The 56,749-nt window shown below is 74.4% G+C and carries 52 protein-coding genes and 3 pseudogenes (2 of these 55 only partly in view); 29 read left to right on the top strand and 26 right to left on the bottom strand.

The features are described 5' to 3' along the window. The 3 genes from IE219_RS17310 to IE219_RS17300 all read left to right on the top strand — a co-directional run. Positions 1-852, top strand: partial view of a ricin-type beta-trefoil lectin domain protein gene (locus tag IE219_RS17310; protein ID WP_189978280.1) — the 3' end only. 6,525 nt of this gene lie to the left of the window's left edge; 852 of the gene's 7,377 nt are visible here — the last part of the coding sequence; its start codon lies off the left edge, out of view; it ends in the stop codon at positions 850-852. A 16-nt stretch (positions 853-868) separates the two neighbouring features. Beyond that, positions 869-1,522, top strand: coding sequence for a hypothetical protein (locus tag IE219_RS17305; RefSeq protein ID WP_189978278.1), 654 nt, complete (start codon positions 869-871; stop codon positions 1,520-1,522). 383 nt (positions 1,523-1,905) lie between these two features. Beyond that, entirely contained in the window at positions 1,906-2,655 is a 750-nt protein-coding gene (locus tag IE219_RS17300; RefSeq protein WP_189978276.1) for a transposase family protein, read from the top strand. 20 nt (positions 2,656-2,675) lie between these two features. On the opposite strand, the gene IE219_RS17295 is transcribed toward IE219_RS17300, so the two are convergent. From IE219_RS17295 to IE219_RS17270, 6 genes and pseudogenes are all read right to left on the bottom strand, one after another. Continuing rightward, positions 2,676-3,482 (bottom strand): transposase family protein, encoded by an 807-nt coding sequence (locus tag IE219_RS17295; protein ID WP_189978274.1) that lies wholly within the window; start codon positions 3,480-3,482, stop codon positions 2,676-2,678. An 82-nt stretch (positions 3,483-3,564) separates the two neighbouring features. Further along, a pseudogene (locus IE219_RS17290) lies at positions 3,565-3,717 on the bottom strand (site-specific integrase); the annotation flags it as partial. Between the two features lie 266 nt (positions 3,718-3,983). Continuing rightward, positions 3,984-5,204, bottom strand: coding sequence for an MFS transporter (locus IE219_RS17285; RefSeq protein ID WP_189978272.1), 1,221 nt, complete (start codon positions 5,202-5,204; stop codon positions 3,984-3,986). A 120-nt stretch (positions 5,205-5,324) separates the two neighbouring features. Continuing rightward, positions 5,325-5,798 carry a tetratricopeptide repeat protein gene (locus IE219_RS17280; RefSeq protein WP_229849819.1) on the bottom strand — a complete coding sequence of 158 codons (474 nt, stop codon included), beginning with the start codon at positions 5,796-5,798 and terminating at the stop codon, positions 5,325-5,327. 217 nt (positions 5,799-6,015) lie between these two features. Next, positions 6,016-7,374 (bottom strand): carbohydrate-binding protein, encoded by a 1,359-nt coding sequence (locus IE219_RS17275; RefSeq protein ID WP_189978270.1) that lies wholly within the window; start codon positions 7,372-7,374, stop codon positions 6,016-6,018. Positions 7,375-7,715: 341 nt separating this feature from the next. Further along, positions 7,716-8,642: a LysR family transcriptional regulator gene (locus IE219_RS17270; protein WP_189978268.1), complete on the bottom strand. Its 927-nt coding sequence runs from the start codon at positions 8,640-8,642 to the stop codon at positions 7,716-7,718. A gap of 375 nt (positions 8,643-9,017) precedes the next feature. On the opposite strand from IE219_RS17270, the gene IE219_RS17265 reads away from it, so the two are divergent. The 6 genes from IE219_RS17265 to IE219_RS17240 all read left to right on the top strand — a co-directional run bounded on the left by IE219_RS17265 (position 9,018) and on the right by IE219_RS17240 (position 17,673). Next, entirely contained in the window at positions 9,018-10,541 is a 1,524-nt protein-coding gene (locus IE219_RS17265) for a Re/Si-specific NAD(P)(+) transhydrogenase subunit alpha (RefSeq protein ID WP_189978267.1), read from the top strand. Position 10,542: 1 nt separating this feature from the next. Next, positions 10,543-11,961: a Re/Si-specific NAD(P)(+) transhydrogenase subunit beta gene (gene pntB / locus IE219_RS17260; protein ID WP_189978266.1), complete on the top strand. Its 1,419-nt coding sequence runs from the start codon at positions 10,543-10,545 to the stop codon at positions 11,959-11,961. A gap of 80 nt (positions 11,962-12,041) precedes the next feature. Further along, a complete protein-coding gene (locus IE219_RS17255; protein WP_189978265.1) occupies positions 12,042-12,593 on the top strand; it encodes an AAA family ATPase in 552 nt (183 codons plus the stop codon). 121 nt (positions 12,594-12,714) lie between these two features. Then, a complete protein-coding gene (locus IE219_RS17250) occupies positions 12,715-14,985 on the top strand; it encodes an ATP-binding protein (RefSeq protein ID WP_189978264.1) in 2,271 nt (756 codons plus the stop codon). A 238-nt stretch (positions 14,986-15,223) separates the two neighbouring features. Beyond that, the gene (locus tag IE219_RS17245) at positions 15,224-17,122 is read left to right on the top strand and encodes an AfsR/SARP family transcriptional regulator (RefSeq protein ID WP_189978262.1); all 1,899 of its coding nucleotides are present in this window, start codon (positions 15,224-15,226) and stop codon (positions 17,120-17,122) included. 23 nt (positions 17,123-17,145) lie between these two features. Further along, complete coding sequence (locus tag IE219_RS17240) at positions 17,146-17,673, top strand: hypothetical protein (protein WP_229849818.1); 528 nt, start codon at positions 17,146-17,148, stop codon at positions 17,671-17,673. A gap of 141 nt (positions 17,674-17,814) precedes the next feature. On the opposite strand, the gene IE219_RS17235 is transcribed toward IE219_RS17240, so the two are convergent. From IE219_RS17235 to IE219_RS17220, 4 genes are read right to left on the bottom strand one after another with little or no spacing between them, the layout of a single operon-like run. After that, positions 17,815-18,309: a hypothetical protein gene (locus IE219_RS17235; RefSeq protein ID WP_189978261.1), complete on the bottom strand. Its 495-nt coding sequence runs from the start codon at positions 18,307-18,309 to the stop codon at positions 17,815-17,817. Positions 18,310-18,357: 48 nt separating this feature from the next. Continuing rightward, positions 18,358-18,939, bottom strand: coding sequence for a hypothetical protein (locus tag IE219_RS17230; RefSeq protein WP_189978259.1), 582 nt, complete (start codon positions 18,937-18,939; stop codon positions 18,358-18,360). A gap of 3 nt (positions 18,940-18,942) precedes the next feature. Continuing rightward, complete coding sequence (locus IE219_RS17225; protein WP_189978257.1) at positions 18,943-21,189, bottom strand: DUF6571 family protein; 2,247 nt, start codon at positions 21,187-21,189, stop codon at positions 18,943-18,945. Positions 21,190-21,200: 11 nt separating this feature from the next. Next, positions 21,201-21,653 (bottom strand): hypothetical protein, encoded by a 453-nt coding sequence (locus IE219_RS17220; protein WP_189978255.1) that lies wholly within the window; start codon positions 21,651-21,653, stop codon positions 21,201-21,203. Between the two features lie 533 nt (positions 21,654-22,186). Between IE219_RS17220 and panD the strand changes: the two genes are divergently transcribed. The 4 genes from panD (at position 22,187) to IE219_RS17200 (ending at position 24,827) form a co-directional block, all read left to right on the top strand. Further along, on the top strand, positions 22,187-22,612 hold the full coding sequence (panD, locus tag IE219_RS17215) for an aspartate 1-decarboxylase (RefSeq protein WP_189978253.1): 426 nt from the start codon (positions 22,187-22,189) through the stop codon (positions 22,610-22,612). 21 nt (positions 22,613-22,633) lie between these two features. Continuing rightward, positions 22,634-22,999, top strand: coding sequence for a GNAT family N-acetyltransferase (locus tag IE219_RS17210; RefSeq protein WP_189978251.1), 366 nt, complete (start codon positions 22,634-22,636; stop codon positions 22,997-22,999). Positions 23,000-23,138: 139 nt separating this feature from the next. Beyond that, positions 23,139-23,339 carry a hypothetical protein gene (locus IE219_RS17205; RefSeq protein ID WP_189978249.1) on the top strand — a complete coding sequence of 67 codons (201 nt, stop codon included), beginning with the start codon at positions 23,139-23,141 and terminating at the stop codon, positions 23,337-23,339. A 117-nt stretch (positions 23,340-23,456) separates the two neighbouring features. Next, the gene (locus tag IE219_RS17200) at positions 23,457-24,827 is read left to right on the top strand and encodes a transglycosylase family protein (RefSeq protein WP_189978247.1); all 1,371 of its coding nucleotides are present in this window, start codon (positions 23,457-23,459) and stop codon (positions 24,825-24,827) included. On the opposite strand, the gene IE219_RS17195 is transcribed toward IE219_RS17200, so the two are convergent. After that, positions 24,708-25,712, bottom strand: a complete 1,005-nt coding sequence (locus IE219_RS17195; RefSeq protein ID WP_189978245.1) for a DMT family transporter — start codon at positions 25,710-25,712, stop codon at positions 24,708-24,710. The genes IE219_RS17200 and IE219_RS17195 overlap by 120 nt on opposite strands. A gap of 470 nt (positions 25,713-26,182) precedes the next feature. On the opposite strand from IE219_RS17195, the gene IE219_RS17190 reads away from it, so the two are divergent. The 3 genes from IE219_RS17190 (at position 26,183) to IE219_RS17180 (ending at position 28,927) form a co-directional block, all read left to right on the top strand. Next, the gene (locus IE219_RS17190; RefSeq protein ID WP_189978243.1) at positions 26,183-26,914 is read left to right on the top strand and encodes an IucA/IucC family C-terminal-domain containing protein; all 732 of its coding nucleotides are present in this window, start codon (positions 26,183-26,185) and stop codon (positions 26,912-26,914) included. 63 nt (positions 26,915-26,977) lie between these two features. Next, a complete protein-coding gene (locus IE219_RS17185; protein WP_189978241.1) occupies positions 26,978-28,453 on the top strand; it encodes an SDR family NAD(P)-dependent oxidoreductase in 1,476 nt (491 codons plus the stop codon). 303 nt (positions 28,454-28,756) lie between these two features. Then, positions 28,757-28,927 (top strand): hypothetical protein, encoded by a 171-nt coding sequence (locus IE219_RS17180; RefSeq protein ID WP_189978239.1) that lies wholly within the window; start codon positions 28,757-28,759, stop codon positions 28,925-28,927. Positions 28,928-28,997: 70 nt separating this feature from the next. Here IE219_RS17180 and IE219_RS17175 read toward each other — a convergent pair. From IE219_RS17175 to IE219_RS17165, 3 genes and pseudogenes are all read right to left on the bottom strand, one after another. Continuing rightward, a pseudogene (locus tag IE219_RS17175) lies at positions 28,998-30,426 on the bottom strand (lipase maturation factor family protein). A gap of 34 nt (positions 30,427-30,460) precedes the next feature. After that, the gene (locus IE219_RS17170) at positions 30,461-31,003 is read right to left on the bottom strand and encodes a DUF1990 domain-containing protein (RefSeq protein WP_189978237.1); all 543 of its coding nucleotides are present in this window, start codon (positions 31,001-31,003) and stop codon (positions 30,461-30,463) included. Further along, complete coding sequence (locus tag IE219_RS17165) at positions 31,000-31,896, bottom strand: YndJ family protein (protein WP_189978235.1); 897 nt, start codon at positions 31,894-31,896, stop codon at positions 31,000-31,002. The genes IE219_RS17170 and IE219_RS17165 overlap by 4 nt, the downstream gene beginning before the upstream one ends. A 178-nt stretch (positions 31,897-32,074) precedes the next feature. Here IE219_RS17165 and IE219_RS17160 point away from each other — a divergent pair, with 178 nt between their 5' ends. The 6 genes from IE219_RS17160 (at position 32,075) to IE219_RS17135 (ending at position 39,714) form a co-directional block, all read left to right on the top strand. After that, a complete protein-coding gene (locus tag IE219_RS17160; RefSeq protein WP_189978233.1) occupies positions 32,075-33,298 on the top strand; it encodes a DUF6777 domain-containing protein in 1,224 nt (407 codons plus the stop codon). Positions 33,299-33,352: 54 nt separating this feature from the next. Beyond that, positions 33,353-35,473, top strand: coding sequence for a SpoIIE family protein phosphatase (locus tag IE219_RS17155; RefSeq protein WP_189978231.1), 2,121 nt, complete (start codon positions 33,353-33,355; stop codon positions 35,471-35,473). A gap of 15 nt (positions 35,474-35,488) precedes the next feature. Further along, positions 35,489-36,244 (top strand): LytR/AlgR family response regulator transcription factor, encoded by a 756-nt coding sequence (locus IE219_RS17150; RefSeq protein WP_189978230.1) that lies wholly within the window; start codon positions 35,489-35,491, stop codon positions 36,242-36,244. 126 nt (positions 36,245-36,370) lie between these two features. Next, positions 36,371-36,754 (top strand): DUF485 domain-containing protein, encoded by a 384-nt coding sequence (locus tag IE219_RS17145; RefSeq protein WP_189978228.1) that lies wholly within the window; start codon positions 36,371-36,373, stop codon positions 36,752-36,754. 18 nt (positions 36,755-36,772) lie between these two features. Then, positions 36,773-38,509, top strand: a complete 1,737-nt coding sequence (locus tag IE219_RS17140) for a sodium/solute symporter (protein WP_189978226.1) — start codon at positions 36,773-36,775, stop codon at positions 38,507-38,509. Next, complete coding sequence (locus IE219_RS17135; RefSeq protein ID WP_189978224.1) at positions 38,506-39,714, top strand: histidine kinase; 1,209 nt, start codon at positions 38,506-38,508, stop codon at positions 39,712-39,714. The genes IE219_RS17140 and IE219_RS17135 overlap by 4 nt, the downstream gene beginning before the upstream one ends. 27 nt (positions 39,715-39,741) lie before the next feature. On the opposite strand, the gene IE219_RS17130 is transcribed toward IE219_RS17135, so the two are convergent. Further along, on the bottom strand, positions 39,742-40,221 hold the full coding sequence (locus IE219_RS17130) for a hypothetical protein (RefSeq protein WP_373298850.1): 480 nt from the start codon (positions 40,219-40,221) through the stop codon (positions 39,742-39,744). A gap of 85 nt (positions 40,222-40,306) precedes the next feature. Further along, the gene (locus tag IE219_RS17125) at positions 40,307-40,867 is read right to left on the bottom strand and encodes a hypothetical protein (protein WP_189978220.1); all 561 of its coding nucleotides are present in this window, start codon (positions 40,865-40,867) and stop codon (positions 40,307-40,309) included. 173 nt (positions 40,868-41,040) lie between these two features. Between IE219_RS17125 and IE219_RS17120 the strand changes: the two genes are divergently transcribed. Then, positions 41,041-41,622: a YdeI/OmpD-associated family protein gene (locus tag IE219_RS17120; RefSeq protein ID WP_189978218.1), complete on the top strand. Its 582-nt coding sequence runs from the start codon at positions 41,041-41,043 to the stop codon at positions 41,620-41,622. A gap of 20 nt (positions 41,623-41,642) precedes the next feature. Here the strand turns inward: IE219_RS17120 and IE219_RS17115 are convergent, their stop codons facing one another. Continuing rightward, a complete protein-coding gene (locus tag IE219_RS17115) occupies positions 41,643-42,176 on the bottom strand; it encodes a DUF7822 domain-containing protein (protein ID WP_189978216.1) in 534 nt (177 codons plus the stop codon). A gap of 368 nt (positions 42,177-42,544) precedes the next feature. Here IE219_RS17115 and IE219_RS17110 point away from each other — a divergent pair, with 368 nt between their 5' ends. Then, positions 42,545-43,099 carry a hypothetical protein gene (locus IE219_RS17110; RefSeq protein ID WP_229849816.1) on the top strand — a complete coding sequence of 185 codons (555 nt, stop codon included), beginning with the start codon at positions 42,545-42,547 and terminating at the stop codon, positions 43,097-43,099. Between the two features lie 91 nt (positions 43,100-43,190). Here IE219_RS17110 and IE219_RS17105 read toward each other — a convergent pair. Both IE219_RS17105 and IE219_RS17100 read right to left on the bottom strand, forming a co-directional pair. Beyond that, positions 43,191-43,364: pseudogene (locus IE219_RS17105) on the bottom strand (thioesterase); the annotation flags it as partial. Between the two features lie 4 nt (positions 43,365-43,368). Next, positions 43,369-43,974: a sigma-70 family RNA polymerase sigma factor gene (locus IE219_RS17100; RefSeq protein WP_229849815.1), complete on the bottom strand. Its 606-nt coding sequence runs from the start codon at positions 43,972-43,974 to the stop codon at positions 43,369-43,371. Between the two features lie 414 nt (positions 43,975-44,388). On the opposite strand from IE219_RS17100, the gene IE219_RS17095 reads away from it, so the two are divergent. Beyond that, the gene (locus IE219_RS17095) at positions 44,389-45,609 is read left to right on the top strand and encodes a CapA family protein (protein WP_189978555.1); all 1,221 of its coding nucleotides are present in this window, start codon (positions 44,389-44,391) and stop codon (positions 45,607-45,609) included. A gap of 54 nt (positions 45,610-45,663) precedes the next feature. On the opposite strand, the gene IE219_RS17090 is transcribed toward IE219_RS17095, so the two are convergent. Beyond that, positions 45,664-46,125 (bottom strand): universal stress protein, encoded by a 462-nt coding sequence (locus IE219_RS17090; protein ID WP_189978214.1) that lies wholly within the window; start codon positions 46,123-46,125, stop codon positions 45,664-45,666. Between the two features lie 90 nt (positions 46,126-46,215). Here IE219_RS17090 and IE219_RS17085 point away from each other — a divergent pair, with 90 nt between their 5' ends. Continuing rightward, entirely contained in the window at positions 46,216-47,070 is an 855-nt protein-coding gene (locus tag IE219_RS17085; protein ID WP_189978212.1) for a polysaccharide deacetylase family protein, read from the top strand. A gap of 64 nt (positions 47,071-47,134) precedes the next feature. Here the strand turns inward: IE219_RS17085 and IE219_RS17080 are convergent, their stop codons facing one another. After that, entirely contained in the window at positions 47,135-47,797 is a 663-nt protein-coding gene (locus tag IE219_RS17080) for a class F sortase (protein WP_189978210.1), read from the bottom strand. A 437-nt stretch (positions 47,798-48,234) separates the two neighbouring features. On the opposite strand from IE219_RS17080, the gene IE219_RS17075 reads away from it, so the two are divergent. Beyond that, entirely contained in the window at positions 48,235-48,720 is a 486-nt protein-coding gene (locus IE219_RS17075; RefSeq protein ID WP_189978208.1) for a hypothetical protein, read from the top strand. Between the two features lie 98 nt (positions 48,721-48,818). Here the strand turns inward: IE219_RS17075 and IE219_RS17070 are convergent, their stop codons facing one another. The 3 genes from IE219_RS17070 to IE219_RS17060 form a co-directional block, all read right to left on the bottom strand. Beyond that, positions 48,819-49,373: a hypothetical protein gene (locus IE219_RS17070; protein WP_189978206.1), complete on the bottom strand. Its 555-nt coding sequence runs from the start codon at positions 49,371-49,373 to the stop codon at positions 48,819-48,821. Between the two features lie 164 nt (positions 49,374-49,537). Next, the gene (locus IE219_RS17065) at positions 49,538-50,302 is read right to left on the bottom strand and encodes a bestrophin-like domain (protein WP_189978204.1); all 765 of its coding nucleotides are present in this window, start codon (positions 50,300-50,302) and stop codon (positions 49,538-49,540) included. A gap of 118 nt (positions 50,303-50,420) precedes the next feature. After that, on the bottom strand, positions 50,421-50,996 hold the full coding sequence (locus IE219_RS17060; protein ID WP_229849836.1) for a hypothetical protein: 576 nt from the start codon (positions 50,994-50,996) through the stop codon (positions 50,421-50,423). A gap of 555 nt (positions 50,997-51,551) precedes the next feature. Here IE219_RS17060 and IE219_RS17055 point away from each other — a divergent pair. Together IE219_RS17055 and IE219_RS17050 are read left to right on the top strand one after the other, a co-directional pair. Next, on the top strand, positions 51,552-52,364 hold the full coding sequence (locus tag IE219_RS17055) for an SAM-dependent methyltransferase (protein ID WP_189978202.1): 813 nt from the start codon (positions 51,552-51,554) through the stop codon (positions 52,362-52,364). Next, positions 52,361-54,544, top strand: a complete 2,184-nt coding sequence (locus IE219_RS17050; protein WP_189978200.1) for a putative bifunctional diguanylate cyclase/phosphodiesterase — start codon at positions 52,361-52,363, stop codon at positions 54,542-54,544. The genes IE219_RS17055 and IE219_RS17050 overlap by 4 nt, the downstream gene beginning before the upstream one ends. 61 nt (positions 54,545-54,605) lie before the next feature. Here the strand turns inward: IE219_RS17050 and IE219_RS17045 are convergent, their stop codons facing one another. Together IE219_RS17045 and IE219_RS17040 are read right to left on the bottom strand one after the other, a co-directional pair. Continuing rightward, a complete protein-coding gene (locus tag IE219_RS17045) occupies positions 54,606-56,498 on the bottom strand; it encodes an NAD-binding protein (protein ID WP_373298849.1) in 1,893 nt (630 codons plus the stop codon). 12 nt (positions 56,499-56,510) lie between these two features. Next, positions 56,511-56,749, bottom strand: the end of a protein-coding gene (locus IE219_RS17040; protein WP_229849813.1) for a cation:proton antiporter. The gene runs 1,021 nt beyond the window's last position; the window shows 239 of its 1,260 coding nt (coding positions 1,022-1,260); the start codon falls outside the window, past its right edge — the gene reads right to left on this strand; it ends in the stop codon at positions 56,511-56,513.

Genomic DNA, 56,749 nt, shown 5'->3' with positions numbered 1-56,749 from the left:
GCCAGTCGCTGCGCCGGAGGGAAGAATAGCTTTGTAACGGGAACGGATGTTCTTCTTTCTGGTGGAAAGAGGAAGAAAATTGAAGATGTTCAGGTGGGGGATGAGGTACTTGCGTCCGATCCTGAATCGGGGGAGATGGCCTCTCGCATAGTAACGTCCAAGATAGAGACCGAAAGTGACAAGGAATATGTAGACATTAGAATTTTGGGTGGCTCTGAGGGGGGTTCTCCCCTGCTTACTGCTACAGCGCATCACCCCTTCTGGTCTGAGAGCGAGCAGAGATGGGTTGATGCTGGTGATCTTCAGCCTGGAATGAATTTGCTTACGGCTTCCGGGGAGAGGGCTGAAGTCTCGGGGGTTAGGTCGTACCGAGCGAGTCGTGTCACGTATAATCTAACGGTATCTGGCCTGCACACGTACTATGTACTCGCTGGTGCGACGCCAATTCTCGTCCATAACAGCAGTTGCCCCGTCGATTTGGGGAATGGGACTTTCCTTCACTCGGATGGTTCGATTAGAAATGCGAAGGGTCATTTCGCGAGCTCGACCGGTGCCCGTGTTGGCGCTTCTGCTGAGGCGAATGTGTGGGATCACCTTGAGATGGAGGGGCACACGGTAGTCAGGCGCACGGTTGCTGTAACTGGCAATGGTGGCCAGACTAGGTACTACGATGGGGCTATCGACCTCGGAGGTGGTAACTACCTCGGGATTGAGGTAAAGTCGGGCGGCGCATCCCGCACCGCCGAGCAGCGCGACTTTGATGACTGGGTCGGTCAAGGCAATTTCCCAACCGGCATCGGGCAGTCAAAGGGATTCAATATAGTCGGCGTTTTCGACGCCATTACTCCATAGTCGAGGTGTAGCGAAAGTGAAGCCCCCGTCGAAGTCCGACTATTTGCGCCTTATTCGGCCTGTCATTCAGGGCAGCCCGGCTGTCATCTTGAAGGCTGAGGGCTTCGCCGGTGGCTCCCTGTCGTTCGTTCGCTCAATCGGCGACGTGTGCCAAGGGGTGGATTTTGGCCTGTTCGTTCGACCTAAGTATGCTAGGGATAGCGCCCAAATTGTTCTCAACACTCACATCTCGACGACGGGAGTGATCGAGATCTACAGGGAGATGCTTCCGAGTGATCCAGAGCCGCTGGAATCGTGTCGTATCTCCGCTCCTCTTGAGTCAATTGCGCGTGAGCGAGTGGGTATGTGGCTGTTCAAGGATGAGGCGTCAGCGGCGTCGCTGGAAGATAATGTGCTGCGAGCTGTCTCCAATTCTATCCTCCCGTATCTGGAGGGCGCCTCATCGGTGGACGGGCTATTTATGATGTGCCGGGATGGCGTCCAGAAGGCTGCCTCCGTTCTGGGCTACAGTGCGGGAAATCGTGCCGCGCTCGGAGCGGCGCTGGCTGTTTCGATTGGAAAAGTTTCGGAGGCTCTCGATCTCGTTCGTCTGGCATATTCAGGGAGCCCGAATCTGCGTGCGCAGTATGACTCTGTTTTCTCGTACCTGGAAGGCCTTCAAAAGACCTAACTAGGGCTGTCCCGTAATCCCCGGTGGGCGCACGACGACAGCTACGGCACCTCGCCGCATTGTCGGAACGTCCGAATACATCCAGTATGCGGACGCCCCTCCGCCTTGCGATGCACCGCATCTGACGCCGCGCGCTGCTCCACCGGGGATTACGGGACAGCCCTTAGGTCGAGGATGAGGTAAAGGCGGCCGCAAGCGGTGTAGCGCGTGTGGGTGTTCTCGCGGAGCCGGTGGACGGCGACGGTCTCCAGCCAGTGAGCTCTTTCAGAGTGGCCATTGATCGAGTGACCCAGACGGGGTCAGGGTGGGGACCGCAACGCACGGGGCTCCTGCGCCGTTGAGGGAGGTGTTCGAAGTCTCAACCCATCGGCACAGGAGCCCTGTTGGTTCCCCATCCTGCCGCACTCGACCTGCCGCATGCGCTGGTCGAGTGGGCATCCATGCTCATCGTCACCCGTGAGGGTGACCGCCGCTGCAAGCTGCCGCCCCATCAGCGTGCGCTCGTCGGCCTGGTCCACCTCCGCCGGCACGACACGCTCGCGCAGATCGCCGTCGGCTTCGGCATATCCGTCGGCACCGCCCACGCTTACATCCAGGCCGTTGTCCAGCACCTGTCCGGCCGGGCGCTGGGCCTCCTGCGGGTCCTGCGGGAGACCGGTCCGGACTACGTCCTGCTCGACGGGACGCTCACCGAGTGCGACCGCGTCGGCGACAGCCGGGCCGACTTCTCCCAGAAGCACCGTCGTCACAGCGTGAACGTGCAGGTCGTGGCCGATCCCACCGGCAAGCTGCTGTGGATCTCGCCCGCGCTGCCGGGCCGCCCCCACGACCTGACCGCGGCCCGCACCCACCGCATCATCCGGATCTGCGAACGCCAGGGTGTTCCCGTCCTCGCCGACCGTGCCTACATCGGCGCCGGGCCCTGGGTGACCACACCGATCAGACGGCTTCCCGGCCGGGACCTGACCACGACCCAGCAGACGATCAACCGGGCCCTGTCAGCGGCACGAGCACCGGTCGAACGAAGTATTGCGAGACTGAAGTCCTGGCGGATCTTCCGCCGGGCTCGGTGCAGCCCGAACCGCCTCACGTCAATCGCCGCCGCCATCCTCACCCTGGAGAGGCAACGCTGAAAACGCTCAGTGAGCCTCTTTCATCCTGAATAGCTGCAGGTCAACAGCGTGTGGACGGCCTGGACGATGGTGCCGATCCGGCGGGTGGAACATCTGGCTCGCCGGAGCAGCCGCCAGGACTTCAACTGCGCGAAGGCGCGTTCGCCCGGGGCTCTCAGCCGGGCGTGGGCCCGGTTGAACTGCTGGTAGTGCTCGGGCTGTTCGCGGTGGCGGTAGTACGGGGTGCGGAAGGTCGCGCCGGCGCCCTGGTAGGCGCGGTCCGCGAGGACGAGGACCTGCCGGGTCAGGCAGGCCTGGACGATGCCGTGAGCCCGCGCGGCGGTCAGGTCGTGAGTGCGTCCCGGTGTCGCCCGGGAGAACCACAGCGGTGTGCCGTCGAGGCGGGCGATGACCTGCACGTTCATGCCGTGCTTGCGGTGCTTCATCGAGTAGTACGGCTCGTCGGCGGCGATGCGGTCGGTGGGGATCAGGGTGCCGTCAACGATGACGTGGTCGCCCTCACCGAGGCCGGTGAGGGCTTCGTGGAGGCCGGGCGCCCAGCCAGCCAGGACGCCCAAGGCCTCGTCCACGTACCGCCAGGCGGTGGCCTGGGATATCCCGAAACCCGCTCCGAGCTGCGAGAATGCCTCGTTCTTCCGCAGGTGGACGAGGGTGAGCAGCGCCTGCTGGAAGCAGCCGAGCTTGCGCCAGCGGGTGTTGCGGGCCCGGCGATGCTCGTGCAGCAGCCAGGCAACATGCTCGACGAGCTCATGCGGGATGTCAAGCGTGGCAGGATACGGAACCAACAGGGCTCCTTCGGTCGCCGGTGTGCTGAGTGGAATCACCACGCCAACGACAAGGGGCCCTGCCTCGTCACCACCCCTGCTGACCAGCCCATTTCACCCTCCAGCACAGGATGAAAGAGGCTCAGTAGGTCAGGAATGCTGCGACGCTGCCTTGTGCGGAGAGGGCGGGGGCGCCGCGGTTGCTGGTTGCGATCTTCTCGGTGAGCTTGGCCAGGGCTTCTTTGCGGGTGGTGCCGGGGGTGGGGACGTAGCCCGTGGTTTCCCAGCGATCGTCCTTGCCCTTGGGGCGGCTACCGGGTGGCCTCTTCTTGGGGTGTTGGGCGCAGTTCAGCACGAGTGCGGCCGGATGGATAGGGAGGCTGATGTGGTGGACGCGTAAAGAGGGTGGAGCAGGTGATCCTGAGGCAGGCCATTGCCTGGGGATGGTGAGAAGTCCCTCGCCATCCGCTGGGTGTCACTACCCGTCTGTATGCCGGCCACTGTTGCCTCGCCGCCCCCGGACCTCGGGTCCGGGGGCGGCGGTGTTTCCCGTCGGGGCGGGGGTCAGGAGTGGGCGGGGGCGGGGGTCTCGTCGGCCGTGGGGGTGCCGGTCGCCACGATGTGGGTCCGGGGGGTGGTGGGGGTGCGGCGTTCGAGGGCGGCGGACCAGAGGGCGAGGCCGAGGGCGGCGGTGGCCAGGAGGGCGCCGACCCAGTGGGGGGCGGTGTAGCCGAGGCCGGCGGCGATGACGAGGCCGCCGAGCCAGGCGGCGAGGGCGTTGCCCAGATTGAAGGCGCCGATGTTGACGGCGGAGGCCAGGGTCGGGGCGCCGTGGGCCTGGTCGAGGACGCGCTTCTGCAGCGGCGGCACGGTGGCGAAGCCGAGGGCGCCCACCAGGACGAGGGAGATCGCGGCGAGGACCTTGTGGTGCGCGGTCACGGTGAACAGGGCGAGGACGAGGGAGAGCCCGCCGAGGGTGGTGTAGAGCAGGGGCATCAGCGCGCGGTCGGCGTACCGGCCGCCGAGCAGGTTGCCGAGGAACATGCCGGCGCCGAAGAGGACGAGGAGCCAGGTGACCGCGCCGGCGGAGTACCCCGCGACCTCGGTCATCATCGGCGCGATGTAGGTGACCGCGGCGAAGACGCCGCCGAAGCCGAGGACGGTCATCGCCATGGCGAGCAGCACCTGCGGGTTGCGGAAGGCTCCCAGCTCGCCGCGCAGGCGGGCACCCTCGGGGCGGGGCATGGCGGGGACGAGCTTCGCGATGCCGAGCAGGCCGGCCACGCCGAGCGCGGCGACGATCGCGAAGGTGGTGCGCCAGCCGACGGCCTGCCCGATGTAGGTGCCCAGCGGGACGCCGACGATGTTGGCGACGGTCAGGCCGGTGAACATGGTGGCGATGGCGCCGGCCTTCTTGTCCGGCGCGACCAGTCCGGCGGCGACGACGGAGCCGATGCCGAAGAACGAGCCGTGGGCGAGCGAGGCGACGACGCGGCCGGTCAGCATGATCCCGAAGTTCGGGGCGACGGCGGAGAGCAGGTTTCCGGCCACGAACAGCCCCATGAGCAGCATGAGCATCCGCTTGCGACTGGCCTTGCCGCCGAGGACGGTCAGCAGTGGCGCCCCGACGACGACGCCGAGCGCGTAACCGGTGACCAGGAGTCCGGCCGTGGGGATGGAGACGCCGTAGTCGCCGGCGATCTCGGGCAGCAGCCCCATGATGACGAACTCGGTCGTACCGATTCCGAAGGCCCCGACTGCCAGGGCGAGGAGTGCGAGCGGCATGGCCCGGCCCTTCCGCGGTTGCTTGAGTGAGCTTCTTACGAGCTCAAACAATAGTTGCACACGCTTGATGAATGCAAGCGCGGGCTATATGTCTCGCGTGAGGGCGCCGTCCGTCGGCCGTCACTCGGTGTCGCCGGCCGCCTCCTTCCGCCAGTGGGCGGCGGCGCGCAGGGCCGTGCGGGTGTAGACGTAGTCGGCCCCGTGGACCCGCTCCATGTCGAGCGCCAGCCGTTCGAGCTCCTCGGCGGCGCCGGTCGCGTCGCCCGCCCGGCCGCGCAGGGTGGCCAGGTTGTGCCGGGCGACCAGGACGTGGGGGTGGTCCTCGCCCAGCGCCCGTATCCGCTCCGCGAGCATCCGCTCGGAGACCTCCAGGGCGCCGGCCAGGTCCCCGGTCTCGCTCAGGTGGTGGGCCCGGTGCCGGAGCGCCACGGTGTCGGGGTGCTCCTCGCGCAGCGTCCGGTCCCGCTCGTCCAGCTCCCTCTCCGCCCGCGCGAAGGGGTGCTCCAGCACCCGCTTCACCCGCATCGCGCCGACCACGGCCCCCGCCGCCACGACCGCCCCCGTGAGTACCCATTTCCACGACACGTCAGGCACGCCTCCTCCGCCGCACGCCGCCCGGCCGTCGCGCGGCTCCGTGCCACCGTAGCGCCCGCGCGGCGGGTCGTGCCCGGAGGTGCTCGTCATCTCCCGCTACAGAAGCGGGAGTTGGTGCGTCCGGGACGGTCGGGGCCGTCGCGCGGAGGGGAACGACGAAGCGCCACCCGTCCGGTGGGGGGACGAGTGGCGCTCCGTACGTGGGGACGGGCCGCGGTCAGACGCGCTGCCAGAGGGCCGGCACGTTCGACGGCTCCCAGCCCGCCTGTGCCTGGTGGCCCTGGAGGCAGCGGTAGGTGGAACCGCCGTACGTGACCGTGTCACCGGCCGCGTACACCTTGCCCGCCGTCCACGTGCCACCCGGCTCCGGCTCCCCCGGGCCGGGGCCGGGACCCGGGTCGGACCCGGTGGTCTTCAGAGTGAGGCCGTAGTTCGAGAGGATCGGGTTCAGCGGCTGGAAGTAGGTCGTGCCGCCGCTGGAGCAGTTGCCCGTGCCGCCCGAGGTGACGCCCTGCGCCTGGCTGCCGGAGATGTACGAGCCGCCCGAGTCGCCCGGCTCGGCGCACACGGTCGTCCGGGTCACGCCCGAGACCGTGCCCTCCTGGTAGGTGACGCTGGTGTTGTGCTGCTGGATCGTGCCGCAGTGCCAGCCCGTGGTGGAGCCGGAGCGGCAGACGGAGGCGCCGACCGGCTGCAGGACCGAGCCCGTGACCTGCACGTTCGCGCCGCCGGAGCCCTTCACGTACGGGGTCGAGGTCCAGCTGCTGTTCGCCGCGACCCACGCCATGTCGTTGCCGGGGAAGACCGACGCCTGGAAGCTGCCCTGCGCGACCTGGTTGAAGCCGCTGGTGGACTGCCCGGCGCGGCCGCAGTGGCCCGCCGTCGCGAAGCCCTGCGTGGTGCCCCGGGTCACCGGGAAGCCGACCGAGCAGCGGCCGCCGCCGCCCATGTAGTAGGCGTCACCGCCCCGGAGGTCGTACAGCGGGCGCGGGGCCTCGGCGGCCCGCACGGCGCGCACCAGCTCGCGCGGCACGCCGGTGGCCGCCGCGAGGCGGGCCGCGGCGCCGGGCCGGGTCTCCTCGACGACCAGCACGTTGGAGCGCACGTCCACGTAGCGCACCGGCGCGTCGGCGGTGGCGGCCCGGTCCAGGGCCTCCTTCGCCCGCTCCAGCGAGGCCAGGCCGTGGCCGACCAGCTCGGCGGTCGCCCCGGTCGCCCGGATGGTGGCGAGGTCGGCGGCGCGGGTGGTGGCCACGGTCAGGGAGCCGGACTCGGCCCCCGCGACCCAGGCGCCGGCGAAGGCGCCGCCGAGCCGCTGCCGGAGCCGGGCGGCGGTGGCGCCGGCCTCGGCCTCGTTCGCCAGCCGCTTCTCGGCCTGCGCCCGGGTCAGGCCCAGGTCGCGGCCCATGGCGGCGAGCAGCTCGGGCTGGGCCTGGCCGGCCCCGAGGGCCTGGGCGGCGTTCTGGGTGGACGGGGCGGGCTGCGCCGCGGTGGCGGAGCTGGCCTGGACGCCGGCCAGCACCATTCCGGCGGCGGCCAGCGCGGTACACGCCGCGCGGGCGTGTCGTCGGAGCATGGGGGTCTCCTCGGTCATCGGTGGGGGATCTGCCGAGAACCGTAGGGAGGATGGCTCGTTCCGGGGAGCTACCGTCCGGCCCCTCCCACCGCGTTATGGCCGACGCACCGACACGCGGTGAACGGGACACGACGATACGCCGCACGACGGACCGCGCCCACGGCGGGGTGCCGTGGGCGCGGTCCGGTGGGCGATCCCGTACGGGAAGGGGGAGAGCAGCTCGCTCTCGGGCGAACGTCCCGCTGTGGAACGGGGGTTGGGCCGCCCGTGGCCCGGTGGGCGTCCCGGTGCGGAAGCCGGTCGGGCCACACCCGTACGGAAGGGGCCCGGGCCGCTCGTGGTCAGACGGCGGCGCCGGTGCGGCCCGCGCTGCGGGAGAGCGCCTCCTCGTGGGCCGAGCGGGCGTGCGCCAGGACGGCCGGGGCGCGGCCCGCGGCCCGGCCCTCGGGGTGCCAGCCCAGGAGGTGGCGCCAGAGCAGCGGGGCGCCGGACAACGGCCGGGTCACGATGCCCGGGGTGGCCGGGAAGGTGGCCCGGCAGAGCCCCACCGCCCGGCCCACCTGCACCAGGTGGACGCAGGAGGCGGTGTCCGTCTCGTACACCCGGGCCGGGGTGAAGCCGGCCCGCACGCACGCGGCGGCGAAGCAGTCGCCGAAACAGCCGTCGCCGGGCACGTCCGTCCAGTCCTCCGAGGCCAGTTCGGCCAGTTCGACGTGGGCGCGCGAGGCCAGCGGATGGCCGGTCGCCAGCATCACGTACACCGGATCGCGGGCCACCTCCGTCCAGGCGAGCCGCCCCGCCTCGGGCGGCGAGCTCTCGCCGCAGACGCCGACGAGCGCGAAGTCGAGCCGGCCGGCCACCACCCCGCCCGCGACCTCCCGCTCCGACCACGAGGTGTACGTGGTCACCTGCGCCTCCTCCTCGGTCCGCGCGAGCCGGTCCACCAGCCCGCCGAGGAGCGGCCCGTGGGTGCCGCCGAGCCGGTAGCCCGACGCGCCCTCGCGGGCGAACCGGACGGCCTCCTCCTGGAGTTCGCAGACGGCGGGCAGCACCACCCGGGCCCGTTCCAGCACCAGATCGCCCAGCGCGGTGGCCCGCACCCCGTCCCGGCTGCGCTCGAACAGCGGCCCGCCCAGGGCCCGTTCGATCCGCTTGAGCTGGGCGCTCAGGGCGGGCTGCGCCAGACCCAGGGCGGTGGCCGCGCGGGTGAGGCTGCCCGCCTCGGCGATGGCCCGGACCGTCTTCAGGTGACGCAACTCCAAATCCATGAGCACAGCTTGACGCCCCGCCAGTGACAGGTCCAGACCAAGGAAAGGAGTATCGGGGACGGGACCGGTCCGGGATCCGCACCGCCCGCCGGCACCGGGCCGCCGACCCCGCCCGCCCGGACCGCCCGCACCCCCGTCCGTACCCGCCGCCGGAAAGCCCCCGCCCCCGTACTCGCCGCCGGAAAGCCGCCGCCCCCGCCCCGTGCCCACCGCCGGAAAGCCGCCGTTCCCGCCCCCCGTTCCCGCCGCCGGAGAGCCGCCGTCCCTGGTCCACCCGGGCGATCCGGCCGCACCCGCGGGGCCCGGCCGGTGTGCCCCCGCCCCCGACGGGGGACACGTCCCGACGACGGTGACAGCGGCGAACGGAGAACCCTGATGCTGATCGGAGTCCTCAAGGAGGCGGGAGCGGGCGAACGCCGGGTCGCGGCGACCCCCGCCACGGTCGAACGGATCCGCGCCCTCGGCTACGAGGTCGTGGTGGAACCCGGCGCGGGCGCCGGAGCCGGCTTCTCCGACCCCGCCTACGAGACGGCCGGCGCCCGCCTCGGCGACGCGACCGGCGCCGACGTGGTCCTCGGCGTCGGCGCCCCGCCCCCCGAACGCCTCGGCCGGCTCCGCCCCGGAGCCACCGTCATCGCCCTCTTCGCCCCCGCCGCCGACCCGGCCGCCGCCGCGGAACTCGCCCGCCACCCCCTCACCGTCCTCTCCCCGGACGCCGTCCCGCGCATCAGCCGCGCCCAGTCCATGGACGTCCTCTCCTCCATGGCCAACATCGCCGGCTACCGGGCCGTCGTCGAGGCCGCCCACGCCTTCGGCCGCTTCTTCTCCGGCCAGGTCACGGCCGCGGGCAAGATCCCGCCCGCGCAGGTCCTCGTCGCCGGGGCGGGCGTCGCCGGACTCGCCGCGATCGCCGCCGCCGGTTCCCTCGGCGCCGTCGTCCGCGCCACCGACCCGCGCCCCGAGGTCGCCGACCAGGTCCGCTCGCTCGGCGGCGAGTACCTGCCGGTCGCCCCGCCCGGCGAGGAGGCCCCGGCCGCCACCGGCTACGCCCGCGAGATGGACGACGCCTACCAGGCCCGCGAGGCCGAGCTGTACGCCGCCCGCTGCCGGGAGGCCGACGTCGTCATCACCACCGCCCTGATCCCGGGCCGCCCCGCGCCCCGCCTGATCACCGCCGCCATGGTCGCCGCCATGCGCCCCGGCTCGGTCATCGTGGACATGGCCGCCGCCAACGGCGGCAACGTCGAGGGCACCGTGCCGGGGGAGCGGACCGTCACGGAGAACGGCGTCACCCTCCTCGGATACACCGACCTCGCGGGCCGGCTGCCCGCCCAGGCGTCCCAGCTCTACGGCACCAACCTGCTGAACCTGCTCCGCCTGCTGACCCCCGGCGAGGACGGCGTCCTCGTCCTCGACCAGGACGACCCCGTCCAGCGCTCCGTCACCGTCGTCCTCGACGGCACGCCGGCCTGGCCGCCCCCGCCCGTCGCGGTCTCCGCCGCCCCCGCGCCCGCCGCCCCGGCCGCCCCGCCCGCGCCGGAGGAACGGCCGCCGTCCCCCCGCCGCCGCTTCGCCGCCGTCGCCCTCGCCGCCCTCGTCCTCTTCCTCCTCGTCGCCCTCGCCCCCGCCGCCCTCGTCCCGCACCTGACCGTCTTCGTCCTCGCCATCGTCATCGGCTACTACGTCATCGGCCACGTCCACCACGCCCTGCACACCCCGCTGATGGCCGTGACCAACGCGATCTCCGGCATCGTCGTCGTCGGGGCGATGCTCCAGATCGGCCACGGCGGACCGGTCGTCACCGCCCTCGCGGCGCTCGCGATCCTGCTGGCCGGCATCAACGTCTTCGGCGGCTTCGCGGTGACCCGCCGCATGCTCGCCCTGTTCCACAGGAGCTGACGTGACCGTGACCCACGCCGCCCAGGCGGCCCACCTCGTCGCCGCGCTGCTGTTCATCCTCGCGCTGGCCGGACTCTCCCGCCACGAATCGGCCCGGCTCGGCAACGCCTTCGGCATGCTCGGCATGGGCATCGCCCTCGTCGCCACCGCCGTCCTCGCCGCCGACCGGGGCCTCGGCGCCGGCGCCGCCGCCCTGCTCGCCCTCGCCCTCCTGGCCGGCGCCCTCGTCGGCCTCCACCGCGCCCGCGGCGTCGAGATGACCGGCATGCCCGAACTCATCGCCCTGCTGCACTCCTTCGTCGGCCTCGCCGCCGTCCTCGTCGGCTGGAACGGCTTCCTGGAGGTCGAACGCCACCCGGACGGCACCGAGGCCGCCGCCCTCGACGCGCTCGGCACCCTCGGCATCCACCACGCCGAGGTCGCCCTCGGCGTCCTCATCGGCGCGGTCACCTTCACCGGCTCCGTCGTCGCCCACCTGAAGCTCGCCGGCCGGATCGCGGGCCGGCCGCTCGTCCTCCCCGGCAAGAACGCCCTCAACCTCGGCGCCCTCGCCCTCCTCGCCGCCCTCACCGTCTGGTTCACCGCCGCGCCCGCCCTCGCGCCGCTGGCCGCCGTCACCGTCCTCGCCCTCGCGCTCGGCTGGCACCTGGTGGCGTCCATCGGCGGCGGCGACATGCCGGTCGTCGTCTCCATGCTCAACAGCTACTCCGGCTGGGCCGCCGCCGCCTCCGGCTTCCTCCTCGGCAGCGACCTGCTCATCGTCACCGGCGCCCTCGTCGGCTCCTCCGGCGCCTACCTCAGCTACCTCATGTGCCGGGCGATGAACCGCTCCTTCCTCGCGGTCATCGCGGGCGGCTTCGGCATCGAGGCCCCGGCGGCCCCCGGCACCGACCACGGCGAACACCAGGAGATCACCGCCGAGGCCGCCGCCGAACTCCTCGCCACCGCCCGCTCGGTCGTCATCACGCCCGGGTACGGCATGGCCGTCGCCCAGGCCCAGTACCCGGTCGCCGAACTCGCCGCCAAGCTCCGCGCCCGGGGCGCCGACGTCCGCTTCGGCATCCACCCGGTCGCCGGCCGCCTCCCCGGCCACATGAACGTGCTCCTCGCCGAGGCCAAGGTCCCGTACGACATCGTCCTGGAGATGGACGAGATCAACGGCGACTTCGCCCGCACCGACGTCGTCCTCGTCATCGGAGCCAACGACACCGTCAACCCGGCCGGCGCGGAGGCCCCCGGCAGCCCCCTCGCCGGCATGCCCGTCCTCACCGTCTGGGAGGCCGGCCAGGTCGTCGTCTTCAAACGCTCGATGGCCTCCGGTTACGCGGGCGTCCAGAACCCCCTCTTCTTCCGCCCCAACACCGCCATGCTCTTCGGCGACGCGAAGGACCGGGTGGAGGACATCGTCGCGGCCCTCTGACCCCCGCCCGGCTCCCCCGCCGGGGGACCGGGACGTGACACCATGGGCGGCCGCCCCGAGCCCGTACCCGAAAGGCCCCCGTGGACACCGAACTGCGCTCCGCGCTCGTCCTGATCACCGGCGTGATGGCGGCCGGGAAGTCCACCGTGGCCGAACTGCTGGCCCGGCGGCTCCCCCGCGCCGCCCACGTGCGCGGCGACGTCTTCCGCCGGATGGTGGTCTCCGGCCGGGAGGAGCTGACGCCCGAGGCGACCCCCGGGGCCAGGTCCCAGCTGGAACTGCGCCACCGGCTGTCCGCGCTCGTCGCCGACGAGTACGCGCGCCACGGCTGGACGGCGGTCGTCCAGGACATCGTCCTGGGGGAGGACCTGAGCCGGTACGTCGCCCGGCCGCGCACGCGCCCCCTGTACGTCGTCGTGCTCGCCCCCACCGCCACCGCCGTACGGAGCAGGGAGGACGGCCGCCCCAAGACCGGCTACGGCGGCGCCTGGACGGTCGAGGCCCTCGACCGCGCCCTGCGCGAGGACACCCCGCGCATCGGGCTCTGGCTGGACACGACGGAACAGACACCGGAGGAGACGGTCGAGGCGATCCTCGGCAACCTCCCCGCCGCCCTGGTCCGGGAGCCCTGAGCGCGAAGGAGAGAAAGGGGCGGAAGCGGACGGAACGGTCAGCCCAGGCGGGCCGCCGACCGGGCTCTTGGCATACTCCACCGGGCGGCCCACCCCGGTGGGAAGGTACGGAGGAGAGACGATGACGCGGCACGGGAGGCTGGGCGACCTGCTGGTCGCGCTGCGGTCCAGGGCGGGACTCGGGCAGGAGGAACTGGCGCGGGCCGCCGGGATCAGCGTCCGCTCCCTCTGCGACCTGGAGCGCGGCCGCACGCGCGGCCCGCAGCGGCGCACCGTGCGGGCGCTGGCCGCCGCGCTGCGCCTGGACGACGAGGACGCCGCCGCCCTGGAGACGTGCGCCGCCGACGGCCGCCACCGGCGGCCCGCCCCCGGACCCGCCCCCGCCAGGACGCTCTCCCTGCCCCGCCCGATCCCCGACTTCACCGCCCGCGACGAGGCCCTGGACCGCCTCGTGGCCCTCGCCTCCCAGCCGGAGCGGGCACCCCGCGTGCACCTGGTCACCGGCCGCCCCGGACTCGGCAAGACGACCTTCGCGACCCACGCCGCGCGGCGGCTCGCCCCGTACTTCCCCGACGGGCAGTACGCCCTCGACCTGCACGGCACCGGCGAGACGCCGCTCGCCCCCGCCGAAGCCCTGGAGCGCCTCCTGCTCGCCCTGGGCGTCCCCCACGAGACCGTCCCCGACGGCCTCGCCGCCCGCTCCGCGCTGCTCCGGGAGCGCTGCGCCGCCCGGCGGGCCCTGATCGTCCTCGACGACTGCGCGGGGGAGGAGCAGCTGCGCCCCCTCCTGCCCGGCGCGGGCGCCACCTGGGTCCTCGTCACCAGCCGGCAGGCGCTGAGCGGGGTGGCCGGGGCGCCGCACCGCGTCGACCTGCCGCTGCTGCGCCGCGAGGAGGCCGTCGACCTGCTCGGCCGCATCGCGGGGCGGCAGCGGGTCGGGGCGGAGGCCCAGGCCGCCCGGGACATCGCCGAACTCTGCGGCCTGCTGCCGCTCGCCGTCCGGGTCGTCGGCCAGCGCCTGGCCGCCCGGCCGGCGGAACGGCTGGCCAAGGTCCGCACGCTCCTGGAGTGCGAGCGGCGCAGGCTGGACACGCTCCAGACGGGCGACCTCGGGGTCCGGCCCGCCTTCGCGCTCTCGTACCGCGCGCTCGACCCGGCGGCGGCCCTCGTCCTGCGCCGGGCCGGTCTGGCGGACGGGCCCGGCTTCGGCGCCGCCACGGCGGCGGCGCTGGCCGGGACCGGCGAGGCGGCGGCCCGCCGCCACCTCGACCACCTGGTGGAGGCCGGACTGCTGCACCCGGAACCGGGGACCGGCCGGTACGCCTTCCACGACCTGCTGCGGCTGTTCGCCGCCGAGCGGGCGGCCCGGGAGGACGGCGAGGAGGCGTGCGCCGCCGCCGTGGCCCGGTGCGACCGGTCCCTCCTGGCGAAGGTCACGGTCTTCGGCCTCCGGTTCGACCCGGACTTCCAGGACCCCGCCGGGGAGGACGCCGAGCGGGCGCGGACGGAGGCACAGCGGTGGCTGGGGGCCGAGCGGTACGCCTGGATGCCCGCCCTGGGACGCGCCGCGCGCGACGGCCGGCACCGCGAGGTGGTGGAGACCGCGCGGGCCCTGCACTGGTTCTCCGACCTGGTCCCGCACTGGCCCCAGTGGACCGAACTCTTCCGGACGTCGTCCTACTGCGCCCGCGAGCTCGGCGACCGTTCCGCCGAGGCCGCCCACCTGAACTTCCTGTCCTGGGCGCACACCGTGTGCGAGCAGGACCCGACGGCGGGACTGCGCTGCGCGGACACGGCGCTGCGGATCGCCCGCGAGGCCGGCGACCGGCTGGAGACGGGCTGGGCCCTCGGCTACGGCGCCGCCGCCCTCCGCCGGCTGGGCCGCGTCGACGACGCGGTCGTCCGCTTCCGGGAGGCGGTGCGGGTCCTCCGGCCCGACCGGTCGGTCGCCGCCCGCCGCGCCCTGCTGGCCCTGCTCAACACCCTCGGGCACTGCCTGCGGGTGAGCGGCCGGGTGGGGGCGGCCGTGGCCGTGCGGCGCCAGGGGCTCGACATCCTGGCCTCCCTCGACCCGCGCGCCCTGCCCCCGCACTCCGTCACCGAGGGCTTCTACCTGCGGGAGATGGGCAACGACCACGCGCTGCTGGGCCGCCACCAGGAAGCGGTGCGCCACCTGAGGGCGGCCGTCCGGCTGCTCGACGAGGGCCGGGCCCCGGTACGGGCCGCCGAGGCCCGGCTCGACCTCGGCCTCCTGCTCACCGGCGAGGGCCGGCGCCACGACGCCCTGCCCGTCCTGCGCGAAGCGGCCCGGGAACTCGGGGCGGCGTGCCACCCGCTGTACGGAAGGGCGAAGGAGGCCCTGGAGGAGGCGGAACGGCCGCCGGGCCCCTGAACGGCGCGCCCGCGCCGGGGCGGCGGACCGGCGGAACCGGCAGAAGTACCGGCGCTACTTCCTCCGGTTCCCCGCCGGTCGCCGCCCGGTTTTCCGGTGCCCGGCCGCGAGGGCCTACCGTCGTCCAGCCGTTCACGACTTCCCGGCCGGCCGTATCCCCCCACCGCACTCGGCCCCGTGCCGGGCCCGGCGGGGCCGGGTCCGGCCGGACCGTTCGTTTCCACCTGGAGCCTCAGCCATGGAGTTCCGCCTCCTGGGCACCGTCTCGGTCGGTGCCGCCTCGGGCGACCTCGACCTCGGTCCCGTCAAGCGACGCAGCCTGCTGGCGGCGTTGCTGCTGCGCTGCAACCTGCCGGTCCCCGTCGACCACCTCACCGACGCGATGTGGGAGGACGAGCCGCCGCCGCGCGCCCGCGGCGTCGTGCAGGGGCACGTCTCGCGGCTGCGCACCCTCCTCGCCGAGTCCGAGGCCGAGGCGTACGGCATCCAGCTGGTCACGCAGGGGACGGCGTACGTGCTGCGCTGCCCGGAGAGCCTGCTGGACCTGCACCGCTTCACCGAGCTGATCTCGCTGGCCTCGGCCCAGCCGGAGCCGCACGACGCCGCCCTCATGTACCAGGAGGCCCTGGCGCTCTGGCAGGGACCGGCGCTCACGGGCGTGCTCCTCAGCCCGCCCCTCCAGACCGCGGCCCAGGAGCTGGAGGACCGCAGGCTGGAGGCCGTGACGAAGCTGGCGGACTGCTGGGCCACGCTGGGCGAGCACGCCCGCGCGGCCTCGGTGCTGCGCCCGGAGGCGGAGGCGTACCCGCTGCGCGAGTCGCTCTCGGCCGCCCTGGTCCGCTCCCTGTACCTGGCGGGGCGGCGCTCGGAAGGGCTCGACTGGTTCCACCGCACGCGCAGGATCCTCTCCGAGGAGCTCGGCATCGACCCCAGCCCCGACTTGTCCGCCGCCTACGTCATGGCGCTCCAGGCGGAGACCCGCCTCCCGGCCGCCCCCGCCGCCCCCGCCCCCGCCGACGACGACGAGGCCGAGCCCCCGGCGCCGGCCCCCCGCGGCGAGGCGGACCTGCTGCCCCGCGCGCCGCGCGGCTTCCTCGGCCGGAAGGACGAGCGGGCGCGGCTGACCGCGCTCGCCGACGCGGCGCCCGGCGTCGTCCTGGTCACCGGACCGGCGGGAGCGGGCAAGAGCGCCCTCGCGGTCCGCTGGGCGCACGACGAGGCCGCCCGCTTCCCCGACGGGCGCCTCTACGCCGACCTGCGCGGCGAACCCGGCGAACCGGCGCCGACCCCGCACACCGTCCTGCGCGACTTCCTGCGCGCCCTCGGCGTGCCCCCGCAGGACGTCCCCGACGGCGCGGCCGGGGCGGGCGCCCTCTTCCGGCGGCTCTGCGCCGACCTGAGGCTCCTCGTCGTCCTCGACAACGCGCCGGCCTCCGCGCAGGTGCGCCCCCTGCTGCCCGACGGCCGGAACTGCCTGACGGTGGTGACCAGCACCCGCAGGCTCGGCGGCCTGGTCTCGTCCGACCAGGCCCGCCGCCTCCCCCTGGAGCCCCTCGCCGGTCCCGAGAGCCGTACGGTCCTGGCCTCCGGCGCCGGAGCCGCCCGGATCGACGCCGACCCCGGCGCGGCCGACGAGCTGACCGCCCTGTGCGCGGGGCTGCCGAGCGCCCTGCGGGCCGTCGCCACCCGTCTGGCCGACGCACCGGAACGCCCCCTCCGCGACATCGCCGACGAACTCGCCGACCCGGACCGCCGGCTCCGCCTCCTCGACGTGGAGGACTCCGGCCTGCGCACCGCGCTCGCCCGCTCCTACGAGGCGCTGCCCCCCGACACGGCCGCCCTGCTGACCGCCCTGGCCCGCCACCACGCCCCCCGGACGGACCCGGCCGCGGCCGCCGCGCTCACCGGGACCACCGCCTACCGGGCGGAGGACGGCCTCGACGTCCTGACCGACGCCCACCTGCTCGTCCGCACGGCCCCCGGCCACTGGGAACTCCCCGACCTCGTCCGCCTGTACGCCCGCGAGGCGCAGCCCCTCCTCCCCGCCCCGGCGGACGTCGTTCCCCTCCCGCCCCTGTTCCTCGTCGGCCGCCCCACCGAGGAGGAGCCCCACCCGGCCCCGGCCACCGACGCCTGACCGCGCCCGGACGGCGAAACGGGGTGCGAACCCCCGCCGCCGGGGACTACAACGGCCCGATGACCGTCTTCTTCTGCTCCAGGTGCGGCACCGGGATCACACCGGAACTCACCGCGCTCGCCGCCGTCCCCGAGGTCTTCGCCGACGGGCGCGACCGGGACCGGAAGACGCGCCGGGCGCCCTCCACCGTCCCCCGGGGCCACTACGCCATCGACCCCGACCCCTGGGCGCGCAGCGGCCGGCGGGCCCCGGAGCCGGACCGGCCCCGGGGCCCCCGTGTCCACCGCGCCGACGGCCCCGCCGCCCCGGCCGACCCCCGGCACACCGTCCTGCTCCACCCCGACGACGCCCCCGCCCTCCGGCCGCTCCCCGGCAACCGGAACGGCACCGGCTGCTGCGGCCCCTCGGGCGACGAGGGCCCCAACCGCGCCTGCCCCTGCGGCACCCCGATCGCCACCCCCGCCGCCGACTGCCTGGGCCCCTACGAACTCCACCTCGACCCCGTCCGGACCCACGCGTTCTCCCCGGAGCCGGGACACGACCCGATGTAAACTGTGGGGATAGCCCTTGACCTGCGAAAACGCAGGCAGGGAGCCTCCCGTCGGGAGTGTTCTCGACGCTGCGCACGCTGTTCGGATCGAAGAACCAGGGCTGCCGGCGCGGAGGAGGCTCCCGCTCAGCAGCCGACGGCGTCAGCGGCAGGCGCCTTCCCCGAAGGTCGCGTGGGAGACGTAGAAGGCGAGCATGTCCGGGCCGGGCGGCGGCAGGTCCTCGGTTCCCGGAAAGACCACGGGCGGCTCCGGATCCGGAGCCAGCGTGAGGCGGACGCAGTACTCGGTGCCGGTGTCCTCGGTGCCGACGGTATAGCCGCCGTCTTCCTCCCCGCGTGTCTCGATGCCGTGCCCGGGTCCGATACCGCTTCCCCGGATCGCCTCGGCGATCAGGAGCCCATGGTCGCCCGCGAGGCTCGTGTAGTGCCTCTTTCCGTCCAGCTCCGCGACGCCCCGGTGGACGGCGTCGCGGAGCTCGCCCTCGCTCCACGTCGATCCGGCACGCATGCCGAACAGTCCGCCGAGCGCGAGGAGCGACGCCAGGACGATCAACGCGAGACCGGCCGGGTTGCGGTGGTTGTAGACGTACCGGCCGGTTCCCCAGCCGCTCCTGACGAAGACCGGCTCCTCACTCACCGGGACTCCGATCCGGGACCAGCCCGATCCGGCCCCTGCGCAGGGCGGTCACGCGCAGCCGGCGATGCGTGCGAGGTTCGTGGCCGCCTCCCGGACGATCGCCGCGCTGTTGCGGATCGCGGTGTCGCGGTCGACGAGGCCCTCCTTCTGCTCCTCGCCCTCCTTCGAGGGCGCGAGGAAGGTCACCGTGATGTACGGGGCGGTCGAGCCCATGCGGGCGGCGCAGCCTTCGGGCAGCACGGCCCTGGCCTGCTCGGGGAGCGCCCAGCCCTTGAATCCGGAACCGAGGGGGACGGAGTCCTTCCGGGGGCCGGAGTCGCGCCGCTCGTCCGCGATGACCAGGTTGAAGATTCCCCGGCGGGAGTCACCGCCGGGGTCGGCGCGCATCACGCCGCACGTCTTGAACACCGCCTCGTCCGTGCCCTTGCCCTTGCTCCCCCACTCCTCCGCGCTGACCTCGCCCCCCTTGCCGTCGTCGATCAGCTCGGCCGTCTCCCGACTGAGCGCCCCGGAGCACAGGGTCCGAGCCGCCGGAGGCTTCTTCTCGCCGCCGGGCCAGAGACCTGCCGTCACGACCGCCGCCCCGGCGATGCCGAGCACGATGGTCAGCGGCAGCCACTTCTTGTGCATCGGTCACTGTCCCATCGACTTGTCGGCGTCTTCCATGCCGTTCTGGTACCACTGCTCGGTGATCGTCTGAAGGTGGTCCTCGAACTCGCCGGGGCTCGCGTCCAACTCGGCCTCCGTCAGACCGCGATGCGTCGCCATCCCGCGCAGCATGCCGTACATCTGCCTCTGGCCCTCGTCGTAATGCTTGATCATGTTCTCGCGGGTCGCGGCGTCGACCTTGGCGTTCTCGTTGTTCAGGTTCCCGCTCAGACCCCAGTCGATCGCGCGCTGGACTCCGTCGCCGAGGATCGGGACAGGAGTCAGGATCCCGCCGTAGACGTGATAGTTGACCATCTTGTTCCAGTTGTTGGCGTCCTTCTCCGCCTGGCCCAGGTCGTAGATGACATCACCGCGCACGCCGTCGAGGTGCCCGAGCACCGACGCGGACTGCTTGACCCAGGCCCGCAGTTCCGGATCTTCCCTGCGGAAGGAATCCTCCGGGAAGCGTGCGAGCCCCTCGCCGATCACCGCGGTCTGCGAACCGTGAACGGCCTTGAAGGCGTTGGGGTCCTCGGCCATGGAGCGGATGATCCGAGTGAGGTCGCCGCGGTCGATCTCCAGCTGGTTGAAGTCGGTCGGGCCGTCCATCTTCTTGCCGAGGATCTGGTGCACGTCAGCGCCGTAGTCGGCGATCATGTCGGCCATCGGCAGCCGCATGGAGACGGGAACGGCACTCTGATCGGTCCTGAGTTCCTTCGTGTACTCGCCCATCACCCGCTCGAAGATCGCGACCTCGGCGCCGTCGTGATGCGATGGCACCGGGTGCATCGGTGAGCCGGGGACACGGCCGGTGGCGGCGGCCTCCAGCGCGAGACCGAGTTCGGCTCGGGCCGAGCTGTACTGCAGCTCCTCCGGCATCTTGCTCTCGACACTGCCGCCGGGCCACTTCCGGTCGTCCAGGAAGTACTTCAGGTTGTCGGTGGTGTTCGGGTCGAAGTAGTGGGTCGAGGCGGACGGGTTGAGGCTCATGGCGTTCAACAGGCCCCTCATCGGGTCCTCCTGAGTGCCCTTCCAGCCCTTCATGTAGTCGCCGTACGGGTCGTCCGTGTGCGTCTCCCAGTCCCGGATGGTGTCGGCGACCTCCGTGAGGAAAGCCTCGCTGTACACCGGATCGCCCTCGTCCTTCCGCCAGGGCGAGGACTTCTCCCCGGGGTCCTTGTTCGGGTCGTAGACCGGAGGGCCGTCGTTGTCCGCGGCCATCAGCTTGGTCAGCGCGCTGAGCCCCGCCGCTCCGCCGCCCAACTGCCCCGGGTGCTGGTTCGGAAGGCCGTTGCCGTCGCGGGCCACGGCGATGAGGCGGTCGGTCCAGGCGGAGGTGACACCGCCCGGGGAGCCGAGCGGCGAATCGGGTCCTGTCGCGGTGGCGAGGCTCCCGGACAGCGCTCGGTAGAGGCGGGCGTCGGTCGCGGAGAGCCGGCCGTCGCGTCCGCCGTGCTCCAGACTGCCGGCGAGCAGAAGCACGGCCTCCTGCTGCTCCCGGCCATGGAAGCTGAGGTTGGTCATGAGCTCGGCGGAGAACGCCGGCGACCCCTGGCCTTCCTCCACGAGCTTCAGCAGCCGCTCGCGCTCCTTGTCGTCGAGGTGCTCCCAGCGGGCGTAGAGCTTGGCGGCCTCCCGGCCGTTCTCCGCCTGCTGCCTCTCCTCCTCGCGCAGCTTCTTCGCGTCGGCGATGCCTCCGAGGTCGGTGCTGCCGAAGTCGTTCGGATGGTTCTTGATCAGTGCGCGCAGGCCCCAGGCGCAGAGTTCGTCCGCCTCGGCGGCCCGCTTCAGAATGCCCTCGATCTTGCCGCGCAGCGCCTCGAACTGCGCCTCGGTGGCCACCGGTTCCGTACTGCCGGCCGACCGGCGGTCCGGGTGGACGCGGTGGCTGATCACGCCATTGGGGTAGATGGTGATGCCCGGCGGGGGGTTCTCGTACGTCAGCTTCAGGTCGTCCTGTGCCGACTTGAGCAGGGTGTGGGCATCCTGGAGGAGGTCACGGACGGACTCGGCCTCGGTGACAGCGTCACCGAATTCCTTTGCCGTCTTCGTGACGAACTCCTTCGTCACCGAGGCGTTCTCACCCCGCCAGGTCGACTGGTCCGCCTTCGTCTTCATCGCTGCCGCCTCCGTCTTGAGGGCGTTCAGCTTGGAGATCATCTCGCTCCACTGGGTGACCGCGGTCTGCGCCGGGCCCAGCTTGGCGTTCAGGAGCTGTTCGAACGAGGGCATGAAGGGGCTCCTTACCGGAAGAGCTGGCTGATCTTGGACGCCGGTACGGCACCGTCGTCGCCGGGCGCTACCGGGCCGATGATGCGTACCTGTGCCGCGATCCAGTCGTCGTCTGCCTGCGCGGACTTCTTCGTGAAGTTCAGGTGGTTGGAGATGTGCGCACATGCCTGGAGCAGGGTCCTGACCTGTGTCTCCCAGGTCTTGTTCACCTCGCTCAGGGCGGCACCGGCGTCGAAACCGTCGCCCTTCAGCCCGCTCGCCGCGGTCTCGCTCGCCTCGCCGGCGTGTTTCCCACCCGTCTGGAGCCGGTTGAACAGTCCGTATGCGGCGTGGCCGATCGCACCCAGGTCGTCGTCCTCGATGACGTAGTCCGCCGACCCCTTCGCCGGCGTCGAACCGCCGGCCTGGTTCAGTCTCATGGCGGCGGCCGTCTTGGCCGCAGCCCACTCGTCCTCGAACGACATCGTCGCCACCCCCGTGTCTTGACGGTCGGAATCGCACGGTCGGCCATGGGCGTCACACAGGGCCCACAGGCCGAGCAGGAGTAATTGATCATACATACGAGCGATTTCGGTCTGGTCGGCCTGCGGCCGGCCCTGAACGCTCGGCGGTGGTTCCGCCACTTGCCGCAGAAGAGCCGGTTTCGCCCAGTCGGGGGTTGCTGCCGGGCGGTCCGCACCGTTCTGGGGTTTCCGGCGGTGTGGAGCGCCTCGTGTGCGCACGGAGCATGCGCCGCCGTATCGCGAGAGTGATGGTGGTCACGGGGGCTCTCGTGGGCGTACTGCGTAGGCTTGCGAGGTGGTCGCGGTGGCGCCGGGGCGGGAGTGCGCAACTCTCCGGCATTGCCGGTACGGCGTCAGGAAAGTCGGCAAGTGGTCAGCGTGAGTCCTGGGGAGCCCGGGAGGAGCCGCTGGGATCCGCGACTCGTTGTAGGGTGAAGAAATAGCCCTTGACCTGCAAAAACGCAGGCAGGGAGCCGATGTTCAGGAGTGCCTCGATGATACGAACGATCTTCAAGTCCAAGATTCACCGCGCCACCGTCACCCAGGCCGACCTGCACTATGTCGGGTCCGTCACCGTCGACGCCGATCTGCTGGACGCCGCCGATCTGCTGCCCGGTGAGCTGGTGCACATCGTGGACATCACCAACGGGGCCCGTCTGGAGACCTACGTCATCGAGGGCGAGCGCGGTTCCGGCGTCGTGGGGATCAACGGTGCCGCCGCGCACCTGGTGCACCCCGGTGACCTGGTGATCCTCATCAGCTACGCGCAGATGGACGACGCCGAGGCGCGCGGGTACGTGCCGCGCGTCGTGCACGTCGACGGTCGCAACCGCATCGTGGAACTGGGCGCCGACGCCTCGGCGCCCGTGCCCGGCAGCGACACCGTGCGTCCGCCGCACGCGGTGCCGGCCGCGATCTGACCGACCGAGGGAGCACACCGCATGGCCGAGGAGCAGCGGGGAGCCGCGCCGACCATCCGCGACGACCGGGAGAAGGGGCGCCTGGAGGCGTACGCCGACGGGGACGTCTTCGCCGGGGTGATCGTCTACTTCGCGCTCGACGAGGCGCCGCACGCGCTCGTCGCCGTGCACACCGTCGTCGAGGCCGACCATGAGGGCCGGGGCATCGCGGGCGCGCTCGTCCGCGAGTTCTACGCCCTCGCGGCCCGCGACGGCGTCCCCGTCGTGCCGCTCTGCCCGTACGTCGTGAAGTGGGCCGCCCGGCACCCCGAGGAGGCCCCGGAGCCGCCCGCCGAGGTGGTCCGCGCCGCCGAGCGGCAGCTCGCCGCCACGCCGGGACTCTGGTGACCCGGGGTCCGTCCGGCCCCTGACGCCGGACCCGGCGGAAGCGGCCGGACGGACCCCGGCGGCACCTCCCGGGACACGCCGCCCGGGAGGTGCCACCCTGGGAGGGGAGACCGGGGGGCCGTCGACCGGGAGGTCCGCCATGACCCAGCCGTACCCCGACCCGCTGCCGCCCTCGCCGATCCCCTCCCCGGTGCCCGCGCCGACACCGGTGCCGCCGCCGAGCCCGGTGCCCGTGCCGCCCGAACCGCCCCTGCCCGGTCCGCCGCAGCCCGGCGGCCCGGTCCCGGACCCCGAACCGCAGCCGCAGCCCGGCCCCGCCGGACCGGCCGGGCGCCGCTGACCGTCCCGCACCGCGGACCCCCGCACCGCGCTGACCGGCGGACTTCACCGACCGGCTTGTCACACAGTGTGCGATCCCCGTAACTTGGGGCGCCGTCGCTGTGTTCAAGGGGGGCCCATGGCCGTACGCGGACGTCACCGCCGCCACCAGCCGAGCCGGATCAACCGCGCCTCGCTCACCGTCACCGCCGGAGGAGCCGGCCTCGCCCTGCCGCTCGTCGGCGCCGGGGCCGCCCAGGCCGCCTCGCTCGACGTCTGGGAGAAGGTCGCGGGCTGCGAATCCTCCTCCAACTGGCAGATCAACACGGGGAACGGCTACTTCGGCGGCCTCCAGTTCACCCAGTCGACCTGGGAGGCGCACGGCGGCCGCGAGTTCGCGCCCCGCGCGGACCTGGCCTCCAAGGACCAGCAGATCGCCGTCGCCGAGCGCGTCCTCAAGGGGCAGGGACCGGGCGCCTGGCCCGCCTGCGGCCCCCGCGCCGGGCTCGCCCGGGGCGGCCCGGCCCCGGAGACCGCCCCCTCCGGGGGCAACGACGTGAAGGCCGCCTCGCTGCCCGCGCAGCGCGCCTTACCCCAGGAGGCGCCGCACCGCGCCGGACCGACCACGGTCCCCACCGTGCGCGAGATGTACACCGTCACCCCCGGCGACTCGCTCTCCGCCATCGCCCGCGACGAGCGGGTCGGCGGCGGCTGGCAGCGCCTGTACGAGATCAACCGGAAGGTCGTCGGCGGCGACCCCGACCTGATCCATCCCGGCCAGCGCCTCACCCTGCGCATCGCGGCCCCGGCCAAGCCGGACCCGAAGCCCACCGCGAAGCCCGCCCCCAAGCCGCCGACCGACGCGAAGCCCCCGCTGCCCGCGAAACCGGCCGTCGAGCCCGCCGCCCACCGGCCCCCGGCCGCGCCCCAGGCGAAGCCGCAGACGAAGCCCACCGCGCAGCCCCAGGCGAAGCCGGCCGCGAAGCCCGCGGCCAAGCCCCAGAGCACGCCGCAGGCCAAGCCCCCGGCCGCCAAGCCACAGGCCAAGCCCGTCGCCAAGCCCGCCGCGAAGCCCGCGCCCAAGCCCGCCGCCAAGCCGGCCGGGAGCGGCTACTCCGCACCGGTCCAGGCCGGCACCGGCACCCGGTACGGCAAGCCCGGCTCCTCCTGGTCCAGCGGCTATCACACCGGCGTCGACTTCCCCGTCCCCACCGGCACCACCGTCACGGCGGTCTCGCACGGCCGGATCGTCTCCGCGGGCTGGGCCGGCGCGTACGGCTACCAGATCGTCGTCCGCCACGACGACGGCCGCTACAGCCAGTACGCCCACCTCTCCGCCGTCTCCGTCCGGGAGGGCCAGCGGGTGACCGGCGGCCAGCGGATCGGCCGCTCAGGATCGACCGGCAACAGCACGGGACCGCACCTCCACTTCGAGGTGCGCACGGGTCCCGGGTACGGCTCCGACATCGACCCGCTCGCCTACCTCAGGGCCCGCGGCGTCCCCATCTGACCCGGTCGCCCCGCCCGTCCCGTCCGTCTCGTCCGCCCCGGCCGGGCTCCCCGCCCCGGTGCGGGCGAGCCGGTCGAGGGTCAGCTCCACCAAGCCGCCCGCCGCGACCGCGCCGCACACCAGCGCCGCGACCGCGCCCGCCGCCCCGTACCGGAAGCCCTCCCCGAAGAGGGTGAGGCCGACGGTGGCGGCCACCACCGGATTGACGACGGTGACCGTCGCCAGCGGCGCCGCGAGCCCCGCGCCCCGGTAGGACGCCTGGGAGAGCAGCAGACCCGTCACCGCGAGCGCCGACAGGACCAGCGCGGACCCCCACTCGGCGAAGGGGGCCGCCGCCGTCCACTCCTCGGCGACCGCCTTGGTGAAGACCGACGCCACCCCGAAGGCGACGCCCGCGCCCGCCGCCAGCGCCACCGCCCGCAGCGCGGACCGGCCCGCGAGCCGCGCCAGGACGAACAGCCCGGCGACCGTGCCGAAGGCGATCCCGGCCAGCAGCCAGCGCTCCCCGTCGCCGGGGACCCGGCCCGCGCCGCCGCCCGTCACGCTCAGCAGCCCGGCCAGCCCCGCCGTGGCCATCACCGCCCCGTGCCACGCCCGCCGCCCGGCCCGGCGCCCCGCGAACAGCGCGGCCATGGGCAGCGCGCACACGATGGTCAGCGCGCCCAGCGGCTGGACCAGACTGAGCGGCCCGTACGCGAGGGCCGCCACGTGCAGCGTCGCGCCCAGGCCGCTGAGCAGCACGGCACCCCACCACACCGGGTTGCGCAGCGGCGCGTAGGCCGGCCCGCCGGCGACCGCCGCCACCCGTTCCTGCACGATCGCCGCGCCCGCGTAGGCGACCGCGGAGACGAGGGAGAGGACGACCGACCACAGGAGGGGACTCATACCCTCCACGATCGCGCGCCGGAGCCCTCCCGTCGTCGTACCAGAGGATTCCCCCGGTGGTACCGCCGACGCGGTACGCGCCCCGCCCGTACTCCGGAAGTCGTACGACGTCCCAGGTCAGAGCGGGTATAAGCGGGGCGAAAGGGGTGGCGGGGGCGGTACGGCCCGGACCGCCGCCCGCACCGGGAGAGCCGCAATCCGAGCCACCCGCCCCTGTGCCCGGTCCACTTTGGCCCCCGCCCCCGGACCGTCTCCCCGCCCTCCCCGGACCGCCTCCGTGCCCCCGTCCCGCCCGGACCCGTCTCCGTCCCCCGGCCTCCCAGTCCGTCTCCGTCCCCCCCGTCCCCCCCCCGTCCCCCCCCGTCCCCCCCCCGGCCCCCCCCAGGCCGTCCCCGGGCCGTCCGCCCGTGCGGGATACGGTGGGCGTGTGCCGTCGGAGCCGTACCGGGGGCGGGGAGCGAGGGGGAGCGGTGGAGTCCGAGGGGAACGCGATCGGGGCCGGCTTCGTGGGAGGCTTCTTCGCCCTGCGGACCGGCCGGCCCCCGGCCGGCGGCGGCCACCGCCCGCTCGCCCGGCTCTACAGAGGCGGGGACGCGGACGGGCCCCTGCACGCGCGCGTGGACCTCGTCGCCGCCCGGCTCGGCGCCCCCGAGCGGCGCGTCGGCGCCTCCGTCGCCCACCTCGGCCTCGCCGCCCGCCTCTGGTCCACCGCCCTCGGCCCCGCCGCCCTGCACGGCCGCTTCCCCGTCCTCGACCCGGCCGACCTGCACTGGGACGGCGCCCTGAGCTCCCCCGACGACCTGTGGTGGTCCGGGACCGGCACCCGCCCCGCCACCGTCGCCGCGCTCCGCGAGGCCGTCCAGGAGGCCCATCTCGTCCCGCTGCACGCCGCCTTCGCCCGTGACGGCCGGATCTCGCCCCGGCTGCTGTGGGGCAACGCCGGCTCCGCGCTCGCCGGGGCGCTGCGCGAACTGCTCCGCTGGGCCCGCGCCGAGGACCGCCCTGACGCCGCCGAGCGGGCCGCCGCCCTGGTCCGGGGCCTCTTCGACCACCCCGACCTGGCCCGCACCGTCCGCGGCCCCGCGCTCCGCCGCACCAGCTGCTGCCTCTACTACCGCTGCCCCTCCGGCGGCCTCTGCGGCGACTGTGTGTTCGACCACGCTCCCCGAACGGGTTTGGAGCGGCGGCCCCCCGCTCCGTAAAGTTGCTCCTTCACGAACCCCGGCGGTAGCCCGCCCGCGAGCGATCGAGGAACGACGAAGGCCATGACGGTGACAGAGGAGACCCAGGAGTACGGGCCGGGCATCGACCCCGAGCGCCTGGCCGTCTGCCTGAGCGTGCTCGACGAGCTCGACGAGATCGACGTCGACCACCCGGACGCCATCGCCGTCCGCCGCGCCACCGCCGGCGTCTACCGGACGGTCAAGCAGCGCCGCCGGCAGGAGCGCCGGGCGGCCAAGACGGCCCACGACCGGTCGGTCACCGAGGCCACCGCGACCGGCTCCGCCCAGCGCATCGACGACGAGACCGAGGGCCTCCTGCCCTCCTCCGTCACCGAGGCCGGCCGGATCGCGGGCATACTCCAGCGCCCCCGGTCCTGCTACACCTGCAAGACCCGGTACGTCGAGGTCGACTACTTCTACCACCAGCTCTGCCAGGACTGCGCGGCCCTGAACCGCTCCAAGCGGGACGTCCGCGCCGACCTCACCGGCAAGCGCGCCCTGCTCACCGGCGGCCGGGCCAAGATCGGCATGTACATCGCGCTGCGGCTGCTCCGCGACGGCGCGCACACCACGATCACCACCCGCTTCCCCAAGGACGCCATCCGCCGCTTCAAGGCGATGGAGGACTCCGCGGAGTGGATCCACCGCCTGGAGGTCGTCGGCATCGACCTGCGCGACCCGGGCCAGGCCGTGGCCCTCGCCGAGCAGGTCGCGGCGGCCGGACCGCTGGACATCCTGATCAACAACGCCACCCAGACCGTGCGCCGGCTGCCGTCCGCGTACGCGGCCCTGGTCGACGGCGAGGGCGCGCCGCTGCCCGCCGGTGAGCTGCCCGCCCACCACGTCATCGGCGCCTTCAACTCCGGCGCGGTCGACGGCCTCGCCGCGCTGCCCGTCGGCACCAGCGGTCTGGACGCCCAGAAGGTCGCCGACCTCGCCCTCGTCGCGGGCAACGCGAGCCTGGAGCAGTACACCGCGGGCACCGCCATCGACGCGGGCGGGCTGCTGCCGGACGTGGTGGAGAGCAACACCTGGGTGCAGACCATCGACCAGATCTCCCCGGTGGAGCTCCTGGAGACCCAGCTCTGCAACTACACCTCGCCGTTCATCCTGATCAGCGCCCTGCGCCCGGCGATGGCCGAGGCCGCCGCGAAGGCCGCGAGCGGGCGGGCGTACGTCGTGAACGTCTCCGCGATGGAGGGCGTCTTCTCCCGCGGCTACAAGGGCGCCGGGCACCCGAACACCAACGCGGCCAAGGCCGCCATGAACATGGTGACGCGGACCAGCGCCCAGGAGATGTTCGAGGCGGACAAGATCCTGATGACGTCGGTGGACACCGGCTGGATCACCGACGAGCGCCCGCACTTCGACAAGCTGCGGCTCGCCGAGGCCGGCTTCCACGCCCCGCTCGACCTGGTCGACGGCGCCGCCCGGGTCTATGACCCGGTGGTGCGCGGCGAGGCCGGCGAGGACCTGTACGGCGTCTTCATGAAGGACTACGCCCCCGGCAACTGGTGACCCCGGCGGGCCCGGATTCCCGGCCGCCGGCACCGCACGAGGAACGCCCTCTCCCTCCGGAGGGGGCGTTCCTCGTATTTTCTTCACCCGAACGCGTCACACTTTCGAGCCCGGTAGAGCGCATGCGTGCTCATTTGGTTACTCTGATGTCCACGGTCGGCCACCGGGGCGACACACCTCCGCCCCACAGCCGGCCAGGGGACTGGCCGTCCACCTCGGCCGCGGTCCCGCCCGAGGAAAACGGCGCCACCGCGACCGAACGGTTCCACGACCCCATCTGAACGCGACACGAAGGAGTGCGCGGTGACCCCCGAACTGACCAAGCAGGAGACCCGCCCGGCCCCGGCCACCGAACGGCGGCGGCGCGACGGCGAACTGGGCAGCCTGGAAGTCTGGGCCCGCTCGGCCCCGATCCGGCTCGCCGGCTACGAGGACGACCTGGCCGAGCCCCACATCCTGCCCGGCATCGACTGACCGGCGCGGGGCCGCACGGCCCCCGGTGCCCCCGGCCCCTTCCCGGACCGGGGGCACCGGCGCGTCCGCGTCACCGCCGCAGCCGGGTCGGCGGCAGGTACTCCCCGACCAGGGTCCGCCGCCACCACGCGCCGGTCGTCCGCAGCTCCCGCCAGGTGGTGAAGCGGTACCGGTAGCGCAGGGCGCGGACGTACACGGGCGGGGCGCCGGGGAACGGGTCGTGCGCGAGCAGCCGCAGGGTGTCCCGGTCCCCGGCGAGCAGCCGCTCCACGAAGGGGCCGAACCACGCGCGCGTACCCGGGGGAGAGCGCCGCGAACCACATCAGCCAGTCGAGCCGCCGGTGGTACGGGGCGACCTGGCGGGGCCGCCGGTACGGGTCCCCCGGCTTGCCCTTGAAGCCGTACTCCCGCCACACCGCCCCCGGGCCCGGCTCCGGCGCGTCGGTGCCCTCCACCACGATCTCCTCCCGGACCCGGCTCACCGTGCCGAAGGCGCCGTACGTGTTGACCAGGTGGAAGGGGTCGTACGAGCGGTTCATGACCTGGTTCCGGGAGAGCAGGTTGAGCACCGGGCGGCGGCTGCGGACCAGGACCAGGACCGCCACCGCGAGGACCAGGGCCGCGTACCACGGCGGCGGGTCCGGGCGGAGGTGCTCCCCGGAGGGGCCGGGGACGGGGAGGCCGAGGGCGGACGGGTCCAGGGCGGAGGCGGCGAGCACGATCGTCAGCCAGTTCAGCCAGGCGAAGTTGCCGGAGAGCACCAGCCACAGCTGGGTGACGATCATCAGCCCGGCGGCCGCCGAGGCGACCGGCTGCGGCGCGAAGAGCAGGAAGGGCACGCCGAGCTGGACGACGTGGTTGGCGGCGGCCTCCACCCGGTGCAGCGGCCGGGGCAGCCGGTGGAAGAACCAGCTCAGCGGGCCCGGCATCGGCTGGGTCTCGTGGTGGTGGCACAGGCAGGTGAGCCGCCGCCAGCAGGCGTCGCCCCGGATCTTGATGAGCCCGGCGCCGAACTCGACCCGGAACAGCAGCCAGCGCAGCAGGAACAGGATCACGACGGGCGGGCCGACCTCGTCGTTGCCGAGGAACGCCGCGAGGAAGCCGGCCTCCAGGAGCAGCGACTCCCACCCGAAGGCGTACCAGGTCTGCCCCACGTTCACGATCGACAGGTACAGCGCCCACGGCACCAGCCACAGGAGCGGGCAGAGGGCGAGCGGCACCGCGTCCCCGGCCCCGGCGGCGAGCGCCAGGGACCACGCGGCGCCGGTCCACGCCACCGCGGCGAAGAGGCGGTCCGAGTAGCGCAGGCGGAAGAGGGAGGGGAAGCGGCGCGGGGCGGTCCGGCGCAGGAACTCCGGCACGGGCAGCATCCCGCGCTCCCCGATGAGCGCGCGGAACTGGAGCGCGGCCGACAGGAAGGCCACGCCGTACAGCACGGCCAGCCCGCGCTGGAAGAGGAACCGGGCCTCCCACAGCCCGGGGGCGGTGAACCAGTCCATCCCCTCCAGTATCGGCCGCCGGGCCGGGCCGGGCTCAGGGCGCGGCGGCCAGCCGGGTCAGGACGCGGCCCAGCCTGCGGGCGTAGGCGCGCTGGAGCGGCGGCACCAGGGGGCCCGCGAGGCGGGTGTACCAGACGGCGGGGCGGCTGAAGGCGGTGACGGTGAAGCGGACCGTGCCGTCGGGCTCCAGCTCCACGAGGAACGACTCCTCGCCGCACTCCGGATGGCCGGTGAGGGTGCCGTACGCGAAGCCGGCCCGGTGCTCCTCCTCGGGCACCCAGACCACCCGGCACGGGACGCCGAGGGCGAACGGTCCGGCGCCGAGCGCGACCTCCAGGGTGACGCCGGGCGCGGCCCGCCCGGCGTCGGCGCGGACCCGGGCGCCGGTGGCGCGGTGCATCCGCCAGGTGGTGACGGCCTCGGCGGCGGCCTCGAAGGCGGCGGGCCCCCGGCCGACGACGGCGGAGTGGCGCAGGTGGTGGTAGCCGGCGGGGAGGGCGCCGGGGGTGCGGGTGGCGCCGGTCTCGGGATAGGTGAGGACGCGGCGCGGGGCGAGGTCGCCGAGGAGACGGGTCATGCCGGGAGCTCCGTTCGCGGAGAGGGACGGCCGAGGGACGGCCGGGCCGTGGAGGTGGGGGCGGAGGCGCGCAGGCGGCGGTGGGCGAGCAGGGCGCAGACCGCGAAGCCGAGCGCGTTGCCGAGGCCGTGGGTGGCGGCCATCCAGGTCAGGGTGGGGTGGGGCAGTCCGGTCGCCTCGCCGAGCGCCCACCAGAGCGCGAGCGCCATGGTGACGAGGAGGACCAGGGCGGAGACGGCGAGCAGGACGCGGGTCGCCGGACCCGCGGCGGGGCCGCGCCGCTCCCGCAGGGTGAGCACGGCGACGGCGGCCATCCCGGCGGTGAGGACCACCGCCCCGGCCAGCTCCGCCCAGTCGTCGACGAAGTAGCCGGCGAGCACCAGCAGGGTGCCGGCGGGCACGCTGAGGGCGGCGGTCCTGGCCAGCGGGCCGTCGACGGCCGCCCGGCAGAGCAGCCCGGCGACCAGGGCGGCGGCGAAGCCGGCGAAGTGGAAGTGGGGCACGGTCAGGGCGAGCAGATCGAGCTCGAAGCCGAAGAGGGGGTACGCGGCCCGCTCCGCGACGAGCGCGAGTCCGGCGACGGCCGGCGAGACGAGCGCGGTGAGCACGGCCAGCTCCGCCGGGCGCGCCGAGCGGGTGAGGAGGAGCCGGGCGGGGGCCTGGAGTGCGAGGGCCAGGGTGGCGAGCGCGTAGCAGGCGGCGAGGGCGGTGGCGGCCCCGGAGCGGGGCAGCCACAGGGAGGCGGCGCCGGGCAGGGCGAGCAGCGGCCAGGCCCGGCGGAGCGCGTCCCAGCCGGGCGGGTGCGGTCCCTCGACCAGGGCGAGGCCGGTCGGGACGACCCAGACCATGCCGACCGTCACGATCGGGACCACGAACGCCGACAGCGCGGTCATGCCCCACCTCCTGACTTGAACGTGTTCAACGTGACGTCCTGAGCGTAGAGGGTGTCTTGAACGCGTTCAAGAGCGGGGGTGGGGTGAGATCCGGCCCGATCGGGCGCGCTCCGCTTGCATCCGCTCACGGAGTGCGACAGAACGGGAGGAACCCACCCGCGACGACCGGGAGAAGCACGTGCGCCCCAGCCAGCGCCGGACGCGGAACGCCCCCGGGCCGGTCCGCCCCCACCGCCCCACCGCCCTCGCCGCGACCCTCGGAGCCGCCCTCCTCCTCACGGGCTGCTCCTCGGAAGAGCACGGCGCCGCCGCCGGCCGGGCCGCCCTCACCGCCGCCCACGAGGTGCGGCTCCAGCCCCTCGCCGCCCAGGGCCCCGACCCCTTCACCCCCTCCACCGCCCGCGGCGCCGGACTCCGCGCCGACCGGCGGCCCGCCGCCGGGGCCCTCCCGGCCGGCGCCCCCGGCATCCGCGAGGTCACCGGCTCCACCCCCGGCCTCTACGGCGGCACCCGCGCCGAGGCCAGCTGCGACATCGAGCAGCAGGTCGCCCTCCTCGCCGCCGAACCCCCCAAGAACCGCGCCTTCGCCGAAGCCGCCGGCGTCCCCGAGGGCGGCGTCGCCGACTGGCTGCGCGGACTCACCCCCGTCCTGCTCCGCGCCGACACCCGCGTCACCGACCACGGCTTCCGCGCCGGCCGGGCCGACGCCTTCCAGTCCGTCCTCCAGGCCGGCACCGCCGTCCTCGTCGACCCCTACGGCACCCCCCGCGTCCGCTGCGCCTGCGGCAACCCGCTGCGCGCCCCGGTCAGCGTCGCGGGCGCCGTCCACCGGGGCGACCCCTGGGACGGCTTCGACCCCGACCGGGTGATCATCGTCCGGCCCACCGCCGCCGTCGTCCCCAGCCTTGTCATCGTCAACGTCGCCGACGACAGCTGGATCGAGCGGAAGACGGGCAGCGACGGCGACGAGGACCGCAAGCCCGCCACCGCACCGGAGTGCGACCCGGCCGCCTGCGTCCTCGACGACCCCGTCACCCCGGACGCCGGCACCGCCGAACCGGACGCGCCCGCCGCCCCCCGGACCGAGGCGCCCGGGACCAGGACCCCCGCCCCGGAGAAGCCCTCCGCGCCCGACGCGCCCGCCACCCCGGACCGGCCCACCGAGCACCCCGTCCCGCCCACCCCGGACGGACCGTCCGCCCCGCCCGTCCCCGACCCGCCCGCGCCGGACGCCCCCGCCGATCCGTACCCCTCCCCGGACGCCCCCGCCGGGCCCGCCGACCCCTTCGCCGATCCCTTCGCGCCCCGGCCCGACCCGTACACCGACCCCGGCTACCCGCCCCCCGGAGAACCCCTCCCCGTCGAACCCGGGCCCACCGGACCCGACACCTTCGCCGGCTGAGGACCGAAAGATCTTCATGGTGCGCGAGCGGACCACCGGCCATAGCGTGGCCCCATGAGCGCGGGCACCGGGGGAGCGGACACGGCGGGCCGGCCGGACACGCCCCCGCCGGACGGAGCCGCTCCGCCGGGCGGCGCGGCGGCACCGATCCTCGGTGCCGCGGGCGGCGCCTTCCGCATGGGCGGCTTCGACTGGGACCTCGTCACCGGCACCATGACGATGGACGCCGCCGCCCTCGACGTCTTCGACTTCGCCGAGGGCGAGTACGACGGCGTCCCCGAGACCCTCGGCAGCCGCGTCCTGCCCGACGAGGGCCGCCGGCTCGACACCCTCGTCGCCCAGGCCCTCAAGGAGGGCACCGACCAGTACGGGGCCTACTTCCGCATCCGCCGCCGCGACGGCTCCCAGCAGTGGACCCACACCCAGGGCATCATCCACCGCGACGCCGCCGGCCGCCCCGTCCGCATCCTCGGCGTCCTCCGCGACGCCACCCACGAACTCAGCGAGTCCGCCGCCCGCCTCGGCCTCGACGAGGGCCGCCGCCGCCGGGCCGGCGTCATCGAGGGCACCACCGCCGCCCTCGCCCACGCCCGCACCGTCCAGGACGTCATCGACCTCCTCAACGACTCCCACGCCCTCGAACACTTCGGCGCCGCCAGCCTCGTCGTCGGCCTCCTCGAATCCGGCCGCATCCACCTCGTCGCCGAGGGCCCCGAGGGCTCCTTCGTCCCCGGCACCCGCTTCACCCGGGTGGACGAGCCCTACCCGATGAGCGAGGTCATCCGCACCCTGCGGCCCCGCTTCATCGACGACGCCGAGGACTTCGCCGCCTCCTTCCCGGTCCTGTGGCCGCACATCAGCGGCCTCGGCATCACCTCCGCCGCCTACCTCCCGCTCATCGCCCAGGCCCGCCCCATCGGCGCCCTCGGCTTCCTCTACAGCGACAAGACCGGCTTCAGCGAGGACGAGCGGACCCTCCTGGTCGCCCTCGGCAGCAGCATCGCGCAGAGCCTCCAGCGCGCCATGCTGTACGAGCAGGAGCACGACCTCGCCGAGGGCCTCCAGCAGGCCATGCTGCCCCGCCGCATCCCGGACGTGCCCGGCACCCGGATAGCGGTCCGCTACCGCTCCGCCCGCCTCGGCCGGGACGTCGGCGGCGACTGGTACGACGTCATCCCGCTCCCCGGCGGCCGGGTCGGCGCCGTCATCGGCGACGTCCAGGGCCACGACACCCACGCCGCCGCCGTCATGGGCCAGCTCCGCATCGTGCTGCGCGCCTACGCCGCCGAGGGACACCCCCCGGCCACCGTCATGGCCCGCGCCTCCGTCTTCCTCCACGAACTCGACACCGACCGCTTCGCCACCTGCACCTACGCCGAGACCGATCCCCGCACCGGCATCGTCCAGGTGGTCCGCGCCGGGCACGTCGACCCCCTCATCCGCGAACCCGACGGCACCTGCCGCCGGGTCCCCGTCGAGGGCGGCCTCCCGCTCGGGCTCTCCGCCGAGTTCGGCCGGGCCGACTACCCCGTCACCGCCCTCGAACTCCAACCCGGCCGCACCCTCATGCTCTACACCGACGGCCTCGTCGAGAAGCCCGGCGCCGACCTCGACGAGGGCCTCGCCTGGCTCTCCGCACTCGTCCGGCGCGGCCCCTCCGACCTGCAACAGCTCGCCGACCTCCTCTGCGAGGTCGTCGCCGACCGGGGCGGCGGGGACGACGTCGCCATCCTGCTGCTGCGCCGCCTCGGCGTCCGCCCCGGCACCGGCGGCCGCTTCCGCCAGCACGTCGCCCAGAGCGACCCCGAGGCGCTGAGCGCCGCCCGCCACATGATCCGGGCCGCCGTCCGCGCCTGGGGCGCCGGCGCCCGCGCCGACGAGATCGAACTCGTCGCCGACGAACTCATGACCAACGCGCTGATGCACACCGACGGCGGCGCGATCGTCACCCTGCGGCGGCTGCCCGGCCCCGGCCGGCGGCTGCGCGTCGAGGTCGAGGACCGCTCCAGCGCCCTGCCCCGCCGCCGCGAGGCCGGCGACGCGGGCGTCTCCGGCCGCGGCCTCCTCCTCGTCGAACAGCTCTCCGACACCTGGGGCGTGGAACCCCGGGGCGGCGGCAAGTGCGTCTGGTGCGAGTTCGCCGTGCCGGAGGAACCGCCCGGCGCCCCGCGCTGAAGTAGGCTCCCGCGCATGCTGCGCGCACTGGCCGTCGACGACGAGGAACCCGCCCTCGGGGAGCTGCTCTACCTGCTCCGCGCCGACCCCCGGGTCCGTACCGCCGAGGGCGCCGGGGACGCCACCGCCGCGCTGCGCCGGATCGGCCGGGCGCTCGAATCGGGCCCGGACGGCGAGGAGGCGGTCGACGTCGTCTTCCTCGACATCCACATGCCCGGCCTCACCGGCCTCGACGTCGCCCGGCTCCTCGCCGGCTTCGCCCGCCCGCCGCTGGTCGTCTTCGTCACCGCGCACGAGGGCTTCGCCCTCACCGCCTTCGACCTGAAGGCCGTCGACTACGTGCTCAAGCCGGTCCGCCGCGAGCGGCTCGCCGAGGCCGTCCGCCGCGTCCACGAACTCGTGCACGCCACCGCCGCGCCCCCGCCGCCGGCCGCCGCGCCCGAACAGATCCCCGTCGAACTCGGCGGCGTCACCCGCTTCATCGGCGTCGACGACATCGCCTACGTGGAGGCCCACGGCGACTACGCCCGCCTCCACACCGACCAGGGCAGCCACCTCGTCCGCATCCCGCTCTCCACCCTGGAGGAGCGCTGGGCGGACCGCGGCTTCGTCCGCATCCACCGCAGCCACCTCGTCGCCCTCGACCGCGTCGACGAACTCCGCCTCGACGGCGGCACCACCTCGGTCCGGGTCGGCACCGCCGACCTCGCCGTCAGCCGCCGCCACGCCCGCCACCTCCGCGACCTCCTGATGCGCCGCGCCGGCACCTGACCGACTTCCCCGCCCCGCGGGCCGTACACATGTGCGGCGTACAGGAGTGGCCCTGAGCCCCTACCCGCCCCGCGCCGCTTCCGCTTACACTCCACGGGCCCACCCGCCCGTCAGAGAGCGACGCCGATGCCGGAGCACCTTCAGCCGCGCCGGCCCCGGCGCGAGACCGTCACGCACGCCTCCGCCCTCGGCGACCGGCCCGCGCCCCGGCTCCGGACCCGGCCGCCGCACCCGCCCGCCCGCTCCGAGATAGACGAGCAGACCACCCTCGGCCACACCTACGTCCGCTCCCTGATGCGCAGCCAGCTCAGGACCGGGCTCACCGCGCTCGGCGCGCTCGCCCTGCTGGTCGGCACCCTGCCGCTGCTCCTCGCGCTGCCCGCCCCCGAACTCCTGGTGTGGGCCGCGCTCGGCGTCGGCGTGTACCCCGTCGTCTGGGCGATCGCCCACTGGTACGTCCGCCGGGCGGAGCGCAACGAGCGCGACTTCACCGGCCTCGTCGAGCGCTGAGCCCCGGGAACGACCCGCATGAACCAGACCTACGCGGTCACCGCCGTCACCGCTGTCGTCCTCGCCACCGTCCTCATCGGCGCCCTCGGCCTGCGCGTCTCCCGCACCACCTCCGACTTCTACGTCGCCTCCCGCACCGCCGGGCCGCGCCTCAACGCCGCCGCCATCAGCGGCGAGTACCTCTCCGCCGCCTCCTTCCTCGGCATCGCCGGACTCGTCCTGGTCCAGGGCCCGGCCATGCTCTGGTACCCGGTCGGCTACACCGCCGGCTACCTGGTGCTGCTGGTCCTCGTCGCCGCCCCGCTGCGCCGCTCCGGCGCGTACACCCTCTCCGACTTCGCCGAGGCCCGGCTCGAATCCCCGCAGGTCCGGCGGCTCGCCAGCCTCTTCGTCGTCGGCATCGGCTGGCTCTACCTGCTGCCCCAGCTCCAGGGCGCCGGCCTGACCCTGGAGATCCTCACCGGCGCCCCCGACTGGGTCGGCGGCCTCCTCGTCGCCGTCGTCGTCACCGGCACCGTCGCCGCCGGCGGGATGCGCAGCATCACCTTCGTGCAGGCGTTCCAGTACTGGCTGAAGCTCACCGCCCTGCTGGTGCCCGCGCTGCTGCTCGCCGCCGCCTGGTACGGGGACGGCGCGCCGCGCGCCCGCTTCGACGCCCCGGCGGTGCTGCGCGAGCACACCGTGGTCCGGGTCGCCGACACCGTCCGCGTCGGACTCGACGCCCCGCTCCGGGTCGCCGTCACCGGCACGGTCGACGGCGTCCGGTACGAGGACCGGACCGTCACCCTCGACGCCGGGACCCACCGGGTGGGGGCCGGCACCGTCCTCGCCCTCCCGGCGGGCAGCGCCGTCCCCGAGCGGGCCGGGACCGGCTCCGACGACCCCCTCGGCTGGTCCCAGCCCCTCGCCGGGGGCCGCGACGGGCACCAGCTGTACGCCACCTACGGCCTGATCCTCGCCACCTTCCTCGGCACCATGGGCCTGCCGCACGTCGCCGTCCGCTTCTACACCAGCCCCCACGGGCGGGCCGCCCGCCGCACCACCCTCGTCGTCCTCGGCCTGATCGGCGCCTTCTACCTGCTGCCGCCCGTCTACGGCTTCCTCGGCCGGGTCTACGCCCCCGAACTGGCCCTCACCGGCTCCGCCGACGCCGCCGTCCTCGTCCTGCCCGAGCGGATGGTCGGCGGCGTCCTCGGCGAGGTCCTCGGCGCCGTCCTCGCGGGCGGTGCCTTCGCCGCCTTCCTCTCCACCGCCTCCGGCCTCACCATGTCGGTCGCCGGGGTCCTCGCCCAGGACGTGCTGCCCTCCCGGGCGGTGCGGCACTTCCGGCTCGCCACCCTCCTGGCCACCGCCGTCCCGCTCGCCACCGGCGCCGTCGCCACCAAGGTGCCGGTCGCCGACGCGGTCGGGCTGGCCTTCGCGGTCTCCGCCTCCTCCTTCTGCCCGCTGCTGGTCCTCGGCATCTGGTGGCGGCGGCTCACCCCGCCGGGCGCGGCCGCGGGACTCCTCCTCGGCGGCGGCTCCGCGCTCGCCGCCGTGATGGCCACCCGCGCCGGGCTGGCCCCGGCCGGCTGGCCGCACACCCTGATGGCCTGGCCCGCCGTCTGGTCCGTCCCGCTCGGCTTCCTCACCATGGTCCTGGTCTCGCTCGCCACCCCGCGCAGCGTCCCCGCCGGCACCCCGGCGATCCTGGCCCGGCTGCACCTGCCGGAGGAGTTCACCGCCCCCGTCCCCGCCCAGGAGGCCCGCCGGTGAGCGGCATCGCACTGGCCGCGGCGGGCGCCGCCGGGGCCGTCCTCCTCGCGGCCGGCGTCGTCCTCGGCCGGCTCACCGCCCGCCGCGACGGCGGCTCGGCCGGCCTCGACCTCGGCACCCCCGTCGAGCGCGCCACCTTCCACACCCTGCACACCGCCTCGCTCGCCGCCCCGCCGCTGCGGGCCGGGCTGGCCGGGGAGACCGCGGGCCGGGCCGTCGGCCCGCTGCGCTCCCTCCTCGGCACCGAGTCGCTCTGCCTCACCGACGGTTCGGCGGTCCTCGCCTGGGACGGCCCCGGCGAGGGGCACCACCACGAGGAGGCCGCCGGGCTGGCCGCCGCGACCCTGGAGACCGGCCGCAGCCGCTCCGCGCCCACCGGTTGCGCGGACCCGGGCTGCGCGCTGCGCTGGGCCGTCACCGCCCCGCTGACCGGCGAGGAGGGCGTCCTCGGCGCGCTCGTCGCCTACGGCCCCCGGGAGTCGGCGGTGCTGGTCCGGGCGGCGACCGAGGTGGCCCGCTGGGTCTCGGTCCAGCTGGAGCTGTCCGAGCTGGACCGCTCCCGGACCCGGATGGCGGAGGCGGAGATCCGGGCCCTGCGCGCCCAGATCTCCCCGCACTTCATCTTCAACTCGCTGGCGGCCATAGCCTCGTTCGTCCGCACCGACCCGGAGCGGGCCCGGGACCTGCTCCTGGAGTTCGCGGACTTCACCCGCTACTCCTTCCGCAGGCACGGCGAGTTCGCCCAGCTCGCCGACGAACTCCGGGCGATCGAGCAGTACGTGGCGCTGACCGGGGCCCGGTTCGGCGACCGGCTCAAGGTGACGCTCCGGGTCGCCCCCGAGGTGCTGCCGGTGGCGCTGCCCTTCCTCTGTCTCCAGCCGCTGGTGGAGAACGCGGTCAAGCACGGCCTGACCGACCGGGAGCGGGGCTGCCGGGTGGTCATCGCCGCGCGGGACGCCGGAGCTGAGGCGGTGGTGACGGTCGAGGACGACGGCGCGGGCATGGACCCGGAGCGGCTGCGGGCGGTCCTGCGCGGCGAGCACCCCGGCGGCTCCGGCATCGGCCTGTCCAACGTCGACGAACGCCTGCGGCAGGTGTACGGGGCGGAGCACGGCCTGGTCATCGAGACCGGCGTCGGCGCGGGCATGAAGGTGACCGTGCGGATACCCAAGTACCGTCCCGGGGTGCACCCTTCGGCCCCCTGACGGTCCGTCGGCCCCGGTCCGGCCCCGTCAGGTCAGCCAGAGCGCGAGGTGGGCGACCGGGAGCCCCAGCCGCCAGGCGGGCAGCCAGGTCCGGACGGCCTCGTCCACCAGCGGCTCCGGCCCGGCGGTCCCGTCGTCGAGGTCGGCGGCGTGCAGCCAGGTCTCGCTGAGTCCCCGCCAGGCGTCCCGGGCCAGGGCGAGATCGGCCCCGCCGGGGTCCTTGGCCTCCTCGGCGGCGAGCCGCTCGGCCACCCATTCCGCCCAGCCCGCCTCGTGCGCGGTGAGGCGCAGCCAGTCGCCGGACGCGGGCCGCCCGGACAGGTGGACGGTCAGGGCGAGCGACCGCAGGGCGGCGCGGTGCTCCAGCGAACCGGGCTCGGTGAGCCCGGCGGCGGTCAGGTACTGGTCGGCCAGGTACTCGGCGCACAGCCAGGCCATCGGTACGGCCAGACCCCCGCCGTTCCTGCGGCCGGCGCCGTTCGTGCTCTCGGGCGGCAACGCTCCCACCTTCTCCCGGACGTGGGGACCCCGCGGTTCTCGGGGTCCGGGGGAGAGCCTCCTCCGCCCGGGGCGTCCGCGCGTCCCGCTTTGCTCAACTCGCCGGTGTGGTTTCGGATACGTTCTCCGGCCGGATCGGTGCGGATGAGGCGGACGGGTCGGCAGGGGCGGACGGGGCGGCACCGGAGACTGGCGCGGGCGCGGGCGCGGAGACCGGCGCGGGCGCGGAGGCGGGCGCGGGGGAGCGGCGGCGGACGAGCGAGGAGAGCGCGATGACGGCGACGGCGAGGGCCAGGGAGTCCAGCGGGAGGATCCCGCCGAGGGTGTCGGTGATGGTGTCGATGCCCCGCCACACGACGACGAGCCACGTGGCCGTCCCGATCAGCAGCATCGGCCCGGTCCGCCGCTCGCCGGTCACCCGCATCCCGATCCAGAGCACGATCGGCAGGACGAGGACGGTGTTCATCAGGGCGGTGGTGAACGCCTGGTCGGACGAGTAGCCGGTCGGCGACCCCAGCGCGGTCGACGCCTCGGCCACGAGCCCGAGCCCGAGCGTGTCGGAGAGGATGACGTGCGCCGCGCCCACGGCGAGCAGGCTGACGGGGACGGCCTTGGCCAGACGGGGCAGGGCGGGGGTATGGGGACGGTGAGCCATGACCAGGACTATACGCATCGGGTATACACGCCATGCATACCGCCCTCCCGGAGTGCCCGGCGGTAAACCTGAAAGCCCATCAACCCCACACCGGTGTCCGATACTTGACCCTCCCGGAGGATGATCGCGCCACCGGGCCGCGACCCGGTCGCACGGGCGATACCCTGGGCCGCATGGCTGAGATCGGTGGAGTGGAGATCCTCGCGTTCGAGGACGGGGCGGCGTTCGAGGAATGGCTCGCCGGGCACCACACGTGCCAGGAGGGCGTGTGGGTCCAGGTCGCCAAGAAGAAGTCCGGCATCCCGACCGTCACCGACGACGAACTGGTCGACATCGGACTCTGCTACGGCTGGATCTCCGGCCAGCGGCGCTCGCTCGACGAGCGGTACTACCTCCAGAAGTACGTGCCGCGCCGCCCCAAGAGCCTCTGGTCGCGGGTGAACGTCGACAAGGTGGCCGCCCTCACCGCCGAGGGCCGCATGCGCGAACCCGGCCTGGCCGAGGTGCGCAAGGCGCAGGAGGACGGCCGGTGGGCGGCGGCCTACGAGTCCCAGAAGACGGCCACCGTCCCGCCCGACCTCGCGGCGGCGCTCGACGCGGACCCCGCCGCCCGGCACGCCTTCGAGGCCCTCGACAAGACGGGCCGCTACCTCCTGATCCTGCCCCTCCTCCAGGCCCTCACCCCGGAGACCCGGCGGGCCCGCCTCGACAAGGCCCTGGAGACCCTCGCCCCCGGCTCCCCGCCGGAGGCGTAGCCCCGGGGGCGCCCGCCCCGTCAGCCGGGGAAGGAGAAGTAGAGCGCGTCGGCGTAGAAGGACGCGAAGTGCCGCTGCCAGTCGGCCCGTACCGAGGCCAGCCACGCGTCGTCCCGGCCGGCGATCGCCTCCTCGGCGCGGGCGACGGCGGCGGGAATGTCCGAGGCCACCAGGCGCCGTACGCTCTCCACCGGGTCGTCGTCCGTCATCGAGACGACCTCGCCGGTCTCCAGGACGGCGTACTCGGCCCGCTGCTTCTCCAGGTGGGCCGTGGTCCCGGCGACGCACTCGGCGAACCCGGCGTCGCCCTCCAGGCCCTCGCCGACCACGCGCAGGAGACCGAGGAGCAGCTCCGCCCCGCCGTCGTACCGTGCGGCGATGCCGACGGGAGGGTTCCAGATCATGGACGGCACGACCACCGTCCCGCGTCCGGCCAGCAGCTTGTGCGCCAGCGGGACGTCCCAGTTGTGTTCGGACACGCAGCGGATCCGCCGGGGTGTCCCGGCCTCGCTCGGCATCGAGTCGGTGGAGTAGAGGTAGGAACGATTCGCCATGGCGGCGACGCTAACACCGGGGTCCGACATCGCCGCCGTACCGGGTTGCGCGCCCGCCCGCCTGCCCCGGCGTCACCTCGCCGGGCGGTGGGGGAGAGCCGGAGATACCCGGTTCGGGGCGTTCCAAACGGTGGTGCGGGACCGGTGCCCGGGGTGGTGGAGGCCGGTGTCCTTTATCCGGTGCTTCTCCTCGGTGAACCTCGGACAGGGTGGGTACATGCGTTCGATGGAGGCGTTCCTTCGCGTGAAAAAGGTGCCTGTACCACCAAACGGTGAACCTGTCCTTTGCGGCCCTTAGGCGGACATCCGGCTGGAAAGCCTGCCCTCGCTCCTCGAAGAGGTGCACGAGCAACCGACAGGAGAAGACCGTGAAGCGCATCTCGTTCCGCCGATCCGCAGGTCTGACGGCCGCCGCCGTGGCCCTGATCGCGGGCCCCGCCCTCTCCGCCCACGCCTCGACATCCGCCGCCCCGACCGAACAGCGGGCCTACGCCGAGCAGGTACGGGCCGCCGGCCTCACCGACCGGCAGGCCGGACAGCTCCAGCAGCAGGTCGACGCCGTCCTCGCCCGGGAGCCGCAGGCCCGCCAGACCTCGGCCAACACCCTCGCCATCCCGGGCGGCACCGTCACGGTCCCCGCCCCGGGACAGACCGAACCACGAGATCTCGCCGCCCCGGACGCGCGCGCGGCCTGCGGCGACGGGCACCTGTGCATCACCGACGGGCGCGGTGTGAACTACGACTACTACCGGTGCGGTTACTACGACTTCAACGGCATCGGCAACGGCACCTTCAACAACAACCAGACCCCCGGCACCCGCGCCCGCTTCTACAACAGCGACGGCAGCGAGCGCTGGTCCCACGTGGCCAAGGGGACGGGCACCGCGTCCTGGACCCCGGTCTACCACATCCGCCCCTGCTGATCCCCCGTCCGTCCGCGTCCCCGTCCTCTCCGGAGGGCGGGGACGCCCCGTTTCAGGCGGGAGGGGCGCCCGGGGCGAGCAGGGCGTAGACCGCCGTCAGGGCCTGCCCGGAGAGTCCGCCGCCCTCGCGGGCCGGCCGGTCCGACCGGGGGAGCCGGAGGACGGCCTCCCGCTCGCCGACGGCGTCGACGGTCAGCCCCGGATCGAGGACCCGGGGGGCGAAGTGCCCGGCGAGGATCTTCTCGGCGGCGGGAGTCAGCGTCACGGCGTCATCGTGCGGCCACGGCGCGCGGCCGGGCGACGGCGCCGTGCCGGGGCCGGTAGCCGGGCAGCGCGCGGCCGAGCTGCCGAAGGGCGTAGTGGGAGCGGGACTTGACCGTCCCGGCCGGGATGCCGAGGTCGCGGGCGGCCTCGGCGACGGTGAGCCCGTGGAAGTAGAGCCGGACCAGGACGGCCCGGTGCTCCGGGCTCAACTCCCGTACCGCCGCCCGGACGTCGAGCGCCGCCTCGGCCGACTCGGTCGGGTCGGAGGGGTCGGGGGTGACCGCGAGGACCCCGTCGCCGATCTCGGCGGGGCGGGCCAGCCGGGAGCGGCGGGCGTCGATGGCGATCCGGCGGGCCACCGTGAACAGCCAGGGCCGGATGGAGGCGTACGCGTCGCTGAACGCCTCGGGATGCTGCCAGGCCCGGACCAGGGTCTCCTGGGCGAGGTCCTCGGCGCGCTGGCGGTCCCCGTAGGTGAGGCCCAGCAGGAACGAGAAGAGGGCCGGGCCGTGCTCCCGCTGAAGCTCCTGGAGCGTCCGCTCGTCGGTCGTCCCCAGAGGTCCCGCCGTACCCGGCGGCCCCACGGCCCCCGCCCGCTCCGCGGTCCCCACCCGTCCCACAGGACCCGGCCGCTCCACTGCCCCCGCTCGCCCCACCGGCCCCGGCCGCCCCGTCGTACCCGTCGTCCCCACCGGCCCACCGGCCGCGTGTGCCGTCACGGTCGTCGTCATCGTCGCCGTTGTCATGGCCTCCGCCTTTCCCCGCCCGCTCCGCGGTTCGTCGTCCGCGCCGTATACGAACGCATCCGGGCGGACGGGGACAGGGAACGGGCAGCGGTCTGCGGCGAACGGTCGTAACGAGCGGCGAATGGCACGGCGAACGGTCGGACGGCGATCGGGTGGCGTGCGTACGTCCGATTCGGTGGGGTTCGCCGCCGGGCCCGGCCGAGTGTCTTGACGGAGCGCCGTCCGGAAGATGAATTCGGCAGAACACATGTTCTTCCGATGATCGGGGTGGCAGTCGTCATGACCGCAGGCACCAGACCGGCACGCGCCAGACTCGCCCGTACCGGCTCCACCGTCCTCGCCGGCGCGCTGCTCGCCGTCGTCGCCGCGTGTGCGCAGGGCGGCGGCCCCGCCGGGGACCCGGCCGACCCCGGCGACCCGCCGCGCGGCTCCGCCGTCCCGCGCCCCGCCGCTCCGGCGCCCCGGCCCGCCGGCTTCACCCTGGTGGCCTCCGGCGACGTCCTCCCGCACGACTCGATCATCCGCCGCGCCGCCGCCGACGCGGGCGGCGACGGCTACGACTTCGCCCCCATGCTCGCCGGGGTGAAGCCGGTCGTCTCCCGCGCCGACGTGGCCCTCTGCCACATGGAGACCGTGTACGGGGCGGACGGCGGGCCCTACACCGGCTACCCCGCCTTCAAGTCCCCGCCCGAGGTCGCCGCCGCGCTGAAGGCCACCGGCTACGACTCCTGCTCCACCGCCTCCAACCACACCCTCGACGACGGCGCCGCCGGACTCGCCCGCACCCTCGACGCCCTCGACGCGGCGGGCGTCCGGCACGCGGGCTCGGCCCGCACCGCCGCCGAGGCGGCCCGGCCCACCCTCCTCAAGGCGGGCGGCGCGACCGTCGCCCAGCTCGCCTACACCTACGACACCAACGGCTACCCGCTGCCCGAGGGGCAGCCCTGGGCGGTGAACCCGCTCGACGAGACGAAGATCGTCGCCGACGCCCGCGCGGCCCGCGCGGCGGGCGCCGACGTCGTCGTGGTCAGCGTCCACTGGGGCACCGAGTGGCAGACCGAGCCCGACGAGCGGCAGCTCTCCCTCGCCCGGACGCTCACCGCCTCCCGCACCGGCGACCGCCCCGACATCGACCTCATCGTGGGCACCCACGCCCACGTGCCCCAGGCGTACGAGAAGGTCAACGGCACCTGGGTGGTCTACGGGATGGGCGACCAGATCGCCGGGGACATGATCAACCACGAGGGCGCCTTCGACCCCCGGGGCAACCAGGGCAGCATCGGCCGCTTCACCTTCGCCCCGCCGAAGCGGCCCGGCGCCCGCTGGGAGGTCGTCAAGGCCGAGTTCGTGCCGCAGTGGTTCGACACCGAGGACGGCCGGGTGGTCAACCTCGGCGCCTCCGACGGCTCCGACCCGCGCCATCCCGGCATCCGCGAGACGATCCGCCAGGTCGTCACGGGCCGGGGCGCCGACAGGGACGGACTGGTGATGGGAAGCTGACCCGCACCCGCACCCGCACCCGTCCCGCCGCTGCCGCCGGAGCCGTGAGGCCGGTCAGGGGACGACCGTGACCGGCCAGCGGCCCGCCTTCACCAGCCGTACCGCCACCGAGCCGACGAAGCGGTGCCCGGCCGACTCCGAGGCGCCCACCACCACGGCGTCCGCCTTCAGCTCGTCCGCAGCCCGCACCAGGCCCGCGTAGGCGTCCCCCTTGAAGGTGTGGAACTCCCACCGCACCCGCCACAGGTCCCTGACCCGCTCGGCCGAGGTGCGGATCTCCGCGGCCAGCCCCTCCGCTATCTCCTCGGTCGCCCCGGTCACCGGGGCGCCCAGGGCGGCGCCGGCGGCCAGCACCGGCTGCACGTAGACCAGGGAGAGGAGGGCGTTCTGCCGCCGGGCCAGCCCGGCCGCGTACGCCGCCGCCCGCAAGGACGAGGCCGAACCGTCCACCCCGGCCATGATCACCTTGGGGCCGTCGGTGCCTCGTTCGAACTGATGGGGCCGCTGTTCGCTCACTTTTCGAGGGTATCGGCCCATCGGGTGCAATCGGGCGGCGGCCCGGTGTCGGTGAGCGCCCCGCACCCCGCTCCGTACGAACCATGGGTCATGAAAAATGATCAGCCTCTCATCGGACGGAGGTCGGCGCTCCGTCTCGCCGCCGCCCTCGGCGCCACCGTCACGGCCGGGGCCCTCGCCGTCGACTGCCTCACCGCCGACGCCCCCGCGCCCGCCGCGGCGCCCCCCGCCCGGCCCGCCGCCCCCGCCGCCGGGGCGCCCGCCGCACCCCGGCTGAGCCCCGCCGCGTACCGGCTCCGGCCGATGACCGCGTACGCCCCCGCCGCCGCCCCGCACGCCCTGCCGCCGGTCCGCACCCGCCCCTTCCTCTCCCTCGCGGACGTCGGCCGCGCCATGGTCCTCACCTTCGACGACGGCCCCGACCCCCGCTACACCCCGGCGATCCTGGACACCCTGCGGCGGTACGACTGCCGCGCCGTCTTCTTCGTCTGCGGCGAGATGGCGACGGACAACCGGGACCTGCTGCGGCGGATGGCCGACGAGGGGCACGTGGTCGGCAACCACACCTGGACCCATCCGCTCGTCCCCAAGCTGCCGCCCTCCCGCATCCGCACCGAGCTCGGCTCCACCAGCGAGGTCGTCGAGAAGGTCCTCGGCGAGGCCCCGCGCTGGTACCGGGCCCCGTACGGCGCCTGGAACCGGCACTCCTTCGAGATCGGCGCGGAACTCGGCATGGAGCCGCTGGCCTGGACCGTCGACACCCTCGACTGGACGGAGCCCGGCGCCGACACCATCGTCCGCCGGGTCCTCGCCGGGGCCGGGCCCGGTGTCGTCGTCCTCTCGCACGACGCGGGAGGGAACCGCTCGCAGAGCGTCGCCGCGCTCCGCCGCTACCTCCCCGCCCTCCTCGACGAGGGCTACACGCTCACCCTGCCCCGGCGCTGACGGGGCGCACGGCGAGGGGCGCGGAGAGGGATTCCCCCTCCGCGCCCCTCGCCGTGCCCGGCGGTCAGCGCGAGGCGACCATGCGGGCGTAGACGACCACGTTCCCGTCGTAGCCGCCCGCCCGGGTGTAGCCGCCGCCGCAGGTGATCACCCGCAGCTCCGGCTGCCCCGTGTCGCCGTACACCTGCGGGCCGGGGAAGTCCGCCTTGGAGTACACCTCCACGCCGTAGACCTCGAAGACGGCCACCCGTCCGTCGTACCGCTCGACCTCGACGTGCTGACCCTTCTCCACGGCGCCGAGCCCGTAGAAGACGGCCGGGCCCTTCTTGTTGTCGACGTGCCCGACGATCACGGCGGTGCCGCGCTGGCCCGGCGCGATGCCGTTCTGGTACCAGCCCGCCAGGTTGGCGTCCTCCGGGGGCGGGGCCGCCACCCAGCCCTCCGCGTCCAGGCCCACGTCCATGATCGGCGCGGCCACGCCGATCGCCGGGACGCGGATCCGGGAGGCGGGCGCGAACGGCAGCGGCCGGAGGCCCGCGGACGCCTCGGCGGGCGGCGGCGCGACCGGCCGCGCCGCCGGACGGGCCGCGGCGGCCGGCTGCGGCGGACCGCCCGCGACGTCCACGCCGTTGCGCATCATCGCGAGTCCGGACAGCATGGCGAGGGCCAGGACGCCCCAGGGGTGTCGTCTCCTGCGCTCGGGAACGCGGAAGTCCTTCGGGGGCATGGTTCTCCCTTCGTGGCGACGTGAGAACGGTAAGGGCGGGTCCGCGGCCCCGCGCTCCGGGCGGACCGAACGGGTCGTCACCGCCGCCGTCCGGGTGGCCCCGCGCCGGACCCGGCCCCGCACCGGCCTTCCGCTCCGCCGCCGGCTCCCCGCCACCGCTCCCGCGCGGCGCGGACGGGGGCGGTCCCGGGGGCGTTCGTCACCCCGGGTGACAGGGCGCTGGCCCATCCGAGTATTCGTCAGACAATCGTTCCGTGCGCCTCTGACCTGCGGTTGTCCCCGCGCGAGCAACTCGATCGGCGGCACGGTCGCTCACCGGACCGGCCCAGCGCCGATGTGCAAGGAATGCCCCAAGTTGTGATGGTTCGTCATGGAAGACGTACTCGTCGAATCTCCCGGAGCACCGCTTCGGGGCGTCTTCCACTGGAGGTTCAACCATGCGTGCTGCACGCACTCTGGCGGTGACCGCCACCGCGCTCGCGGCGGTCGGCCTGGCCGCGCCCCTCGCCGCCGCCACCAACGGCCCCAGCGGCGTCACCGTCAACCCCTACGACGTCCACGCGGGGTCGACGATCACGATCACCGCCAAGGGCTGCGGCCACGGAGGCACCGTCACGTCCAACGCCTTCCCGGAGACCAGCCTCTCGGTCAACTCCGACGGCCTGTCCAGCGGCATCGCCCGCGTCTACAACAACGCCACGCCGGGCAACTACAACCTGGCCGTCAAGTGCAGCGACAACTCCAAGGTCGTCACGCACCCGTTCCGCGTCCTGTCGGGCAACGGCACCCAGGGCGGTCTGGGCGGCTCGCTGGCGCCCAGCTCCACCGAGATGGCCGTCGGCGGCGGTCTGGTCGCCGCCGCCGCGCTCGGCGGCGGACTCTTCGTGATCCGCCGCCGCCGCGTCACCGGCGCGGGCGTCTGACCGGACGAACCTCCCGGTCCGCCGGCCGTGCCCGCCGCCCCCGTGTCCCGAGAGGGAACCGGGGGCGGCGGGCCGTCGGCCGTCCGCCCCGGGCGGGGTCAGTGGCGGCGGGCCGAGCGGCGGCGGAGCGCGTACGCCGAACCGGCCGCCGCGGCGAGTACCAGGGCCGTGCCGGCCGCCAGTGTCCCGGGCCCCGGACCGGCCTGTGAACCGCCCAGTCCGCCCTGGACGCCGCGCGGTGCCAGCAGCACCGTCGCACCCGTCGTGGGCGTCGTCGTCGCGAGGCCGCTGATCGTCAGGTCCACAGTGGTCTGGCCCCCGCCCGAGCAGTTGAACGCCACCGTGTACACGGCGCCGCGCTTGGCGTCCGCGTCCACGGTGGCGGTGGCGGCCGAACCGGGTGCGATCTGGACGGTGTCGAAGATGCCCGCCGTCGCCGTCGCCGTGCTGGAGCAGCCGGGGGCGCTGAGCGTCACCCGGCCGCCGGGGGCGACCAGGGACGGGGAGACGACGTAGTCGCCCGCCGCCTTCGCTCCGCGCGCCCGCGGGTTCGGAGCGGGCGCGCCGTCGACGGCGAGCGCTGCGGCGGGAGCCGCCAGGGCGAGGGCGACCGCCCCCAGCAGGGTGGCGGACGCGGCACGTATCGCGCGCATGGTGATTCCTCCGGGTCCCGAGGGCCGGCCGCGGCGGTTTGGCCGCGAGGAGCCTCAAAGCACCTCGTTGCCCGCCACGCTAGGAGCGCACTACCACAGCCGCGATCCCAGACGCGCGAATGGGGCATGGGAGTCCCCCGAACGGTACAGTTTCGACCGGTGGATCAGCCTGTGACCTGCGGGAACAGGTCGGTGAACGGCGCGGCGGTGGCCGCCAGGCCGCGGCCGAACGGCGCGTCGAAGTCCCAGATCAGGAAGAGGAGGAAGGCGATCAGCGCGCTGTAGAGGCCCGCGAGCAGCAACTCCCGCCCGGTGCGCCGGATCTGGAGGATGAAGATCAGCCCGACCGAGACCAGGGCGCCGATGATCAGGCCGAACCAGACCACCCCCGGCATGGTCTCCCCGGCGCTCTGCCCGCGCGCGCCGCGCGCGTCGTCCGCCACCATCACCTGGTCGACCAGCGGCTGGTACGCCTGGCCCTCGAAGTCGTTCGCGGGCACGTAGTCGGTGACGCTGCGCCGCACCTTCCCGAGGAGCGCGTCGCCCTCCGGGGTGGTCGTGCCCTCGTCGGCCATGTGCGAGAACTCCTGGTTCACCACGTACGAGACGTACGCGTCGACGTCGCCGCGGATCCGGGTGCGGACCGGCTCCGGGTAGACCTGCACCCGCTCGGAGATCTCGTGCATCGCCTGGGCCTCCTGGCGCACCACCTCCTGGGCGGCGCCGCGCGCCTCCCACACGCCGGCGATGGCGAGACCGAGGACGATCGCGTAGATCACGCCGATCATCATCGTCATGTATTCGAGCACGTCGGGGGTCTCGCTCGGGTCGTCGTCGTCGGTGATCCGGCGCTGGTTGATGACGACGATCGCCAGGACGACGGCGCAGGCGGCGGCCATCGCCAGGGCCAGGACGAGCCATTCGGACATGGGTGTTCCTCGGTTCTTCCGCGGAGCCCGCGGAGGGGCGGTGTCAAGGGGATAAGGGGGCAGGGGGCTACGGGGTTACGGGGATGTGCGGTGGTGCGGGGAAGGGCGGGGGCTCCGGTCAGCGGGAGCGCGGGCGCAGGACCACGGTCGCGATCACGGCGGGCGCGGTGATGAGGAGCATCGTGGTGACGGGCGAACCGGTGCTCTTGGGCTGGGGCCGGGCCGCCCGGCGGTAGTGCGGGAGGGCGGCCGCCCCGGCGGGCGCGGGATGCGGCGCCGCCGTCGGGGCGGGCGGTGCGGGGGCCGGGGGCTCCTCCGGCGCCGGGGGCGCGGGCGCGGGGGAGGAGGGGGCGGCGGGGTCCGGGCTCGGCCGGGGCGCCGGGGTGGCGGCGGGCGGCCGGGACGCGGGCCCGGAGGGGGGCGCGGGCGCGGGAGGGACGGGCGGCGGAGGGGCCGGGGTCGGCCTCGGCGGCTGGGTGGGGGGTCTCGGAGGGGCGGGCGGAGTGGTGGAGGGGAGCGGGGGAGTCGTCGGCGGCGGTGTGGTGGGCCGGGGCGGCGGCGAGCACGAGCCGCCCGGCCCGATGACCGACACCGACGTGTGCGAGCCCCCGGGCCCGACCGTGGCGAAGGCGCAGGAGTCGGCGGCGGCCGGCGCGGGCGCGGCGAGCAGCCACACCAGGGCGGCGGCTGCCAACGGCCGCGCGAGGGATGATCCGTACAGAGACACGCCGACGAGCTTGAACACACGCACGCCGAACCGGGGGCCGAATGCGGGGGGATTCCCCGGATGGTGGGGATCTCGTGGGGCGTCGGTTTGACGTCCGCCCCCCGAAGGAAGGATTTCCGGCCCGGGGAAGGGGTATCCATGGGGGGCGCGTCATGGCCGACGGGAGCCGTCCGGGTGCCCTCCGGCCATAACTGTCCGGTTCTCACCCCCTGGTGGGGGCGGTGGGCCGGACCGGGGCGCGCCGGCGGCCGCGGTCGTCGGGAAGATCACCGAGGTGCGGGCGGGTGCGGTCCGCTCTTGTATCGTTCTCCGCATTCGACGCACGATCAGATGCACGTGAAGGTGCACGGCCTGAAGGCGTGAACTATTCGCTCCGACAGCACCTGTCAAAGGCGTGTGACCAAGAACGGACCGCGAATTTCCGTTTCTACTCGCCCTCTCGGCGGACGATCAGTAGCCTCACCTCGAACACGGCCGCGAACACCGGGCCGCACACCCCGTGGCGACTTGTTGGAGACATCGATGGAGCGTCCCGCCTGGGCCCCGCCCGGCATCGACATTTCGGTGCCGAGCGTGTCCCGTATGTACGACTTCTATCTGGGCGGCTCGCACAACTTCGAGGTCGACCGGGAAGCCGCCCGCAAGGCGATGGAGTTCCTGCCCGGCCTGCCCAAGATCATGCAGGCGAACCGGGCCTTCATGCGCCGCGCCGTCCGCTACGCCGCTGACAACGACGTCACCCAGTTCCTCGACATCGGGTCGGGGATACCGACCTTCGGCAACGTCCACGAGGTCGCCCGCGCCGCCGACCCCGCCGCCCGCGTCGTCTACGTCGACCACGACCCGGTCGCCGTCGCCCACAGCCGGGCCGTCCTCGACGGCGTCGACGGCACCGGCGTCGTCGCCGCCGACCTGCGCCGTCCCGCCGACATCCTGCACAGCGCCGAGGTCCGCGAACTGCTCGACTTCGACCGGCCCGTCGCCCTGCTGCTCATCGCCGTCCTGCACTTCCTGGAGGACGCCGACCGGCCCTACGAGGCCGTCGCCGAACTCCTCGACGCGCTCGCCCCCGGCAGCCTCCTGGTCCTCACCCACGCCTCCTACGAGGGCATCCCCGTGGACGCGGAGCGGGCCAGCGGCACCGTCGACGTCTACCGCTCCACCCGCAGCCCGCTGGTGATGCGCACGGCCGAGGAGATCGGCCGCTTCTTCGAGGGCGTCGAGACGGTCGAACCCGGCCTCGTCCCGATGCCCCACTGGCGGCCGGACAGCCCGGCCGAGGAGGAGGATCCGTATGCCTTCTCCGGTTACGCAGGGGTGGGGCGCAAGGCGTGAAGGTCCCGTCGCAGCCGTCCGGATCCGCCGGGGAGACCGACGGCCCGGAGGACAGACTCAGGCGGTTCGTCACCATCTGGGGCCGGGCCATCTTCCCGGTGACCGCCACCTCCCTCACCCGGGCCGAGTTCGAGGGGCACCTGCTGCCGCTCGCCCGGCTGCTGTGCGACGCGCTGCTCGCCCGGCCCTTCGACACGGCCCCCGCCCAGCGGGCCGGCGCCGGACTCGTCGACGCCCACTGCACCGACCCGGACGCCCTCGGCCGCAGCCTCGGCGTGGTCGACTCGTACCTGGTCCTGTACTGCGGCCGGGACGACGGCCTCGGCGGCGAGGACCTGCGGGCCCGCTGCGCCCGCCTCCAGCACGCCATGGCCACCGGCTACGCCCAGGCCCTGCGCGAGCGGACCCGGGCCGAGCAGGAGTCCATCGCCCGCTCCGCGCTCGCCGCCCGCAGCGCCGCCGAGATCGCCCTGCACGCCACCGAGAGCCGCTTCCGGGCCGTCTTCGACGGGGCCGCCATCGGCATCGGCATCGCCGACCTCGACGGCCGCGTCCTGGAGGTCAACAACACCCTCACCCGCATGTTCGGCGGCGTCGAGGGCCACGTCCGGGGCAGCAACATCAGCGAGTGGGTCCACCCCGAGGACGGCCCGCACGTCTGGCGGCTCTACGACGAACTGGTCCGCGGCGAGCGCGAGCAGTACCGGGTGGAGAAGCCGTACTACCGGGGCGACGGCACCGTCCTGTGGACCAACCTCACCGTCTCCCTGCTCCGCGACGCCGAGGGCGAGCCGCAGTACCAGCTCGCGCTCATGGAGGACGTCACCGAGCGGCGCCTGCTCCACCTGCGCCTGCGGTACGAGGCCACCCACGACGCCCTCACCGGGCTCCCCAACCGGACCCTGTTCTTCGAACGCCTGGAGAAGGCCGTCACCGCGGGACCGAACGGGGAGAAGGGCCGCTTCGGCCTCTGCTACCTCGACCTCGACGGCTTCAAGGCCATCAACGACAGCCTCGGCCACTCCGTCGGCGACCGGCTCCTCGTCGAGGTCGCCGACCGGCTCCAGAGCTGCGCCACCGGCCCCGGCGAGATGGTCGCCCGGCTCGGCGGCGACGAGTTCGTCGCCCTCACCACCCGCACCGACGGGGAGCGGGACGTCGCCGGACTCGCCGACCGCATCCTCGCCGCCCTCTCCGGCCCGATCGGCATCGACGGCCGCGAACTCACCGTCCGCGGCAGCCTCGGCGTCGTCGAGGGCCCGGCCGGCGAGCGCACCCCCGCCGAGGTGCTGCGCAGCGCCGACATCACCATGTACCGGGCCAAGTCGGCGGGCGGCAACCGCTTCGAGCTCGCCGACCCCGAGGCCGACGCCCGCGCCATCACCCGGCACGGCCTCACCACCGCCCTGCCGACCGCCCTGGAGCGCGGCGAGTTCTTCATCGAGTACCAGCCGCTCGTCCACCTCGACGACGGCAGCGTCCACGGCGCCGAGGCCCTGGTCCGCTGGAGCCACCCCCAGCACGGGGTGCTCGGCCCCGACCGCTTCATCCCGCTCGCCGAGGACACCGGCCTCATCGTCCCGCTGGGCCGCTGGGTCCTCCAGGAGGCCGTCCGGCAGGCCCGCTCCTGGCAGTTGGAGAACCCCAGGACCGGCGGCGCCGGACCGCTCCGCGTCAACGTCAACCTGTCGCCGACCCAGCTCCACCACCCCCGGCTGGTCGCCGACACCGTCGACGTCCTCGAACGGGCCGGGCTCGACCCCGGCGCGCTCTGCCTGGAGGTCACCGAGTCCGCCCTGATCGGCGCCGACGAGGACCTCCTCAAGCCGCTGCGCCAACTCGCCGAGATGGGCGTCGACATCGCCCTCGACGACTTCGGCACCGGCTACTCCAACCTGGCCAACCTGCGCCGCCTGCCGGTCAGTGTCCTCAAACTGGACCGTTCCTTCACCCGGGGCATGCAGCAGCACCCGGTGGACCCCGTCGACCTGAAGATCGTCGAGGGGATCGTCTCCCTCGCCCACAGCCTCGAACTCGCCGTCACCGTCGAGGGCGTGGAGACGGCGGCCCAGGCCGCCCGGCTGCGCGAGATCGGCTGCGACACCGCCCAGGGCTGGTACTACGCCCGCCCCGGCGCCCCGGACCGCATCCACTCCCTGGTCCTCGCCGACGCGGTCTGAACCCGCCGGACGCGCGCGGGCCCGCTCCCCCGACGGGGAACGGGCCCGCGCGCGTCCGGGGTCAGGCGGTCCGGCCGCCGCCCGGCGGTTCGGCGCGCGAGCGGTCCGGCGGGTCCGAGGGCGGACGCGGCGCCGGTACGGGCCCCGCGCCCCGGCGGCCGGTGCCGTGCAGGAGGTCGGGCAGACCCGACCGGGTCACCGCCACCACCACCCGGTCCCCGGCCTGGAGCACGTACCCCGGGTGGAGGTTCCACAGCAGCGCCGGGGGCTCCGCGGGACCGGCGGGGTCCGGCGCCGTCCCCGCCCCCGTGTCGAGGGCGAGCACCCGCCACGCGCCCGGCCGGAACGCCTCCGCGACCGTCCGCCCCTCCAGATGGTGATGGCCCGCCACGTCGACCGCGGCGAACAGCAGCACCCGCCGCTCCACCGGGATCGCCCCCAGGATCTGGCGGCCCATCATCGCGGCGGCGAAGGTCGGCGCGGCGAGCGTCGACACGCTGCGGCTGCGGGTCAGCGCGGCCGGGTGCGCCGCCCGCAGGGCCCGGTAGACGGTGGTCGCGAAGTCGTCGTCGTACAACCGCAGCGCGACCAGCAGCTCCGGCGCCAGCGCGCGGGCCGCGAGCGCCGCCTCCAGATTGGTCGTGTCGGAACTCGTCAGCGCCAGCAGCGCCCGCGCCCGGGGCGCCTTCGCCGCCTCCAGGACGCCCTCCTGCGTGACGTCGCCCAGCACCACGGGCACCCGCAGCCGCCGGGCGTGCGGGATGCCCCGCGCCTCCGGGTCCTCCTCCACGCACACCACCGGCACCCCCAGCTCCCGCAGCCGCACCAGCACGCGGGTGCCCACCCGGCCCAGGCCGAGCAGCACCACGTGATCGTCCAGGCCGCGCGGCGGGCGCCGCAGCGCGGACGCGTTGCGGTACGCGCCCAGCGCCTCCAGGACCCCCGCGATCAGCAGCGGCAGCAGCGCCAGGCCCAGCAGCCCGGCGAGCAGCTGGAGCACCTGGCGGGACGTCTCCTCCCCGACCGCCGGATCGTTGATCGCGAAGAGGTCCAGGAGGGTCAGGTAGGCCGCGTGCAGGGGATGGTCCCCGGTGGTCAGCCAGGCCGTCACGGAGAGCGCGGTCACCGCCGCGACCACCCCGGCCAGCGCCCGCCGCAGCCGCCCCGACAGGAGCTCCCGCAGCGAGGCGCCCCGGGACTCCCGGCGGCGCGGCTGCGCCGGGGCGCGGCCGATCGCCTCCAGGACGACCGCCCCGCGCCCGGCCGCCGCCCGCACCTCCGCGTCGTCCGGCAGCAGCCGGGGCGCGAGGCCCCCGCTGCGGTCCGAACCGTCCGCGCCGGCCGGGTCGGCACTGGTCGAGGAGAGCAGCGCGAGCGTCACCAGGCCCGGTGCGGCGAGCGCCCCGGGCCCCGGCGGCATCCGCTCGGCCGCCCGCAGCAGCAGCCCGTCGGCCTGGACCACCTTCCGGGTCCCCGCGACGGCCGTGGCGGCCAGCGCGGGCGCGGCGGTGTCCGCGTCGGACAGCACGACGGTCGAGGCGTCCCGGTCCGTGTCCGCCGGACCGTCGGGCGGTTCGCTCGCCCGGTCCAGCAGGTCGGCCATCAGGTGCCCGAGGTTGCGGTTGTACATCCGCAGCACCAGCCGGACGCCCGGGGCGAGGCGGCGGGCCAGGAACGCCGCCCGCATGTTGACCTCGTCGTCCTCGTAGAGCAGCGCCAGCGCCTCGGCGCCCCGCAGCCCCGCCCCCAGCAGCGTCCGCTCGTCGGGCTCGGCGCCCTCCGCGTACCGGACGCGCTCCGGCGCGCCCTCCCGGCCGCCGACGCCGGGGGCGACGAGGACGACGTCCCGCCGGTACACCCCGGCCAGCTCGGCGGCGAGCCGGTGCGCCAGCGCGTCGTCCCCGAGGACGAGCATGGCCTCAGCCGGCGCGGTCCCCTCCCGTGCCTCCCCCATGGCGTCCTCCGCTCAGCGGTCGTGCCGCACGGTGTCGGCGAGCTCGTCGTGCGCCCCGCCGGACTCCTCGGCGGCCGCCTGCGGTTCCGGCGCGGACGCCGGACCGGACGGCCGGCGCCGGGCGATGACCCAACTGGCCACGGGCTCCGTGTAGCGGGCCGTCAGCGGCCCGATGACCACGAGGATCAGCACGTACGCGGTGGCCAGCGGGCCCAGCGAGGGCTCGATGCCCGCCGAGACGGCCAGCCCCG

This window comes from Streptomyces termitum (assembly GCF_014650175.1).
Taxonomy (GTDB): domain Bacteria; phylum Actinomycetota; class Actinomycetes; order Streptomycetales; family Streptomycetaceae; genus Streptomyces; species Streptomyces termitum.
Note: the sequence above shows the minus strand (reverse complement) of the source record. Positions and strands in the feature narration are given on the sequence as shown.

Bases quoted from the DNA above. Each gene is read 5' to 3' on its own strand.
- IE219_RS17285 (WP_189978272.1), bottom strand. From the start codon at position 5,204: ATGCCGCTCGCACTCCTCGCCCTGGCAGTCGGGGCCTTCGGAATCGGT.
- IE219_RS17275 (WP_189978270.1), bottom strand. From the start codon at position 7,374: ATGCTCCGACGACACGCCCGCGCGGCGTGTACCGCGCTGGCCGCCGCC.
- IE219_RS17270 (WP_189978268.1), bottom strand. From the start codon at position 8,642: ATGGATTTGGAGTTGCGTCACCTGAAGACGGTCCGGGCCATCGCCGAG.
- IE219_RS17265 (WP_189978267.1), top strand. From the start codon at position 9,018: ATGCTGATCGGAGTCCTCAAGGAGGCGGGAGCGGGCGAACGCCGGGTC.
- IE219_RS17250 (WP_189978264.1), top strand. From the start codon at position 12,715: ATGACGCGGCACGGGAGGCTGGGCGACCTGCTGGTCGCGCTGCGGTCC.
- IE219_RS17245 (WP_189978262.1), top strand. From the start codon at position 15,224: ATGGAGTTCCGCCTCCTGGGCACCGTCTCGGTCGGTGCCGCCTCGGGC.
- IE219_RS17230 (WP_189978259.1), bottom strand. From the start codon at position 18,939: ATGCACAAGAAGTGGCTGCCGCTGACCATCGTGCTCGGCATCGCCGGG.
- IE219_RS17225 (WP_189978257.1), bottom strand. From the start codon at position 21,189: ATGCCCTCGTTCGAACAGCTCCTGAACGCCAAGCTGGGCCCGGCGCAG.
- IE219_RS17220 (WP_189978255.1), bottom strand. From the start codon at position 21,653: ATGTCGTTCGAGGACGAGTGGGCTGCGGCCAAGACGGCCGCCGCCATG.
- panD (WP_189978253.1), top strand. From the start codon at position 22,187: ATGATACGAACGATCTTCAAGTCCAAGATTCACCGCGCCACCGTCACC.
- IE219_RS17210 (WP_189978251.1), top strand. From the start codon at position 22,634: ATGGCCGAGGAGCAGCGGGGAGCCGCGCCGACCATCCGCGACGACCGG.
- IE219_RS17205 (WP_189978249.1), top strand. From the start codon at position 23,139: ATGACCCAGCCGTACCCCGACCCGCTGCCGCCCTCGCCGATCCCCTCC.
- IE219_RS17200 (WP_189978247.1), top strand. From the start codon at position 23,457: ATGGCCGTACGCGGACGTCACCGCCGCCACCAGCCGAGCCGGATCAAC.
- IE219_RS17195 (WP_189978245.1), bottom strand. From the start codon at position 25,712: ATGAGTCCCCTCCTGTGGTCGGTCGTCCTCTCCCTCGTCTCCGCGGTC.
- IE219_RS17185 (WP_189978241.1), top strand. From the start codon at position 26,978: ATGACGGTGACAGAGGAGACCCAGGAGTACGGGCCGGGCATCGACCCC.
- IE219_RS17170 (WP_189978237.1), bottom strand. From the start codon at position 31,003: ATGACCCGTCTCCTCGGCGACCTCGCCCCGCGCCGCGTCCTCACCTAT.
- IE219_RS17165 (WP_189978235.1), bottom strand. From the start codon at position 31,896: ATGACCGCGCTGTCGGCGTTCGTGGTCCCGATCGTGACGGTCGGCATG.
- IE219_RS17155 (WP_189978231.1), top strand. From the start codon at position 33,353: ATGAGCGCGGGCACCGGGGGAGCGGACACGGCGGGCCGGCCGGACACG.
- IE219_RS17150 (WP_189978230.1), top strand. From the start codon at position 35,489: ATGCTGCGCGCACTGGCCGTCGACGACGAGGAACCCGCCCTCGGGGAG.
- IE219_RS17145 (WP_189978228.1), top strand. From the start codon at position 36,371: ATGCCGGAGCACCTTCAGCCGCGCCGGCCCCGGCGCGAGACCGTCACG.
- IE219_RS17140 (WP_189978226.1), top strand. From the start codon at position 36,773: ATGAACCAGACCTACGCGGTCACCGCCGTCACCGCTGTCGTCCTCGCC.
- IE219_RS17125 (WP_189978220.1), bottom strand. From the start codon at position 40,867: ATGGCTCACCGTCCCCATACCCCCGCCCTGCCCCGTCTGGCCAAGGCC.
- IE219_RS17120 (WP_189978218.1), top strand. From the start codon at position 41,041: ATGGCTGAGATCGGTGGAGTGGAGATCCTCGCGTTCGAGGACGGGGCG.
- IE219_RS17115 (WP_189978216.1), bottom strand. From the start codon at position 42,176: ATGGCGAATCGTTCCTACCTCTACTCCACCGACTCGATGCCGAGCGAG.
- IE219_RS17095 (WP_189978555.1), top strand. From the start codon at position 44,389: ATGACCGCAGGCACCAGACCGGCACGCGCCAGACTCGCCCGTACCGGC.
- IE219_RS17085 (WP_189978212.1), top strand. From the start codon at position 46,216: ATGAAAAATGATCAGCCTCTCATCGGACGGAGGTCGGCGCTCCGTCTC.
- IE219_RS17080 (WP_189978210.1), bottom strand. From the start codon at position 47,797: ATGCCCCCGAAGGACTTCCGCGTTCCCGAGCGCAGGAGACGACACCCC.
- IE219_RS17075 (WP_189978208.1), top strand. From the start codon at position 48,235: ATGCGTGCTGCACGCACTCTGGCGGTGACCGCCACCGCGCTCGCGGCG.
- IE219_RS17070 (WP_189978206.1), bottom strand. From the start codon at position 49,373: ATGCGCGCGATACGTGCCGCGTCCGCCACCCTGCTGGGGGCGGTCGCC.
- IE219_RS17065 (WP_189978204.1), bottom strand. From the start codon at position 50,302: ATGTCCGAATGGCTCGTCCTGGCCCTGGCGATGGCCGCCGCCTGCGCC.
- IE219_RS17055 (WP_189978202.1), top strand. From the start codon at position 51,552: ATGGAGCGTCCCGCCTGGGCCCCGCCCGGCATCGACATTTCGGTGCCG.
- IE219_RS17045 (WP_373298849.1), bottom strand. From the start codon at position 56,498: ATGGGGGAGGCACGGGAGGGGACCGCGCCGGCTGAGGCCATGCTCGTC.